At 41.3% G+C, this 57,671-nt stretch carries 46 protein-coding genes and 1 tRNA gene (1 of these 47 running past the window's edge); 29 read left to right on the plus strand and 18 right to left on the minus strand.

Annotation, left to right across the window (positions count from 1 at the left end; translation table 11 throughout):
- Positions 1–23: 23 nt before the first annotated feature.
- Positions 24–96, minus strand: a tRNA-Met gene (locus tag BGP15_RS06960).
- Between the two features lie 115 nt (positions 97–211).
- Between BGP15_RS06960 and era the strand changes: the two genes are divergently transcribed.
- Positions 212–1,090: a GTPase Era gene (gene era, locus BGP15_RS06965; RefSeq protein ID WP_070570335.1), complete on the plus strand. Its 879-nt coding sequence runs from the start codon at positions 212–214 to the stop codon at positions 1,088–1,090.
- 73 nt (positions 1,091–1,163) lie between these two features.
- On the opposite strand, the gene uvrC is transcribed toward era, so the two are convergent.
- From uvrC to BGP15_RS06985, 4 genes are all read right to left on the minus strand, one after another.
- Positions 1,164–2,963, minus strand: coding sequence for an excinuclease ABC subunit UvrC (uvrC, locus tag BGP15_RS06970; protein ID WP_115046553.1), 1,800 nt, complete (start codon positions 2,961–2,963; stop codon positions 1,164–1,166).
- Positions 2,964–3,056: 93 nt separating this feature from the next.
- Entirely contained in the window at positions 3,057–5,327 is a 2,271-nt protein-coding gene (locus BGP15_RS06975; protein ID WP_112374936.1) for a penicillin-binding protein 1A, read from the minus strand.
- A 240-nt stretch (positions 5,328–5,567) separates the two neighbouring features.
- Positions 5,568–6,047 carry a 2-C-methyl-D-erythritol 2,4-cyclodiphosphate synthase gene (gene ispF, locus BGP15_RS06980; protein WP_286769077.1) on the minus strand — a complete coding sequence of 160 codons (480 nt, stop codon included), beginning with the start codon at positions 6,045–6,047 and terminating at the stop codon, positions 5,568–5,570.
- Positions 6,048–6,415: 368 nt separating this feature from the next.
- The gene (locus BGP15_RS06985; protein WP_070570107.1) at positions 6,416–7,234 is read right to left on the minus strand and encodes a glycogen/starch synthase; all 819 of its coding nucleotides are present in this window, start codon (positions 7,232–7,234) and stop codon (positions 6,416–6,418) included.
- A gap of 114 nt (positions 7,235–7,348) precedes the next feature.
- On the opposite strand from BGP15_RS06985, the gene panC reads away from it, so the two are divergent.
- The 11 genes from panC (at position 7,349) to BGP15_RS07040 (ending at position 20,216) form a co-directional block, all read left to right on the plus strand.
- Positions 7,349–8,242, plus strand: coding sequence for a pantoate--beta-alanine ligase (panC, locus tag BGP15_RS06990; protein WP_312523616.1), 894 nt, complete (start codon positions 7,349–7,351; stop codon positions 8,240–8,242).
- 44 nt (positions 8,243–8,286) lie between these two features.
- Positions 8,287–8,637, plus strand: coding sequence for an aspartate 1-decarboxylase (gene panD, locus BGP15_RS06995; RefSeq protein WP_115046550.1), 351 nt, complete (start codon positions 8,287–8,289; stop codon positions 8,635–8,637).
- 120 nt (positions 8,638–8,757) lie between these two features.
- Positions 8,758–9,120 (plus strand): DUF8478 family putative metalloprotein, encoded by a 363-nt coding sequence (locus BGP15_RS07000; RefSeq protein WP_115046549.1) that lies wholly within the window; start codon positions 8,758–8,760, stop codon positions 9,118–9,120.
- A 371-nt stretch (positions 9,121–9,491) separates the two neighbouring features.
- Positions 9,492–11,828: a TonB-dependent receptor gene (locus BGP15_RS07005; protein ID WP_286769078.1), complete on the plus strand. Its 2,337-nt coding sequence runs from the start codon at positions 9,492–9,494 to the stop codon at positions 11,826–11,828.
- Between the two features lie 14 nt (positions 11,829–11,842).
- Positions 11,843–12,310 carry a thioredoxin family protein gene (locus BGP15_RS07010; RefSeq protein WP_286769079.1) on the plus strand — a complete coding sequence of 156 codons (468 nt, stop codon included), beginning with the start codon at positions 11,843–11,845 and terminating at the stop codon, positions 12,308–12,310.
- A gap of 75 nt (positions 12,311–12,385) precedes the next feature.
- Positions 12,386–13,057 carry an FKBP-type peptidyl-prolyl cis-trans isomerase gene (locus BGP15_RS07015; protein ID WP_088163058.1) on the plus strand — a complete coding sequence of 224 codons (672 nt, stop codon included), beginning with the start codon at positions 12,386–12,388 and terminating at the stop codon, positions 13,055–13,057.
- 202 nt (positions 13,058–13,259) lie between these two features.
- Complete coding sequence (locus BGP15_RS07020; RefSeq protein ID WP_286769080.1) at positions 13,260–13,853, plus strand: FKBP-type peptidyl-prolyl cis-trans isomerase; 594 nt, start codon at positions 13,260–13,262, stop codon at positions 13,851–13,853.
- A gap of 1,138 nt (positions 13,854–14,991) precedes the next feature.
- Complete coding sequence (locus tag BGP15_RS07025) at positions 14,992–16,635, plus strand: NAD+ synthase (protein ID WP_286769081.1); 1,644 nt, start codon at positions 14,992–14,994, stop codon at positions 16,633–16,635.
- A 284-nt stretch (positions 16,636–16,919) separates the two neighbouring features.
- Complete coding sequence (locus BGP15_RS07030; RefSeq protein WP_046672038.1) at positions 16,920–17,492, plus strand: DUF4136 domain-containing protein; 573 nt, start codon at positions 16,920–16,922, stop codon at positions 17,490–17,492.
- Between the two features lie 179 nt (positions 17,493–17,671).
- The gene (locus BGP15_RS07035) at positions 17,672–18,292 is read left to right on the plus strand and encodes a 3'-5' exonuclease (protein WP_172462409.1); all 621 of its coding nucleotides are present in this window, start codon (positions 17,672–17,674) and stop codon (positions 18,290–18,292) included.
- Between the two features lie 10 nt (positions 18,293–18,302).
- On the plus strand, positions 18,303–20,216 hold the full coding sequence (locus BGP15_RS07040) for a DUF294 nucleotidyltransferase-like domain-containing protein (protein WP_286769082.1): 1,914 nt from the start codon (positions 18,303–18,305) through the stop codon (positions 20,214–20,216).
- Positions 20,217–20,271: 55 nt separating this feature from the next.
- Here BGP15_RS07040 and BGP15_RS07045 read toward each other — a convergent pair whose 3' ends face one another.
- The 8 genes from BGP15_RS07045 to BGP15_RS07080 form a co-directional block, all read right to left on the minus strand.
- The gene (locus tag BGP15_RS07045) at positions 20,272–21,324 is read right to left on the minus strand and encodes a glycoside hydrolase family 43 protein (protein WP_286769083.1); all 1,053 of its coding nucleotides are present in this window, start codon (positions 21,322–21,324) and stop codon (positions 20,272–20,274) included.
- Position 21,325: 1 nt separating this feature from the next.
- Positions 21,326–23,287, minus strand: coding sequence for an alpha-L-arabinofuranosidase family protein (locus BGP15_RS07050; RefSeq protein WP_286769084.1), 1,962 nt, complete (start codon positions 23,285–23,287; stop codon positions 21,326–21,328).
- A gap of 105 nt (positions 23,288–23,392) precedes the next feature.
- On the minus strand, positions 23,393–24,937 hold the full coding sequence (locus BGP15_RS07055; RefSeq protein ID WP_286769085.1) for an alpha-N-arabinofuranosidase: 1,545 nt from the start codon (positions 24,935–24,937) through the stop codon (positions 23,393–23,395).
- A gap of 10 nt (positions 24,938–24,947) precedes the next feature.
- On the minus strand, positions 24,948–26,096 hold the full coding sequence (locus tag BGP15_RS07060; RefSeq protein WP_112374964.1) for an aldose epimerase family protein: 1,149 nt from the start codon (positions 26,094–26,096) through the stop codon (positions 24,948–24,950).
- 94 nt (positions 26,097–26,190) lie between these two features.
- Positions 26,191–27,891 carry a sodium:solute symporter family transporter gene (locus tag BGP15_RS07065; protein ID WP_112374965.1) on the minus strand — a complete coding sequence of 567 codons (1,701 nt, stop codon included), beginning with the start codon at positions 27,889–27,891 and terminating at the stop codon, positions 26,191–26,193.
- 69 nt (positions 27,892–27,960) lie between these two features.
- Positions 27,961–29,463, minus strand: a complete 1,503-nt coding sequence (gene araA, locus BGP15_RS07070) for an L-arabinose isomerase (protein WP_286769086.1) — start codon at positions 29,461–29,463, stop codon at positions 27,961–27,963.
- A gap of 39 nt (positions 29,464–29,502) precedes the next feature.
- Positions 29,503–30,195: an L-ribulose-5-phosphate 4-epimerase gene (locus BGP15_RS07075; protein WP_286769087.1), complete on the minus strand. Its 693-nt coding sequence runs from the start codon at positions 30,193–30,195 to the stop codon at positions 29,503–29,505.
- 17 nt (positions 30,196–30,212) lie between these two features.
- The gene (locus BGP15_RS07080) at positions 30,213–31,901 is read right to left on the minus strand and encodes a ribulokinase (protein ID WP_115049386.1); all 1,689 of its coding nucleotides are present in this window, start codon (positions 31,899–31,901) and stop codon (positions 30,213–30,215) included.
- 329 nt (positions 31,902–32,230) lie between these two features.
- Here BGP15_RS07080 and BGP15_RS07085 point away from each other — a divergent pair, with 329 nt between their 5' ends.
- The 17 genes from BGP15_RS07085 (at position 32,231) to BGP15_RS07165 (ending at position 51,599) form a co-directional block, all read left to right on the plus strand.
- A complete protein-coding gene (locus tag BGP15_RS07085) occupies positions 32,231–32,935 on the plus strand; it encodes an NUDIX hydrolase (protein ID WP_070570142.1) in 705 nt (234 codons plus the stop codon).
- 145 nt (positions 32,936–33,080) lie between these two features.
- A complete protein-coding gene (locus BGP15_RS07090; RefSeq protein ID WP_070570144.1) occupies positions 33,081–33,731 on the plus strand; it encodes a hypothetical protein in 651 nt (216 codons plus the stop codon).
- Between the two features lie 368 nt (positions 33,732–34,099).
- Positions 34,100–35,602: a F0F1 ATP synthase subunit beta gene (gene atpD / locus BGP15_RS07095; RefSeq protein WP_070570146.1), complete on the plus strand. Its 1,503-nt coding sequence runs from the start codon at positions 34,100–34,102 to the stop codon at positions 35,600–35,602.
- 21 nt (positions 35,603–35,623) lie between these two features.
- Complete coding sequence (atpC, locus tag BGP15_RS07100) at positions 35,624–35,872, plus strand: ATP synthase F1 subunit epsilon (protein WP_145327530.1); 249 nt, start codon at positions 35,624–35,626, stop codon at positions 35,870–35,872.
- Positions 35,873–36,270: 398 nt separating this feature from the next.
- On the plus strand, positions 36,271–37,161 hold the full coding sequence (locus BGP15_RS07105) for a branched-chain amino acid transaminase (protein ID WP_112374967.1): 891 nt from the start codon (positions 36,271–36,273) through the stop codon (positions 37,159–37,161).
- Positions 37,145–38,845 (plus strand): dihydroxy-acid dehydratase, encoded by a 1,701-nt coding sequence (gene ilvD / locus BGP15_RS07110; protein WP_070570151.1) that lies wholly within the window; start codon positions 37,145–37,147, stop codon positions 38,843–38,845. Before BGP15_RS07105 ends, ilvD begins: the two co-directional genes overlap by 17 nt.
- Positions 38,846–38,962: 117 nt before the next feature.
- Positions 38,963–40,705 (plus strand): biosynthetic-type acetolactate synthase large subunit, encoded by a 1,743-nt coding sequence (gene ilvB, locus BGP15_RS07115; protein WP_070570153.1) that lies wholly within the window; start codon positions 38,963–38,965, stop codon positions 40,703–40,705.
- Positions 40,706–40,713: 8 nt separating this feature from the next.
- Positions 40,714–41,304 carry an acetolactate synthase small subunit gene (ilvN, locus tag BGP15_RS07120; RefSeq protein WP_070570155.1) on the plus strand — a complete coding sequence of 197 codons (591 nt, stop codon included), beginning with the start codon at positions 40,714–40,716 and terminating at the stop codon, positions 41,302–41,304.
- 14 nt (positions 41,305–41,318) lie between these two features.
- The gene (locus BGP15_RS07125; protein ID WP_236560296.1) at positions 41,319–41,783 is read left to right on the plus strand and encodes a DinB family protein; all 465 of its coding nucleotides are present in this window, start codon (positions 41,319–41,321) and stop codon (positions 41,781–41,783) included.
- A 45-nt stretch (positions 41,784–41,828) separates the two neighbouring features.
- On the plus strand, positions 41,829–43,310 hold the full coding sequence (gene ilvC / locus BGP15_RS07130; RefSeq protein ID WP_075994367.1) for a ketol-acid reductoisomerase: 1,482 nt from the start codon (positions 41,829–41,831) through the stop codon (positions 43,308–43,310).
- Between the two features lie 134 nt (positions 43,311–43,444).
- On the plus strand, positions 43,445–44,842 hold the full coding sequence (gene leuC / locus BGP15_RS07135) for a 3-isopropylmalate dehydratase large subunit (protein WP_104383784.1): 1,398 nt from the start codon (positions 43,445–43,447) through the stop codon (positions 44,840–44,842).
- A 10-nt stretch (positions 44,843–44,852) separates the two neighbouring features.
- On the plus strand, positions 44,853–45,443 hold the full coding sequence (gene leuD, locus BGP15_RS07140; protein ID WP_286769088.1) for a 3-isopropylmalate dehydratase small subunit: 591 nt from the start codon (positions 44,853–44,855) through the stop codon (positions 45,441–45,443).
- Complete coding sequence (locus BGP15_RS07145; protein WP_286769089.1) at positions 45,437–46,915, plus strand: ATP-binding cassette domain-containing protein; 1,479 nt, start codon at positions 45,437–45,439, stop codon at positions 46,913–46,915. The genes leuD and BGP15_RS07145 overlap by 7 nt, the downstream gene beginning before the upstream one ends.
- 176 nt (positions 46,916–47,091) lie before the next feature.
- A complete protein-coding gene (gene leuB, locus BGP15_RS07150; RefSeq protein WP_286769090.1) occupies positions 47,092–48,165 on the plus strand; it encodes a 3-isopropylmalate dehydrogenase in 1,074 nt (357 codons plus the stop codon).
- Between the two features lie 41 nt (positions 48,166–48,206).
- Positions 48,207–49,370 (plus strand): 2-isopropylmalate synthase, encoded by a 1,164-nt coding sequence (locus tag BGP15_RS07155; RefSeq protein ID WP_083296124.1) that lies wholly within the window; start codon positions 48,207–48,209, stop codon positions 49,368–49,370.
- 213 nt (positions 49,371–49,583) lie between these two features.
- Positions 49,584–50,831, plus strand: coding sequence for a threonine ammonia-lyase IlvA (gene ilvA / locus BGP15_RS07160; protein WP_286769091.1), 1,248 nt, complete (start codon positions 49,584–49,586; stop codon positions 50,829–50,831).
- A 252-nt stretch (positions 50,832–51,083) separates the two neighbouring features.
- Positions 51,084–51,599, plus strand: coding sequence for a DUF2911 domain-containing protein (locus BGP15_RS07165; protein WP_286752672.1), 516 nt, complete (start codon positions 51,084–51,086; stop codon positions 51,597–51,599).
- Between the two features lie 118 nt (positions 51,600–51,717).
- Here BGP15_RS07165 and BGP15_RS07170 read toward each other — a convergent pair whose 3' ends face one another.
- The 5 genes from BGP15_RS07170 to BGP15_RS07190 all read right to left on the minus strand — a co-directional run.
- Complete coding sequence (locus BGP15_RS07170) at positions 51,718–52,194, minus strand: hypothetical protein (RefSeq protein WP_286769092.1); 477 nt, start codon at positions 52,192–52,194, stop codon at positions 51,718–51,720.
- A gap of 39 nt (positions 52,195–52,233) precedes the next feature.
- Positions 52,234–53,604: a sodium:solute symporter family transporter gene (locus BGP15_RS07175; protein ID WP_286769093.1), complete on the minus strand. Its 1,371-nt coding sequence runs from the start codon at positions 53,602–53,604 to the stop codon at positions 52,234–52,236.
- Positions 53,605–53,646: 42 nt separating this feature from the next.
- Positions 53,647–54,546, minus strand: coding sequence for an endonuclease/exonuclease/phosphatase family protein (locus BGP15_RS07180; protein WP_286769094.1), 900 nt, complete (start codon positions 54,544–54,546; stop codon positions 53,647–53,649).
- A 115-nt stretch (positions 54,547–54,661) separates the two neighbouring features.
- The gene (locus BGP15_RS07185) at positions 54,662–55,876 is read right to left on the minus strand and encodes a glycoside hydrolase family 130 protein (RefSeq protein ID WP_286769095.1); all 1,215 of its coding nucleotides are present in this window, start codon (positions 55,874–55,876) and stop codon (positions 54,662–54,664) included.
- 31 nt (positions 55,877–55,907) lie between these two features.
- A protein-coding gene (locus tag BGP15_RS07190; protein WP_286769096.1) for an aryl-sulfate sulfotransferase crosses the window boundary here: on the minus strand, positions 55,908–57,671 show its 3' portion. It continues 57 nt past the right edge of the window; 1,764 of the gene's 1,821 nt are visible here — the last part of the coding sequence; the start codon falls outside the window, past its right edge; the stop codon is at positions 55,908–55,910.

The following is a 57,671-nucleotide window of genomic DNA, read 5'->3' on the forward strand; positions in this document are numbered from 1 at the left end:
ATTGCAATCGGCTCTTTCTTTAGTAGCGGGGACCAGACTCGAACTAGTGACCTTCGGGTTATGAGCCCGACGAGCTACCAACTGCTCCACCCCGCAATATATTTTTGAACAAAATTGCTTTTTTCTTTTGAAAAAACAAGATTATGATCCTTCCGAATTGGAGTACAAAGATATATTTTGTTTCTTTGTAATCCTAATAAAATTTAGAAAAATGTCACACAAAGCAGGATTCGTAAGTATCATCGGAAAGCCAAATGCTGGTAAGTCCACCCTAATGAACGCTTTAGTGGGTGAAAAAATGTCTATCATTACACCCAAAGCGCAAACGACAAGACACCGCATTATCGGTATTGTAAACGATGAAGACCACCAAATTGTGTTTTCGGACACCCCTGGTGTTATCAAACCAAACTATTCTTTGCAAGAATCAATGATGAATTTTGTCCAAGGATCGTTGATCGATGCAGACATTATTTTATTTGTGACAGATATCCACGAAAAATACGATGAGAACGATGTCCTGGAGAAATTGCGTAAAACAAATTCCCCTGTTGCCGTGCTTATCAACAAAATTGATAAATCTTCGGAAGAAGAGGTCAAGGCTAAGATTGAATTTTGGCAGGAAAAATTAAATCCAGATACCGTTTTTGCGATTTCAGCAAAATTAAATCATAATGTCGCCGCCGTGATGCACTACATCAAGGACAAGTTACCGATTCACGAAGCCTATTATGAGAAAGATGAGCTAACGGATAAATCCATGCGTTTCTTCGTCTCTGAGATGATCCGTGAAAAAGTATTCAAACTATACGATAAGGAAATCCCCTACAGTACAGAGGTAATCGTCACATCATACAAAGAAGAAGCAAATATCACACGTATTGCTGCCGAAATTATTGTAGAGCGCGACTCTCAAAAAAATATTATCATCGGAAAAGCAGGTGCCATGATCAAAAAAGTCGGTACCTATGCCCGCCAGGATATTGAAGAGTTTATCGATGGAAAAGTATTCCTCGAACTTTTTGTTAAGGTGATTCCTGACTGGAGAAGTAAAAAGAACTACCTTAAACGTTTTGGTTACGATGATTAATTCGCTTTGAAAAGTTCGTACGGAGACCTTTTTTACAGACCTCTACTGCACGAACTATTCTTCTTTTAAATTTTTACGTTGCAAAATATTCACGAAGTGCTTTAATCTGTTTCAGATTAAGCACTTTTTTTAGCTCTTCATCGGAGGCTTCCTTCACTTTTTTTACCGATTTAAACTCAGTTAACACTTTCTCAACCGTTGTTTTTCCAATACCCGGAACATTTTCCAGCTCTGAAACGAAGGTTTTGCGGCTCCGTTGATTTCTGTGGAAGGTGATTCCGAAACGGTGTGCTTCATCCCGGAGATGTTGAATGACCTTGAGGGTTTCAGACTTCTTATCCAGATAAAGTGGATATTGATCACCCGGATAGAATAGCTCCTCCAGTCTTTTGGCAATGCCGATGACCGTGACTTTCCGTTCTATCCCCAACAAGCGCAGACTCTTTAAGGCTGCGCCCAGCTGCCCCTTTCCCCCATCGATAATGATCAATTGCGGCAAAGGCTGATCTTCATCCAATAATCGCCTATAGCGTCTAAAAACAGCCTCCTCCATCGTGGCAAAATCATTGGGACCCTCCACGGTTTTCACATTAAAGTGGCGGTAATCTTTCTTCGAAGGTTTTGCATCCTTAAAGACAACAATAGCCGATACGGGATAATTCCCCTGAATATTCGAGTTATCGAAACATTCAATATGTTGCGGGAGCACATTCATGCGCAGATCTTTTTGCATCTGCTTTAAGATGCGCTCCGTCCGAATATCCGGATTAAGCTTTTCATATTGCAACAGACGCTCTTTTCTAAAAAATGCCACGTTCTTTTGGGAAAGTTCCAGCAATTTTTTCTTTTCGCCCAACTTCGGAATCGTAAATCGAATCCGTTCGTTCTCTTCAATATCCAATTCAAAAGGTACGATAATTTCCCGCGAGAGGCTTTTGAAGCGCTCCCGAATCTCCGGTATCGCCAAGGCCAAAAGCTCCTGTTCACTCTCGTCCAAACGCCTTTTCATTTCGAGGGTCTGTGTCTGAATAATAACACCATTCATGACTTTCAGGTAATTGACAAAAGCGTAACCCTCGTCTGAAGCAATACTAAATACATCCACATTGGTAATGGATGAGTTGACCACCGTCGACTTGCTCTGGTAGTTGTCCAGCTTATCCAACTTGGCCTTCATTAACTGTGCCCTTTCAAAATCCAAAGCCGCTGCTGCTGTACCAATACTTTCCTTTAAACGATTGGTCACCACAGCAATCTTTCCGTTCAGAATATCCTTGATATCACTCAGGTTCTGATCGTAGTCGTCTTCGGACTGATACCCTTCGCAGGGCCCCTTACAATTTCCAATTTGATATTCAAGACAGATCTTAAACTTGCCTTTCCGTATGTTTTCCTGTGTGAGAGCCAAATTGCAGGTACGGAGGGGAAATAGTTCACGGATCAGATCCAATACAATATGCATCATCCCCACCGAAGGATAGGGGCCATAATAACGAGACCCATCCTTGATATATTGTCTGGTCCAAAAAACCCGCGGAAAAGGTTCGTTCTTGATGACAATCCATGGATAGGTTTTATCATCCTTCAACAGAACATTATACTTGGGCTTGTGTTTCTTGATTAATGAATTCTCAAGCAACCAAGCATCAATCTCTGTATCAACTATAGTAAAAGATATACGGTTGATCTTGCGAACCAAAACACGGGTTTTGCCATTCAGCTGATTTTCATTCACGAAATACGAACCGACCCGATTACGCAGATCCTTCGCTTTACCGATATAGATCAGCTCACTATTTTTATCAAAATACTGATAGACTCCCGGTCGATGTGGTATCTTTTTTAATTCTTCTCTATAATCAAATACGTCCATTACGTTCCAATATCAAACATGTTCAGCAAAAAGGCCAGACAACAAATCTCGAAAAAATTTATTATCTGGCCCAATGGTAATCGTTAAAATAACTTAGAAACCTAAGCGATCATCTTTTAGTTTAGTCGCATCTTTACCGCTTGAATCCGTAGATCCATCTTCGACATCTGAGCCACCACCGCCCCAATACTGATTACAGTCAATGACACGGGTAAGCCCACCCTGCGGTTGCTCAAAATCGCCCTTGGTATACTTCAGATTTGAATCTTTATATACTTTCTGCATATAGTACGCAAATACAGGCATCGCTGCTGCGGCCCCCTGTCCGTACTCCATCCTGTCGAAACTAATACCTCGATCTTCTGCACCGGTCCAAACCCCTGTAACCAGTTCCGGTGTGATACCAATAAACCAGGCATCTGAGTTATCGTTGGTTGTACCTGTTTTACCACCAATTGGATTGGTGAGCTTATACATCCATTGAATACGTCTCGCCGTACCTTGGGATACCACTTTTTTCAACATATCAACAATAATATAAGCAGATTCACTATTTAAGGCTTTTACGACCTTTGGTGCTTTATCGTAGATCGGTGTACCATTTTTATCTTCAATACGTAAGATCGCAGTTGGCTCAATCCAGGTTCCTTGATTCACAAATGCCGAATAAGCACCCACCATATCAAAGACCGACGCTTCATAAGCACCTAATGAGATCGAAGGATAATTAGGCACATCACTTGTTATACCCATCCGTTTAGTCAATGCGGCCACTTCTGCAGCACCAACTTCGTGTACCAAATAGGCCGTCGCATAGTTTTGCGAATAAGCCAATGCCTTCGCTAAAGTAATCGGGTTCCCACCTTGTGCATTTCCTCTTGGCGTCCACCCATTATAGGTTTGTTGGTAATTGGGAATACTGTAACATGGTGAATAACCGTTGTCAATCGCCACCGCGTACGTAAATGGTTTCGCCGTCGATCCGACCTGACGTGTACCCATTTTTACCTGATCATATTTGAAGTGGTCAAAATCAATACCCCCAACCCAAGCTTTAATATGTCCGGTCTTCGGCTCCATAGACATCATCGCATTGCGCAACATGAGTTTATTGTACTTAATAGAATCCATTGGCGTCATCATCGTATCAACACTTCCCTTCCACGTAAAAATATTCATCGGAACCTTTACATTGAAAGCCTTTTTGATTGCGTCTTCATTCAAGCCCTCTTCTTTCAAAATACGGTAACGGTCAGAGCGCTTCATTCCACTCATGAGCAGTTTGGCTTTGTCGCCTTTAAAAGGATCCCTATTTTTCCATTGTGCGGAAAATTTAGACTGCAATTGCTTCATCCATTCTTTTTGCGAATCCTCTGCATATTGCTGCATCGACATATTGATCGTCGTATAGATTTTCAATCCATCACGATCGAGGTCATACGGCGTACCATCTGGTTTGGTGATGGACAATTTTGCAAATTCTTTTTTGATTTCATCCTTTAATACCGCTCTAAAATAGGGTGCCAAACCTTCACCGTAATTTGCAATCTTCAGTTCTAAACCAAGTGGTTTCTCCTTCGCTTTGGTAGCCTCCTCTGCCGAAATAAAATTAGCGGCAACCATATTGTTCAATACTGTATTACGGCGCGTACGTGATTTTTCGGGGTACCGCACAGGAGAATATGCTCCCGGGCCTTTAAGCATTCCTACCAAAAGGGCTGCTTGTTCCGCCGTCAGTTTATCCGGAGTCGTATTGAAATAAGTCCGCGCGGCAGATTTGATTCCGTAGGTATTATAAGCACCAAAGTCTACCGTATTAAAATACATGGTAATAATCTCATCTTTGGTATAATTTCTTTCCAAACGAACAGCGGTAATCCATTCCTGAAATTTTTGGATGACACGCTTTAGAAAATTCTTTTGCCGTCCATCCGAAAATAGATTCAGAGCCAGCTGCTGTGTAATGGTACTTCCCCCCTGTTTGTTACCGGTCAAGGTGTGAAAGATAACTGTAAATGTCCGTGAGTAGTCTATCCCGGAGTGATCATAAAAGCGTTTATCCTCTGTAGAAACCAATGCTTTGACCAAATAAGGTGACAATTCACTATACTTTACATTGGAACGGTTTTGGACATAATACGTTCCCAATACCTTATGATCTTCCGTGATAACTTCAGACGCTAAATTACTTTTGGGGTTTTCCAAATCACTGAAGGAGGGTAATTTTCCAAATAGGCCAAGACGTATACTCAATATAAAGAGAAAACCTATCGCGACAATCCCGACGATAATTTTCCAAAAATTGAACGTATACCGCTTGACATCAGCCTCAGTAAGTTGATTTTTTTTTGATACTCGTTTCATCTATTTACTAAATTTCAAACGTAAATATTATTCATTGTAAAGACCGCAATGCAGAGACCATTTTTCCAACCGCAGTTGCATTTTGCAAACTTGGATAGGGCATCATTTTGATCTTTAAAGACTTCAATTAAGACATTAATGCACACTCTATCAGATAGTGTGCCAAGAATCCCTACTTTGGCAAAGGTATTACTAATTGGGCCAAAAGCAAGAATTTAAACGTGAAAATATTGTGGCGAACTACGCGCGTTCAATCAAGCAAACCGCATAGGCAACCACCCCTTCCTGACGACCGATAAATCCCATTGTTTCATTTGTTGTTGCTTTAATAGAGATGTCATCGATATCCAAACCCGTTGCTTCAGCCAGTTTAACCTTCATTTGTGGAATGTAGGGTTTTATCTTAGGAGCTTCCAGGCACAGCATCGCATCAATATTGCCAAGCGTATATCCCTTCGCAGCAATCAGCGCCATACATTCTTTTAATAACAATAAACTGCTAATGCCTTTCCAGCGCATATCTGTATTTGGGAAGTGGTAGCCAATATCTTCCAAATTGGCGGCGCCTAAAATGGCATCACATATCGCATGAACCAACACATCGGCATCAGAATGCCCGAAGGCTCCAGCATGATGCTCCAGTTGCACTCCACCAACAATAAACGGATGACCATCTTTCATCTGATGGACATCAAATCCAAATCCTACCTTAATTTTCATTACACGAATTATAGCTATGCTGTCTGTTCACATCCTTAAGATATGCCCAAACACGCGGTTTATATACACTAAATCGGCCAATGCATGCTATTTGACAAGCTAGCATAGGTATAGATCAAAACCGATTCATCTTCGCTGAGATTCCCTGGTATGAACATCTAAAATCATTGACAGATTACTGCGAAGATAGCAATTCGCAGCTATATTTATTGCGACAAAAGGTTTCTGGCAGGTAGCGCAACGAAAATCATTGAAATAACGGTTCGACCAGATGAAAAAGAGTCGCATAAAAAAAAGGCTATCCTTGAGAATAGCCTTTTTCTATATTATTGTCTGTTTGTTTTTCGAAACGCTTCCAAAGGTAAAGCTTAAGCTTCTACTTCTTCTGGCGCAAACTGATCATATACTTCTCCAAAAGCATCGTAGTCCTGATCGCCATTAGGCTCAAAAACCTGAATATCTTTTGATCGAGCAAAATCAACTATTTCCGTGTTGACATTTTCGTCAGCGACAACCACCATATCGGTAAAATGCAAAGCACCTTTGTAGATCGCCTCATAACTACCATCGCCGTACACCTGCGCATCCGCAGCCTTAAAGGAGCCCTCGGGCGCCATTTCAGCATACTTTGTACCTAATGTACCTTTAAATTCTTCATTGAACAAAGAGTACATCACTTTTGCATCCTTGAATGTAGGATCGTCTTTATACGTTGTCTTCACGTAAGCCGGTACCAAAGCAGAGAACCATCCATGACAGTGTACTACATCAGGGGACCAACCTAATTTCTTCACAGTTTCCAATGCTCCTTTACAGAAGAACACCGAACGCTCATTATTGTCTGCAAAGAATTCGCCATGCTCATCACTAAAAACTTTTTTACGCTGAAAGTAGTCTTCATTATCCAAGAAATATACCTGCATACGGGCCGCAGGTAATGAAGCAACTTTAATAATTAGCGGATTATCATTATTATCCACAACAATGTTCAAGCCTGAAAGACGAATAACCTCATGTAATCTATTTCGACGCTCATTGATATTCCCAAAACGCGGCATTAAGATCCGGATCTCAAAACCCTTTTCTTGCATCGCTTGCGGAAGTTGACGTGTAATTTCAGAAATTTTAGTTAATTCGAGGAAAGGCGACATCTCGTGAGTAATAAACAATATCTTCGTTTTTGCCATCTCCAGTTATTTTTATTTATTATTTTCGAACAGTAAAATCGGTCTACAAAGGTACGAAAAAAATACTTACTATGCAATTTACTATTAATCATCGTTTTATATTCCCAAAATATTATGCAACTTTGCCAACAAAAACTAAATAGCAAAGTGGAAATTTTCAAAACGAAAGCATCTCTCCAAGCATACCTGCAACAAGCCCGATCAACAGGTCAAAAAATCGCTCTAATTCCTACGATGGGCGCTTTACATGAAGGACATTTATCCCTATTAAATTATGCAAAACCAATCAGCGATATTCGTGTTTGCAGCATTTTTGTTAACCCCACACAATTTAACGATCCGAAAGATCTCGAAAAATATCCACGGCCCATTGAAAACGACATTAGATTACTGGAATCCGTCGATTGCGACATTCTCTTTTTACCAAGTGTCGATGAAATGTATCCCGATAAAAATGAAGCCTGGCATCTTGACCTTGGCGAACTGGATCAGATTTGGGAAGGTGAAAAACGCCCCGGGCATTTCCAAGGTGTCACCCAGGTGGTCTATAAATTATTTACCTTAGTACAACCGGATATTGCTTGTTTCGGGCAAAAAGATTTTCAACAGGTCATGGTCATCAAACGCATGATAGCCATGAAGGATCTCGCGATTCAATTGGCGATATGTCCTATCATTCGAGATCAAGACGGCCTAGCACTGAGCTCTAGAAACGCGCGCTTAAGCGACGCTGGAAAAAGAACAGCTTTGGCGCTCTCCCGCTCCCTGCAATATGTAAAAGATCATATACATGACGCTATCCCGCTAGCGGAAATAAAGGACAAAGCCTTGCAGATTTTAACAGACACCGAAGGACTAACCGTTGAATATTTTGCCCTATGTGAGAGTTCGACCTTAAAAGAAGTCAATCACATCGATTTCAGTAAGCAGCATGTCGCACTTGTCGCTGCCTGGGTTGAAGGTGTTCGTTTGATTGATAATATGATTCTGAATAATTTGTCAAATTAATTGACAAATCTTTCAAATTCAGTAGAAAGCCCTACCTTTGCGCCATGGTAATAGAAGTAATGAAATCCAAGATTCACCGCGTTAAAGTCACACAAGCGGAATTGAATTATGTGGGTAGTATCACGATAGATGAAGATTTGATGGATGCCGCAAATATCATCGCTAACGAGAAAGTTCAAATCGTAAACAACAATAATGGAGCCCGTCTTGAAACATACGTCATCCCAGGGCAACGTGGATCAGGCATTATCTGTTTGAATGGTGCTGCGGCTCGCCTGGTTCAGGTCGGCGACATCGTCATCATCATTTCCTACGCAAACATGGATTTTGAGGAAGCTAAGAAGTTTAAACCTTCCGTTGTATTTCCAGACGACAACAATCATCTGATTAAATAGTCAGGAAGCAAGTTAAGCTTAGCACATAGAAACTTTATAATTTTTTAATGAGTGGATCACGAATACTCACAAAATAAAATCGTATTTTTGAAGCGTTACCCTAAAAAGTAACGCTTTTTTATGTACCGAAAAACAACGAAATCCCCACGTCAGCTTATCGCATTTTGCCAATTGGTATTAATGTCGCTGATTATTATTTCGGGTGTTGTTTTTATGCACAAAGAGGTAAAATCAACCGGTGAGATTGTCATGCACACCCACCCTTATGATTTTACCAAGAAACAAAAGCCGCAAGAAACAGATGACCAAATCGAATACCTCAATGTCATCTATCACAATACCTACGTACAAACTGAATTTACCGTCCTTGAGCTTCCTATTCCGCGTGAAGTAAAAGAGGAACGCTATCATTTATTTTGTCCGGAAGCATTCACCACAACCGTCGATCATTACCACTTACGTGGTCCCCCCAGCTTAGCATAAATCAAAAATCAAAGATTTCGAAGGTCTGCAGTCCAGGGTGGCCAAACTCGTGTTGTGCAAAAAACAATATGTTAGCCATGCGCTCAATTGATTGGTCCAGTTGCTATGGAATGTAGTACCTATCGATAAGTATCTTTTGATACCATCTTTTCGTTGCCTCCTTTTCGAGCATTGTCTTTTCACAATGGCGAAAACGTTTGCTGAATAACCTTGGCGGGAGTTCAGTACGTTGCCTGGTATAAAGCACCTTACTAAAAAACGAGCCATTCGCCTGTTTTCGAGAAGTTTGCAATACCTCGAGCGCCATTTATGCAATAGGAATAGACCTCGCTATACGAGGCTTAAATGTTTTAAATTTTTATCAAATTACGATGCTAAAGCAATACACATTATTGGCCACATTACTGGCTGGTACATCCACTATATACGCCCAGTCAAAACTTGAAGGCTACTTGTTCAATAAAAATCATGAAGCGGTTCCTTCCGGTACCCTGACCTTAAAAAACAGCAAGCTCGCGACAACATCCGATGCCGATGGCTACTTTAAGCTGTCTGCAATATCAACGCAAAAAGTAACCTTGAATATATCTGCAGTGGGCTATCGTTCCTTCAGCAAAGTCATCTCTTTAGACACGTTGAAGGCACCATTGCAAATCCAACTGGAGGAAGACAACCTCAATTTGGATGAGGTTGTGGTTTCAGCTACACGCTATGGCGTAAAACGTAAGGACGCTCCTGTGGTGGTCAATGTCATTGGTCCCAAATTATTTAATGCGACACAATCTGTCGCTATGTCGGAAACATTGAATTATCAACCGGGGGTACGGGTCGAAAACAATTGCCAGAATTGCGGTTTTTCACAAGTCCGGCTTAATGGTCTCGAGGGCCCCTATTCACAAATATTGATCAATAGTAGGGCGGTATTTTCCGCACTAAATAGCGTATACGGTTTGGATCAGATTCCAACCAGTATGATCGACCGTATTGAGGTTGTGCGCAGCGGCGGTTCGGCTTTATTTGGTGCCAATGCCATTGCAGGGACCATCAATATTATTACAAAAGATCCGGTAGAGAACGACTGGCAGGTCAAATCCACCAACTCACTTATTGGTGGCAAAAGCTGGGATAATACCGTTGATTTTAATACCTCAACCGTTTCGGAAGACCTCAAAAGAGGAGCCACATTCTACGGCATGCACCGTAATCGGGAAGCTTACGATGCGAATGGTGATGGTTTTTCGGAAATAACCAAACTTCGTAACACCACTTTCGGCACAAAATTATTTTACAAGCCGAGTGACCTGGATAAGATAACGGTTGACTTTAGCACCGTGAACGAGTTCCGCCGCGGTGGTGATCAACTCGATAAAGTACCCCATCTGACGCAAATCACCGAGCAATTGGAAACCAGTTCGCTTGTTGGCGGAATCACCTACGATCATTATTCCACCGATTATAAGCAAAAAATGTCCCTGTATGGCTCTGTGCAGAAAACTGTTCGCGACAGCTACTATGGCGGTCTTGGAGGCGGAACAACACTTGCCGACAGCACATTAGCCGCAAATGCCTATGGAAAAACAAATGATATCGCGCTGGTTGCCGGGGGACAATATACCTACAACTTTGAAAGAGATGTATTTACTGCCGGAGTGGAGTTTTCATACAATGATACCCAGGATGAAATACCGGGGTATAAACGAACCATCGATCAGCAGAATAAAGGACTAGGCAGTTATGCCCAATACGAATGGAAACCTTTAAGTAATTTTAAAACGTTAATTGGAGCGCGATATGATTATACCTATGTAGACGGTAAATATAGTCTTGCAGGTATAAATAGGAACTCAGATCAGCGCTTCGGCACCTTTAGTCCACGGTTGACCATCTTATACGATATCACAAAAAACCTCCAATTTAGAGGGGGTTATGCACGTGGCTTCCGTGCGCCACAGGCATTTAATGAGGACATGCATGTCACTTCCATTGGCGGAAACCAAGTCTTTGTATTGATCGGTGAAAATCTGAAAACAGAATACTCCAATGCGTATACAGGTTCTTTTAGCTACAATAAAAATTTCGGAAATGTACAAACCAGTTTGCTCGTGGAGGGATTTTACACGGATCTAAATAATCAGTTTGTCAACGTCATGGCGTCTGAAAAAGACGGATTGATTATCCAGGAAATGCAAAATGGTGAAGGGGCCCGGGTGTATGGTTCTAATATTGAAATCAATATCGCGCCATCCTCCTGGTTTTCTATCCAAACCGGCGGGACGATCCAGCGCTCACGTTACAAGAAAGACCAAATCATCTATACAGGAAAAGAAGATGGGCAGGATATCCTCACCAAAAAATATGTCCGTACGCCCAACATTTATGGTTATTTGAATAGCAACCTGAAAGCAACCAAACAATTTGCGATCGATCTGACTGGAGTATATACGGGAAAAATGATTGTTCCACACATTCAAAATGATGTGATGACCCTCAAAAATGCCCGGGACTTTGTGGAATTAAATCTCCGTTTAGGCTACACCTTTCCAATACATAAGGATTTCAGCATCGAAATTTTTGGTGGAGTACAAAACATGTTCAATGCTTTTCAGAAGGACTTCGACAAGGGAGCGCTACGTGATTCAGACTATATCTATGGTCCAACACGCCCCCGTACTTACACGTTTGGACTTCGTGTTGGTCATTTTCATTAACATAAATTTGGGATATGAAGCATTTCCAAAAAATATATGTGCTCTTAATCCTATTCTTTTATCCGCTCTGCCACTATGGACAGGAGCGGATAAATTGGATTGATTTTGCGCAATTGGATTCACTCCTGGCCGTTTCACCACGCGAAACACTGCTCTTTATTCATACAGATTGGTGCAGCTACTGCCGAAAAATGGAACAGGAAATCTTTACAAAAAAAGAGATTGTCCAATTAATCAACAAGCGCTACTATGCGGTGAAGCTCGACGCAGAATCTATCGATGAGATTGCTTTTGATCGAAGCATATGGAAGCCCTTAAGCAAAAGAAAAAAAACAGGACAATTCCATCCTTTAGCTTTGCAATTGCTACAAGGGAGAAAAATGATTTTCCCAACTCTCCTACATTTTGACAGCGAATTTCGACTAAAAAGTATACAGCAAAAATACCTGAACTCAAAGGAGTTAGCCGTTTTTTTAGAATAATTTAACATTTACGTGTAGCGAACTCCATTATTCCTGCGTTTTGGATTTTATAATTAATACACACTTTAAGAAATTATGAAAAATATCACGAAATTATTAATGGCGTTTTTGTGTCTGGGGGTTCTTTTTACGGCTTGTAATAAAGATAATATCGATTATGATGCATTGAATAGACAACAAATAGAAGCTGCTAGAAAAGAAAAAGCACGCAGGGATTCCCTATTAAGAATACAAGCACCTCTTTTAGAGCAATACGCCAAAACCAAATGGAAAGAAAATGCACGGTTTTCCGACTCTACAGGAATCTGGTACAAAGTAGAGCTTGCAACAGATAACTCAACACCATATAGTTATACAGGAAGTATCGGCTATTATGGTCCACAAGCAAACGCGTGGTCTGCAACCTTAAACTTCAAAGGCGAACTGATGGATGGAACTGTGTTCGACAAAAATACAGATGGTGTTCCTAAAGTTTATGACGACATTCGCGTTGCCATAAAAACTTATGGCCAAGCATGGGTGCAAGCATTTATTCCTACCATTATTAATATCCAAGGTCAAGATGTAAGATTTGAAGGTTTATTACAAAAAGGATTGCAAAAAGGAGACAAAATAAGCTTTATTGCTCCTTCTTACTATTCTTTTGATCAAGTAGAATATACAACAGGAAGCGAAAAGGTAACTGTTCCTAAAAATACACCAGTAGTATACACCATCGACCTAAAAGCTGTTGGTGCTGTTAAATAAAAAATAAAAACAATGCATTCATCGAAGCCGTTCTCCTCGTGAGAATGGCTTTTTTGTAAGTACACGTTCAGAAGTGTAAATTAATGTATCAAAATGTTAATTGTTATAGCGAAAACCTTTAACGAAGAAAAAATAATATACATTTGCAAAGCTACTTTCATAAAGAAAATAGCTTTTCCTTGAAAAACCAATAAAAAATATAATGAAAAAACTGTTATCACCACTATTCATGGGAATTGCAGCAATCGCTTTCCTTATTATCAGCTGTAACAAAAGCGACGATGCGCCGGTTTATGATGCGAATGCACAATTTAAAACGGATTCTGTAACACTTAAAAATTACGTTAGCCAAAATTACCCCAATGCACAATACAACAGCGAAACGGGAATTTGGTATGAAATTCTTGCCGAAGGAACAGGGAACTATGAATATAAAGTGGTTGACACATTAAATGGCAAATACTTAAAATTTAAACCGACTGTAAAATACGTTGGAAAATTATTGAGTGGAAGTGTATTTGATCAAACTGATACTGCAAAAGAATTTGAAATCATCACAAACACGGGGTATCAATATCCATTTTACAGCACTATTATTCCTGCTTGGACCTTCGCATTTGCTCCGCAAAAAATCGGCGACATGAAATTAGGCGGCTTAACCGAAAAAGGTCTACAAAAAGGCAGTAAAATTCACATCATGGCACCTTCCCTTTATGGATACCAAAACCAGGCTGTCGGAACTATTCCGGCAAACTCACCATTGGATTTTGTCATTGAAGTTACAGATATCAAATAATTATCGCCCCTTCTGAAGTAATAAAGCATAAAAGCTCCTAAAATGATCTCATTTTAGGAGCTTTTTAGTTCAAAGAGGTTTTCAACATAAACCTTCACAGCATCATTGCCTCATATCGACCCCTCTCTACAGGGAAATATGCTCCCACAATCTCTTCAAACTAAGAAATAAGGATTGATCTGTTTATCGGACGATAGTTTTAGTGTTTCCAAAATTATCCAAAAACTCAAAAGTAAGATCGATATTAATACTGATATATCTTGATACCTACTTATACCTAATAATAATTTTTAATCAATTTTTAAACAGTGATCAGTCACTAGCAATTCAGTGCTCACTGAACAAGCACTGAACTATCACTGAACAAGCACTGTCTAAAGAGTTAATTTCGTCACTATCTAATTCTAATTTTTCTGTAGAAAAAATGAAAGAGAAAAAAGAAAGGCGCTATACTTAAGTAACAAAAGGATCGCTGCTGTGCGGTAATGGTATGATCCGAAAACAACACTTTAAATTAATTAAACCAAGGAGGAAATTGAAACACCACTCGAAACAGGATTTTAGAAAAAATAAAAGCTCGAAGTGGGGAACTCCGAGCTTTACCTAACCAATTATTAACCTAAATTATGAAAAGTTCTTTATATATTATTTTTAATATCTTTCGTTTCTTTTGATATATCAAAGGTACTACAGATCTGCTTTCATGTCAAGAAATTTAACAGCATTTAACGTTGTTAAAATTATGTTAAAACAATTTAGCACTCCTTGTGTCTTAAAAGGGAGTCTACTAACCTTTCGACTTTCAATAACAAAATCTTCAGCCAAAGAGCTATATAACCAATCGGTGCTCATTTGCAATTTCCCATACTGCTCCTTGTAAATAGCATATAAAAAAGTTATTCCTAACGTCGATTTGCTCCCAACTTGTAAAAAGCGTGCATCTACAATGACAGCAGTTTAAAAGGTGGACCCAACGTGGACTCACTGTGCACGCACTCCGCTTGCGAGCCGAAAGAGGCAATAAAATCTTAGCACTTTTATTCGCATAAGGGCGGGCAGAGTATCAAAAAAAAGAAATAAATTTGTGAGAAGATCCAACATCAATTGGTATCCTATTTAGTTAGACGATTAATAGCATATGAAAATAGCTTTAGCACAATTGAATTACCATATCGGTAATTTTGAAGCAAATACTAAAAAAATAATTAACGCGATCCAACAGGCCAAAGAAGCAACGGCCGATCTTATTATTTTTGCCGAACTCGCAATTGGTGGTTACCCTGCCAAGGATCTTTTGCGAAGTAAGGCCTTTAAACGTCAATGCGATGAAGCTATTCATCAAATCGCAGCCCATTGTCAGGATATCGCCTGTATCATTGGGGCACCAGTCAAAAACAGTGATCCTGAGGGCAAAGAGCTTTATAATACTGCTGTATTTATTGAGCATGGGGCAGTCCGAAACATTGTTAAAAAAGGCCTTTTGCCCGATTATGATGTATTTGATGAATATCGTTATTTTGAGCCCAGCAGACGTTTTGATTGTATCGAGTTGAACGGCGTAAAAATCGCCTTAACCATTTGCGAAGATTTGTGGGATGATGACGACGGGGGCAATTCTTACGTTGGTGATCCCATGGCGGAATTGAGAAATGAAAATCCAGACCTCCTCATCAACATTGCGGCCTCCCCTTTTTCCTATACCCATTTTGATGAACGGATCAAGGTCCTCAGCCAACAGGTAGCAAAGGCTGGTAGACCGCTCATTTATGTCAATCAAATTGGCGCTCACATGGATATTATCTTTGATGGACGCTCAATCGCCCTGAATAATGAAGGAACAAAAATTGCAGAACTAAAAAGCTTTGAAGAAGACCTTCAATTTGTCACCTACCATCAACAAAATATAACGTCCACCACGGCTTCTTCAAAGGAGTCTATAGCTGAGATGGCTCTTATACATGATGCACTGATCCTTGGCCTTCGTGATTATTTTCAAAAATCTGGTTTCAAAAAGGCGGTTTTAGGTCTGTCCGGGGGGCTCGATTCGGCCTTAGTCGCCGCCTTGGCCTGTGAGGCTTTGGGCGCCGATAATGTGTTAGCCATACTGATGCCATCGGTCTACTCTTCCGACCATTCGATAAAAGATGCGATGGATCTCGTCAACAATACCGGCTGTAAACATTATATCGTTCCGATAAAAGATATTGCCAATGCCTTCGAACATAGTTTAGCTCCTCTTTTTGAAGGGCTACAGCCAGATACGACTGAAGAGAATATTCAAGCACGTGCGCGTGCGGTAATTCTGATGGCCGCTTCCAATAAATTCGGCAATATTTTACTCAATACATCCAACAAAAGTGAGGCTGCTGTCGGATATGGCACACTCTATGGTGATATGGCAGGTTCCATCTCCGTGATCGGTGATGTTTACAAATCCAAAGCCTATGATTTAGCACGCTATATCAATCGAGAACGGGAGATCATTCCAGTCAATACCATTGAAAAGGCACCTTCTGCGGAACTTCGACCAGATCAAAAAGATTCGGACTCCTTACCGGAATACGACTTATTGGATCAAATCCTTTTTGAGCTTATCGAAAATGAGAAAGCAGGATCTGAAGTTGTAGCAATGGGCTTTGAAAAATCGTTAGTAGAAAGGGTATGTAAATTGGTTAATAATGCGGAATTCAAACGTTTTCAAGCTCCTCCTATACTGCGTGTTAGTCCAAAAGCTTTTGGTCCAGGAAGACAGATTCCGTTGGTGGCAAAATATCCTTATTAATTTTACAATTCGGATTAAACCATATTTATAGTTTTTTGTCTAAAGTAATAGATTGTAAAACCTAAAAGGATGGTAGCATCCCGGACGGTAAAAAAACAATTGCCATAAAGACCGTCAACTGTACTATTTTTACAATTGAAAGGTATGCGGATAAAGGATAAAAACAAATTAGTTAAATAAATATAAGTTCCATATAGGCCATGAACCATCATGAGTGTGGTTGTCCAATACGGCGACAAAATACTCATGGTAGATTCATCACAGTTGATAAATAAATTACTACGATGAAAAAGATTCTATTATTTTTGGTGCTTTGCGTTGCACTCGCATCATGTTCGTCTTATCAATACAATACCACTCGGGTAGAAAAGATGGATTTTACTCCTTTCAAGACCTATGCTTGGTTACCTCCGGTAGACTCGCTTTCGAAGTCTTATTTTGACAACGATATCGCCAAAGCCAATATCTTGGATGCCGCGAATACTGCGCTGGAGGCAAAGGGCCTGCAATATTCTAAAGATAATCCTGATCTACTATTTCGGTATATTACTATTGTCAACAATAAAAGCCGTTTAATTTATGGTGGCGGCGGTTATTACGGCTGGGGTGGTCCCTGGGGCTGGTACCGTCCATGGTTTTCACCTTACTACTATGGCGGCGGCTATTACCCCGTTGCAAAAGAACGCTATCGATATGGTCATTTGATTATTGAAGCCATCGATCGCAAAACAAACGCAGTAATCTGGCAGGCACGTGGTTCTGGCGATGTTGATAATCCTGAAAAGGCAATTAATAACATCAGCAAGGTTGCAAAAGGTGTTATTGACCTATTTCCTGTAAAAACTATAAAGAAATAAGAGATATTCTCATTTTAAAAAAGGCTGGTTTACAAAATAAATCAGCCTTTTTAGTGTAACTAAAATTATTAGATAGCATCAGTGCCCTCCCTGCGCTCCCACAGCAAAAATATAAGCTGATTTACCATCTTTCCTCGGCAAATTTTGACTATTTTTAATTATTAATTACCGACAATTCATTGAAAAAATATTTGCTATTCTTAGATACGGAAACATCTGGTTTACCGAAAAAATGGAACAAGAGTTATATGGACAGTGACAATTGGCCCCATATTTTACAATTGGCCTGGATCATCTATGACGAAGACCAACAGGAAGTTAAACGAACCAATAAATATATTTACGAGCCGTTAATACCAATTAGCCCTGCATCCGAACAGATTCATGGATTGACACCACCTTTTCTAATGAAATATGGTGAGAAGAAAAAAGACGTATTACGGAAATTCAGTCATGACATCAAAAAATATAAGCCGCAGTTAATCGGCCATTTTCTATCATTCGACCTGCAGGTATTAGCAGCCGAATTCTATCGATCCAACTTGGCTATTCCATTTCATAACTTAGCATATTTTTGCACCTTGTTGCATAGCAAAAAATACGTTCGGAATCCGAATATGGTACATCTTCCACTTTCATCGCTACATGAAACGCTATTTTCGAGTCCAGCGACCGAAATGCATAATGCAGAAAAAGATGCCGAGATTACCGCTAAATGTTATTTTGAAATGATTCGAAAAGATGAATTATCCGAGCAGGACATACAAAATCAGCAAGCTGAATTCGAAAACATCTGTTAATGTAACTTCCATGAAAAACCCCGACGCTATACCACGCCTACTGAAATCGACTCAGCCATTTCAAATTCTGCCCGAAACCCTACAATTGAGTATCGTCGACAGATTCAATGAACATCGTTTTTCCAAAGATACCTTAGTTTATCGGCAGAACATTACGGATATGGATGGTGTTGATTTAATCCTCGAAGGTGAATATGAAACGTTCTTTCTGGATGTTTCCGATAATAAACGATTGGTCGAAATACACCATAAGCCGTATTGTTTTGGTGGAATATCAGTCTTATTAAACCGAACAAAAGCACTCAAGTCTGTTATTGCGAAAAAAGGTACAATTATTTATCGTTTACCCCGAAAAGACTTTATTGAGTTGTGTAATGCGAATGAAGAGTTTTTCCATTTTTTCACCAATTCCTTTGGAAAAAGAATGTTAGATGAGGAGTTTTCTCATTTTGTGAAGTCGCCAGCTTCCTTTGAGGAAAGCTACTTTGCGGCAGACCAACTCTATTCGCGCAAAATTGAGCATATTACCTATAAAGATATCGTATCCTGTACACCCGATACCCCCATCTTTGAGGCTGCACAGACCATGGCGAAACACAAGGTAAGCTGCATATTTATTAAAAAGGAGGAGCAGATTCTCGGCTATGCAACCGATATTACCTTAAGAGACAATGTCGTGGCCCAGCAGATTCCGGCAACACAATTTATCGCTCAGGTTATGGATAACCCCATTGTCAGTATTTCCGATCAGGCCTATCTTTACGAGGCGGTACTGATGATGTTCCGCACGAAATCGAGGTATCTCCTTGTCGAGAAGGCGGGCAATTATATCGGTTTCCTTAGTCGAAATCGGCTATTGAGTGAACAGGGGCAGTCTCCGCTCGTATTCATTCAATCGGTTAAACTCGCCGAAACGCTGGATGAGTTGCGTGAAAAATGGAATAATGTTCCCGAGATTATCCACCAATTGCTCGGTAGGGGTGTAAATGCCGAGATTGCGAACCAAGTCATCACGACCGTTGCCGACAGTATTGCCCTTAAAGTAATTGAAAAAGTGATCGGGGAAATGGGCGAGCCACCCGCCAAATTTGTGTTTATGGTAACGGGCAGCGAAGGAAGGAAAGAACAAACGCTAATGACCGACCAAGATAACGCCATTATTTATGAAGATAAAGCAAACGAACAACGGGAGCTCGTACGCGCGTATTTCCTCAATTTTGCCAGTCGCGTGTCGGATCATCTCAATACCATCGGTTTTAGCTACTGTACCGGTGGATATATGGCCAGTAATCCCGAATGGACACATTCGCTGTCGCATTGGAAGAAAAATTACAAGAAATGGATTGAAGAGAGCATCCCCGAGAATGCGATTAAATTTTCGACCTTCTTCGACTGTAGGCGATTATATGGTGACCAGGGCATTATTGATCAACTCAAAGAATTTCTCAATATTGAGCTACAAAAACCCAACGAGCGTTTTTTTACGTTCATTGCAAAGAATGCGCTGCAATATGAACCGCCGCTCACATTTTTCAAGGCAATAAAAACGCAAACAATAGGTTCTTCTGAAGTCTTCAATATCAAGAAAGCGATGACACCCATTGTTGACTTAGTCCGGGTTTACGCACTGCAAAACAGAATTTATGAAGAAAATACCGGTGGTAGGTTAAAACAGCTCCTTGAATTGGGCATCTTCACACAAGAACAGTACGAGGAATTAAATCAATCCTATTATTACCTGATGTCGATCCGTTTAAAAAATCAGGCCAACCAGATCCGTATCGCTAAACTGGCGCCCAACAATTACGTACCTATCGATAGCTTAACCAATATCGAAAAGGCGACAATTAAAGAGATCTTCAAAACAATCCATAATTTTCAACTCGGTATTAAGCTGAAATTCACTAGCAATTTATTTGGTTAAGTACCTTATTGCCATACAAAGGCAATAAGGTACGAAGATCAGCGCTAACGCGCTTCTATTTTTTTGGCAAAGACAAATCAAACTGCCAATGCTTTGCTAATCGCTGCAACTCTTGCTTTGTTATTGGGATGACAGCACCATGTTTGGGCGAAGTGAAATTAGTAGATTTCATTTTACCTGCATTAAAGTGCCCCAGATCAACAAAATTTTTAAAATCTGTGGTTTCACTGAAGCCAAAATTATGTGGTGATATCCCATAGATATCATACATTAACACCCATTTTTCTTCCCCTATCCTTTTCCACACATTCGGAGCTTCACAGGCTTCTGGCTCAGGGTCATAGAAACGATCATCATACTGATAGGGTCCATTCGGGTGGTCCGAAACAGCTTGCTTAATGCCTGGAACACCATCATGGGCAACATAAAAAAGATGGTATTTATTACCTACTTTCGTCATGTCGCCATCGATGTAATTTTTATTTGATTTGGGGTATTGAAACAAGAGCTGTGGTTCTGATTCAAATGCTGTGAACTCCTTATTTAAGTAGGCATAGTAGAGCTGATTCAGTCCATTGCCAAACCGCATCGTAAAATAGATCATCATCTTACCAGTACGATCATCATAGATGAGTTCGGGAGCCCAAAAGGCGCCAACATTTTCCCAGCCTTTAAAGGCTTTCTCCAAGTAGAGCTCCGTATGGGTCCACTGAATTAAATCAGCCGATTTCATTAAGACAATACCGCGGTTGTTACCCCATCCAAATGCGACTCCGTCGCGCTCCCATTCCGTATTTCTATACCCTTGCTTTTGTCCGTAGATATGTAGATCCGTCATGACCATATAAAAATACCCATCTTTTCCACGCATGATATAGGGATCGCGAATACCTTTCTGCTGTGCAATGCTATCGCCAGCAATGATCGGTTTTCCTTGATTGATATCGGTGAAAGAATAGCCATCCTGACTGACAGCAACATACAGACCATGGCTTTCATCCTTAAAATAAACCATGAGGTAAGCAGCCAGATCCGATTCCTTCACCTGTGCAAACAAGTTATGCACAAATAGCATCAGGGTTGTAAAAATGAGTATGCGGATATTCATCTTATTTTACAGTCAATTTTATCAAGGTCAAGGAGTAAGGTTCAAATGTTTCAACAATTGTCTTCCCCTTATAAGTTATTGTATTTTGCTTTGGACGGATATTCAATGGTTCCTCGATACTGTTACTCTGGTTTAAGTTGGCGTTGGCCAAGGTGATTTTCTCTGCTGTCGCAGCAGGCTTTTTCTTCGAATTTATGGCAAGGTTCACTTTCATCGGCTTACTATTGTAATTGACGACTTTCACGATAAGCTGTTGCGCAACGGCATCAAATACTGCCGAAGCATATAGGCTATCTTTGCCCGCTACGAATTCACCGTCCCGTTTGATCGGAACAATGCTTGTCCCTTTATTGGTCGCATATAATTTTTGCACTTGGTAGCTCGGTGTTCCATATACCTGCAAGTTATCCACCCAAATTAAATCAGGTGACCACTGCCAGCCATCGACATGACCGAATAATGGCGCGTAAGATGCCATTTCCACTACGTCGCCATTTCGTTCCAGGCCCGTCATGAAAGCGGCTTCCGAGAGGGCCGCCTCCCAGGTACTTTTGCCAGGACCGTTTGGTCGTGTGGTATGCGAAGCGTATTCCCCTGCGAAGATTTTCACCCCATTTCTAGGGTAATTATCATAACGATTGGCGCTCGACAGAAACCAGGATGGTGGGCGGTAATAATGTTCATCAATGATATCGATATTCATCGCCCGCAGTTTATCATCTAAGAAGTCAAAACGATCTCCTTCGGGATCGGTACCCGAACTGGCGATAATTTTGATCTCCGGATGTTTCTCGTTTAACGCTTTCTTGAAGACGGTTAACCGCTCGATATATTGCGGGCCCCAATTTTCATTTCCAACGCCCAACATGCTGAGGTGGAAAGGCTCAGGATGCCCCATATCCGCTCGTAATTTTCCCCATTTTGTAGCTGTTGTGCCGTTAGCAAATTCAATCAGATCCAAAGCGTCTTGAACATATGTATCTAACTCATCTAAGGGTACCACTTCACCGGTATTAAATTGGCAGGCCATACCGCAATTGAGAATTGGCACCGGAGATGCGCCAATATCTTCCGCCAGCAAAAAGTATTCATAAAATCCTAAACCGAAGGTCTGAAAATAATCAGGTGTCAGACGATGGCTAAACTCGGTATTCCAGCGGTTGATAATCAATTCCCTTTCCGTTATTGGTCCAACCGTTTTTTTCCATTGAAACCGATTGGCCAAATCTCTCCCTTCAACAATACAGCCGCCAGGAAAACGGATAAAGCCAGGTTTCATATCGGCAAGCATCTGAACCATATCTTTACGTAAACCCTTCGGTCTACCTTTCCAGGTGTCTACTGGAAATAACGAAAGCATATCGACGTCTAACGTACCTGTCCCTGTAAACCACACATTTAATTTGGCTTTATCTGTCGTTTGGTTGGCAGGAAATTTGACCGCAGCTTCAGACCATGATCCGACGGATTCAAGCGGAAGTTCAGCTGCGCCAATAACCTTATTCTGTTGATCGAGCAGCTCAACATGGATTTTCATTCCTTTAGCTGCACTTTGGTATTGTACTGAGAACTCATATGCTGCACCCGCTTTCACTCCCATTCCTCTAAAGCCTTCATTTTGTAGACCTAATTTCAGGTTAGCTGCATTATGTATCCTTAAATAACGTTTGTTCCCTTTACGTTTGCCATCGTTTAGTAGCAGGTAGCTTCCCTCAGGACCATTTTCGAGCTTTTTCCAGCCCATCCAAGGCTGATCAAACTCAAATGATCTATTCTTTACCAATTCTGCATAGATCCCCCCATCGGCACCAAGATTGATATCTTCAAAAAAGACGCCCCACATATGCGGCGATATGTTGCCTGTAGGTTTATCCAACGCAACATTTAATGTTATCGGTGACTGCGCCAATGCTGAAGAGCCCAAGCTCGCTAACAGTAACAGTGTTGACAGTACTCTTTTCATCCCTATATTTATTTTTTCAACAATAATTTATTATTTCAGGTTTTACACCAGCTTTAACAGCACAAATAGGGTAACACGACATGACAACCCTATCAAAATTAGCTGTTATATTAATTCCAATACAATAACTGAAAATGCAGGAATGTCCACTTCAATGGTACCATTTACAGCCTTTGCCTTATTGTACACAACAGGTGCAATTGTTGCGGGTTTCTTAAAGGAATTATAATCGCGTAGGTTGTCCGCCGTAAGAATTCGACCTGTTACTTTTCCAGCTTTCACCGAACCCAAATCTACCTTTACCTTATTATTCTTTTTCGGATCAATATTTACTAAGGAGATATGTGTACGACCTTGCTGATCTTGAGAGGCTGAAACCGACACGGCCGGAATTTTTTCTTGGTTAAATTCAAAATCCGTTGATTGAAGGGAAATAGGAATTAACTTGGCATCCTGATGTACCTTATACATTTCCATCACATGATAAGTCGGCGTCAAAATCATATTCTTTCCTTCTGTCAGGATAACAGCTTGCAATACATTCACGGCTTGGGCAAGATTGGCCATCTTCACCCGGCGAGCATGATTGTTAAAGATATTGAGTGTCATTCCTGCAATCATGGCATCACGCATGGTATTTTGTTGGTAGAGAAAGCCCGGATTCGTACCAGGTTCTACCGCATACCAGCCGCCCCATTCGTCTACGATCAGATCCACCAGTCCTTTCGGATCATATTTGTCCATGATGGCGATATTCTTTTCCACGAGCTCATTCATAAGCCAAGCTGATTTCATGGTTTTAAAATACTCCTCCTCCGAATATTGCGTTGCAGAGCCTTTGTCGTCCCAGTTGATCACGGCATAGTGATGAAGTCCCATGCCTTTCATCAAACCACTTGGAATTTTCTTCATCAAAGTCTCCGTCCAATTATAATCGGCACTATTGGCTCCCGAGGCGATTCGATACAAACCGCTTCCATTGGTCCAGTCCGACATAAACGTGGCGTATTTGCGGTAGATGTCTGTATAGTAATCGGCAGTCATATTTCCGCCACAGCCCCAGGCTTCATTTCCTACGCCCCAGAATTTCACCTTCCAAGGCTCTTGCCGACCATTTTTTCGTCGCCAATCCGACATGGGGCTCTCGCCTTTAAAATTCACATATTGAACCCAGTCGGCAAGTTCCTGCACCTCACCGCTCCCCACATTTCCCGCCAGATAAGGCTCTGCACCCAACAATTCACACATATTGAGAAAATCGTGTGTACCAAAAGAGTTATCCTCTGTCACGCCGCCCCACCAATTGTTTACGATAGCAGGACGCTGGGCTTTGGGACCAACGCCATCCTTCCAATGATACGTATCGGCAAAACATCCTCCTGGCCAACGCAAATTGGGAATATTCAACTTCTTAAGAGCTTCGATGATATCTTTCCGGACGCCGTCAGCATGGGGAATCGAATCATTTTTCTCACCGACATAAAATCCATCATAAATACAGCGTCCCAAATGTTCGGCAAAATGTCCATAGATATGTCGACTTATAATCTGCTCCTGCTGTGGTGTTTCCAATCTTACACTACTCTGTCCATACAGTAATCCAGTGGCCAGCGTAAAAACAACGCCTAATTTTAATCTTAGCTTCATCATATCGATTTTATTATTTCACACTAAATTGATAGGTTGTCTTTGAACTATATTTTTCGCCAGGTTTTAACACCGTTGACGCAAAACTGGGGTGATTTGGTGCATCTGGAAAATGTTGTGTCTCCAAGCAGAAGGCAGAACGGAATGGATACACTTTTCCCTCTTTCCCTTTAGGATCCGAATCCTTCATAAAATTACCGCTGTAAAACTGCAAGCCTGGTTCGGTTGTGTAGATGTCCATTTCAATACCTGTCTTGGTAGCATACACCTGTGCGACCTTCTGGAAACCATCCTTCTTGTTGAGTTCAAAATTATGGTCATAGCCCTTTCCAATCTTCAGTTGAGCATTTTGATCTTCAATACGAGCGCCAATGCGTGTCGGTTTGGTAAAATCGAATGCGGTGCCCGCGACAGGCAAGCTCTTTCCTGTTGGGATCAAGGTATTATCAACTTCGGTAATTGCCTTTGCATCAATCTGAAGTTCATGATCCAAAATAGAAGAATCTCCGGCTCCATTGAGGTTAAAATACGCATGGTTGGTCAGATTTAAGACCGTCTCTTTATCTGTTGTCGCCTGATAGGCTATGGCCAAAGCACCATTGTCCTCCAGGGTGTAGGTAACCTCCATCTTGACCGTTCCTGGATACCCCGCTTCTTTATCAGGTGAGGTATAGGCTAATGTGATTGATGTATTAGTGCTACTAACGACATCCCACACCTTATTGTAAACGCCATTGGTACCGCCATGAAGTGAGTTCTCGCCATCATTCTTTTCCAACGTATACACCTCACCATTCAGTTTAAATGATGCTTTCCCGATCCGGTTACCATAACGCCCTACAATGGCGCCGTAAAAATTATTATAGTTATCCTTGTATTCTTTGGCCGAATCATAGCCCAAAATCACATCAGTCGCTTTACCGTTCTTATCCGGGACTTTTAAACTCACCAGACGTGCACCATAATTTGTCAACGTAATGGCGAGTTTGTCGTTCTTGAGCTGGAACAGTTTAACTTCTTTACCATCAATCTGACTGTCGAAAGCAGGGCTGGAAGTAGAATCAGCCATCGTTGCTGCTTGCTTATTTTGAGTTGATGAAGATTGGCAGCCATAGGCCAATGAAGCACAAGTCAACAAACCAATAATAATTTTCTTATTCATCTGTAATTAAGTTTTACCCCATCGGTCTGATGGAGGCTTCCTAATTTTCATTAGGAATGGTTCATAATTTTTTAATTATTCAAATGGCAACATTCTACCAAAAACGCACGTAGATAGCGGTCACCAACAATAAAGTCACAACAATTAATGCCAATACGGATGGTTCTACTTTAAACATCGACCGATCCAATACAAAAGCTTTTGGATTAACCTTTGGTCCAAATAAGCTCACAGCAATCATAGCAATCATTGTAAATACAAATGCGAGTCCCATACATATCTGGAATGGTATTTCATAAACGCCCGCTTTGTTGAGATATGCCGTATAGATCCATGTCTCTGGTCCGAAAACCTTTGTTGCAAACTCATTGAAAAATATAGACAACGCAAATCCCGTAACAAGGCCTGTAATGGCGGCTGCACCTGTCGTCCTTTTCCAAAACATCCCTAGCAAAAACATCGCAAAAACACCGGGGCTGATGAAGCCTGTATATTTTTGGATAAAAGTAAATCCGCCGGCACCACCGATGCCCAGCGCATCATTCCAGGTAAACAAAACAGAAAGTAGAATAGAGATCACGATGGTTATCTTTCCAACCCACACCATTTTTGCTTCGCTCGCATCTTTATTGATGTATTTTTTAAAGATATCCAATGTAAAAATCGTTGCGATACTATTGGCCTTTCCGGCCAATCCGGCCACAATAGCCGCTGTAAGCGCCGCCAGCGCAAGCCCTTTCATTCCATTGGGCAGATAGCCCAATATCGCTGAATATGCATTATCGGCATGAAACACTCCTCCAGGAGCCATTTCGTGTTGTAACGCACCATTTTTGTATAGCACATAAGCGGCTATCCCTGGAAGCATAACGATAATTGGCATAAACAATTTTAGAAATCCCGCAAAAAGAATCCCTGTGCGTGCAGTCTTTAGATCGGCTCCCAAAGCGCGTTGTGTGATGTATTGATTACAACCCCAGTAATTTAGGTTGACAATCCAGATTCCGGCAAGGTACATTCCTATTCCAGGCAGCATCAGATACTTATTGATATCTTCCTGACTAGCTCCTGGCCCTGGTTTATCGACAAATAGGTTAAAATGCTCCGGCGAATCTTCCATCAATTTATTGAATCCAGCCAAGGCGTCTTGTCCCAAACCAAAATGTTCACTGACCAAGGTCAATGCCACATACGTCGTCGCTATACCGCCAATAATTAATACAACAACCTGAATAACATCTGTAAAACCAATAACACGCATTCCCCCCAGCGTAATGATGACGGCAAATACGGCTAAAGCAACTGTAATGGTGTGGAAGCTGTCGCCACCTCCGGCCATACTCGAAATGGCAATTGCCCCGAGATACAGGATAGATGTCAGATTGACAAAAACATACAAAAACAACCAGAAGATTGCCATGATGAGACTCGTCGTTTCATTGTATCGGTTGTTCAAAAACTGAGGCATCGTGAAAATCTTGTTTTTCAGATAGACCGGAATAAACCAAACCGCAACAATAATTAACGCTACCGCAGCAATGAGCTCGTAAGCAGCTACAGCAATACCAACCTCAAATCCATTGCCGCTCATGCCAATAAACTGTTCAGCAGAAATATTCGATGCGATCAATGAAGAGCCTATGGCCCACCAGGTCAGTGATCCTTCCGCCAGAAAGTAGTCCTTGCTGCTGCTTAAACTATTCGTCTTTTTACGATAAATCCAATAGCCATAGCCGGCTACAATAAAGAAGTAAATTACGAAGATGATGTAATCTACCGTTGCAAATTTTTCCATATTTCCCAAATTGGTTATTATCAATAAGCCATTTATACCGCGAAGAACAGGTATAAATGGCTTAGGTTATTATTTACCCAGTAAATAATAGAGTTCATTCCATTTCAATTGGTCTTCGAGTCTTGCTACCGTAGTGTCCTCGTCGATCAATACATATTCTAAACCCGCCATACGTGCAAAATCTTCCAGGTATTCGGGTGTTAAGCTCAAACTGTAGGCAGTATGGTGCGCACCCCCAGCCACAATCCAGGCACTGCAACCTGTTTTCATATCGGGCAGCGGTTTCCATAACACCCGTGCGACAGGAAGCTTAGGGAGTTCTTCTTCTACAGCAACACCTTGTACTTTGTTCACGATCAAACGGAAACGCGTTCCCATATCGACCAAAGAAGCATTCAATGCATCACCACTTTGGCCATTGAAAACCAAGCGAGCAGGATCTGCCTTGCCGCCAATGCCTAGTGGATGCACTTCTATTCGTGGTTTTCCAATTGCCAATGCGGGGTCCACTTCCAACATGTGTGAGCCAAGTACCATGGGATTCTGCGGATCAAAATGATAGGTGTAGTCTTCCATAAATGCCGTCGTACCCGGTAATCCTGCTCCCATTACTTTGCAAGCACGCACCAAAGCCGGCGTCTTCCAATCCCCTTCACCGGCAAAACCATAACCCTCAGCCATTAAACGCTGTACCGCCAGGCCCGGAAGTTGTACCATGCCATGCAGATCCTCAAAAGTATCCGTAAAACCTTTAAAGTCTCCTTGTTCCAAAAACTTCCGTAGGCCAATTTCTATCTTAGCAGCTTCGATGAGGTTAGCACGATATTCACCGCCAGCTTTCACATTTTCGGCTAGCTCATAAGTTGCTTCGTACTCTACTAATAATGCCGCGATTTCCGCTTCAGTACTCGCATTAATCACCTCCACTAGATCACCAATGGCATAGGTGTTTACAGCGAAACCAAATTGCGACTCTGCCTCTACTTTATCGCCATCTGTAACAGCCACATAACGCATATTGTCACCAAAGCGTGCAAATTTGGCTCCTTGCCAGTCATGCCAGCCTGCGGCTGCACGCGCCCAAACATTAATCCGTTCCAATACTTCCGCATCTTGCCAATGGCCAGTGACGACTTTACGCGCTATTTTTAAGCGGCTAACGATATGTCCAAATTCACGATCCCCATGTGCACTTTGGTTAAGGTTCATAAAATCCATATCGATACTATGCCACGGGATATCCTGGTTGTACTGCGTATGCAGATGCAACAATGGCTTTTGCAACGCTTTTAATCCTCGGATCCACATCTTTGCCGGTGAAAAGGTATGCATCCAGGTAATGACCCCAATACAATTTTTTTCACTGTTGGCGGCTGCCAATGTTGCATAAATCTCGTCTGTATTTTTTACGATCGGTTTATATTTTACCGTTACCGGAATCACAGGCTGTACATTTAAATAGGCTGCAATTTCTTCCGCATGTACGGCTACTTGTTTTAAGGTTTCTTCTCCATATAGATCTTGGCTTCCAACGATAAACCAGACCTCAAGTTCTTTTAAATTGATATTCATGTTAATTGTAGTTTTTGCTCTATTTTTTATTATTCAGCATTATTGACCATAATAGGCATTGTTTCCATGCTTCCGTTCGTAATGCTTTTTGATCAATGCAGGCTTTAATCGAGGTGCATTCGGGTTGATCTGTTCTGTCAACCAAGCCATTTTCGCCACCTGTTCCAACACCGCACTGTTATAGACAGACTTTATTCCGGTTTTACCCCAAGCAAACGGCGCGTGGTTGCCAACCAGAATCATTTCCACTTCTTTATAGTCCAGCTTATTTTCGACAAAGTGATTGATAATTTGAAACCCCGTTTCATGTTCGTAGTTTCCGGCGATCATCTCATCGTGCATTGGTGGGGCACAAGGAATATCGACGGTCAAATGATCGGCATGTGTTGTTCCAAAAATGGGAATATCCCGCTGTGCCTGTGCCCATGCTGTCGCATAGGTGGAGTGTGTATGTGTTATACCGCCAATCTCTTTCCACTGTTTATACAATAGGGCATGGGTTTTCGTATCTGATGATGGCCGAAGATTACCCTCAACCACATGACCATCAAAATCTACAATCACCATATGTTCCGGTGTAAGCTCCTCATAAGGGACCCCACTGGGTTTAATGGCAAAAACTTCATGGTGACGGTCAACAACACTCACATTTCCAAATGTAAAAAGCACCAATCCAAGCTGGGGCAATTGCATATTGCAATGGTAGGCTTCTTCTTTAATTGAATTATACATGATTAAAATTTGAATGGTTAAACAGTAATGGCGAGCGATTCCTTTCCTTCGACAAAAGCTCCCAGCGCTTTGTAATGTTCATAACGCTCGGCATAAATGGACACCCATTTTTCCTCAGGGATATAAGTTCGTTCAAAACCTTGCCCCATTGCCTTCATGGCATCCTCGACCCGGTTATATAAACCAGCTGCTGTTGCGGCAAACATGGCTGCGCCAATGGCACAAGTCTGTTCACTTTTATGAATACGAATAGGCATATTCATCACATTGGCCATCATTTGCATAATAAAAGGTGATTTTTTTGCAACTCCGCCTAAACCGATCAAGCCTTTTACAGGAATACCCTGCTCCACGAAACGGTCAACAATAGCCTTTGCACCGAAACAGGTCGCTTCGACAATCGCTCTGAAGATCCGCGGCGCATCTGTTCCGAGATGTAAGCCTGTGATCGCCCCTTTCAAGGATTGATCCGCATCCGGAGTTCGGCGGCCATTGAGCCAATCTAAAGCTAATTCAGATGTTTCTGTTACGGGAAGTAACGCAGCCTGCTCACTTAGACTGACCAATAGTTTCTCTTCCAACGCAGCGATCAATTGTTCGCGCGTTCGTTCATCGATCTCTTCAACATCTTGTATCAAGTTTTTCGTTGGCCATAGCAACACCTGTTTCAGCCAGGCGTAAGCATCTCCAAATGCCGACTGACCAGCTTCCATACCTATCATTCCCGGTATAATGGAACCGTCTACCTGACCACAGATTCCCCTGACCAACGTATGCTGTACCTCTTCTTTTGGAGCAACTAACATATCACAGGTTGATGTCCCCATCACCTTACTCAGATAGTAGGGCTCAATTTGTCCTCCAACTGCACCCATGTGGCAGTCAAATGCACCTACACCAACAACAACTGATGTTGTAAGACCTAATCGTTGCGCCCATTCTTCCGAAAGCTGACCTGCAGATTGATCAGCAGTGTATGTTTCTGAAAACAGGCGATCAACCAAACCATCCAACAATGGGTCAAGTGTCGAAAAGAAAGAATTTGGAGGTAGGCCGTCAAATTCTTCAGCCCAAAGTGATTTATGACCCGCTGAACAAACCCCACGCTTCATAGCAGATACCTGTGTTCCTCCAGTCAATAGAAAAGGAATATAATCACAATGCTCCACCCAGCTATAGGTGGCGGCACGGACCTTTTCATCAGCCCGAAATACATGGAGTAATTTGGCCCAGAACCATTCCGAAGAGTATACACCGCCTACATACTTCAGATAATCCACCGAACTATTTTGATTGTGCAGGTTAATTTCTTTGGCCTCTCTAACGGCTGTATGATCTTTCCATAAGACAAACATGGCATTGGGGTTGTCTTTAAACTCGTCCAACAGCGCCAATGGAACGCCGGCTGCGTTGACAGCAACTGGAGTAGATCCTGTTGTATCCACGGAAATTGCTTTTACAGCTTTGCCAATATTGTCGACTCCCGATTTGAGCAAGCAATCTTTAATTGTCGCTTCCAAGCCTTCGATATAATCCAACGGGTGCTGCCTAAACTGACTTAAAGCAGCATCACAATACGCCCCTCTTTTCCATCGCGGGTAGTAAAATACAGAAGAAGCTATCTCCTCGCCATTGTTAGCATCAACCAATACTGAACGGACCGAATCACTTCCATAGTCCACCCCAATGACATACGATTTATTCATTTTTGCTGAATTTGGTTTATAACTTATAATTGTCTCTAATGCCTTACTTTCCACTATCCCCCTTTCGAAGTTAGCCATGGAAAATAATTAGTGTCAAATAAACATTTATTTTTTTAAATATGAAAGAAAATTTTCATATTTAAAAAATAGAGCTAACTTCATAGCAGCAAATTATGGTTAACCCGAATTCCTGATATAGGGGTATAAATGCCTTTTAAAGGGATGTATCAGACAATTATTATACTTATTTTTAGCTATTTACTTTTTTACATAGTTTTGCTCGTGGAATAAATGGGGTGGTGTCAGATAAAAAGATAAAACGATAGACGATGGAATATTATAAAAAAGATTCAGGGATCCTTTTGGCAGTAGACTGCATCATATTTGGATTTAACGGCGAATCCCTTGAAGTACTTTTAATTAAACGTGATTTCGAACCAGAAAGAAATAAATGGAGTCTGATGGGTGGTTTCGTTCAATCCGACGAAAGTCCGGAAGAGGCCGCGAGCCGAGTACTCAAACAGCTAACAGGACTTGAAAATGTATACATGGAGCAATGTAGTGTATTCGGCGAACCTAATCGGGAACCTAGCGACCGGGTTGTCAGTATCTGTTATTTTGCATTGATTGACACACAGCAATATAAACATATCCTAAGCGACGATTACGAAGCCCAATGGTTTCCATTGCGGGAGCACCCAACACTGATCTTCGATCATGATCAAATGATCGCTTCGGCACAACACCGTCTACGCATGAAAGCGGCTTTGTATCCGATATTATTTGAACTGCTGCCCGAGAAATTCACGATTCCCCAAATTGCAGCACTTTATGAGGGTGTTTACAATATTGAGTTGGACAAGCGGAATTTCAGCCGAAAACTGCTTTCCTCAGACCTCATCATCAAACTGGAGGAAAAGGATAAGGAAAATTCAAAAAAAGGAGCCTACTATTTCAAACTAAACACGGCGATCTATAAGGAAAAGATCATGTCCTTTTTACGGTATTTGCCAAGTTGGTCGATCGAATCATAATAAAGTGACGGAAAATCAGGTATGTATTGGAATATATTTCACTTAACATTTTCGTTTTTTCAATAATTCCTTATATTTATCACAGGTATATCCTGGTTTTGCAATTTGGATAGGCTGGATTAACGCATTTTATAAAATAAACAACATGAGCAAATTGAGATTAGCATTTATATTCTTTACAATTTTATTTATTTCATCACATACATTACTGGAGGCACAAACTCCTACTGCGGCTCCCGCCACTACAGCAGCACAACAGGATAATGCTTTCAAGTACAGTCCGGATGGATTAAAAAAAGGAAGTTTGGCAAATCAATTTGACCACCTGAATTATATTTCGAAAAACAACTATGATTTCAAGATGGTGCGAAAAACCAATCTGGATATTGTGAAACGAAATGTCATAGATACCGTAGCAAAACTCCACAAGGAAATCAGCTCTTTAAAATCATCTTCAAGCAACTATACATCCAATACCAAAACTTTGCAAGATTCTATTCAGGTTTTAAAAGATCAGCTGGCGCAGGAGAAGGAAAAAACAGAAAGTTTTTCTTTCTTGGGCATCAATACCTCTAAAACTTTTTACAATACAGTTGTTTGGACGATCATTGCGGTATTGGCCGTAGCAGCATTTATCTTTTTATTTTCTTATCGGAAAGCGAAAGTAGACACGGTGGAATTCCAAAAGACAGCGGAGCAATCGCAAGAAGAATTCGCTACGTTCCGTAAAAAATCCATGGAAAAGGAACAGCTGCTCAAGCGCCAGTTGCAGGACGAACTAAATAAAAAAATATAGTCCTGCTTCTCATAAAATAGCATATTTATTTTGATCGACCTGTAACGACTCCTTGAGGTACTCCGTTACAGGTCGATTTTATTTCATCAGGTACCATTCCTCAAAACAAACAAAAGATTCAACGAAGTAATGCAGTAAACTTCAAAAATACCTAGCCGAATAAAATAGAAAAACTATATTTGCGGGTATAGAAATCGAAACATACAGAATTACAATAGATAACATTTTGACCTACATTAATAAAATTGTAATTTAATTGCAAATTCTATTTGTTTTTAAAAACGAATAACCTTATTTTTGCTGACCAAAAAAGAGGCCTTTTATGTCTCTTATATAAAATTGATTAATAAATATTTAGTCCCTATAATATGCCCAAGATTGGTAAAATAGCGCAGATTATCGGCCCAGTTGTTGACGTCAACTTCGCCGACAGTGAAAATCTACCTAAAATTTACGATGCATTGTACATTCAAAAAGAAAATGGACAACGTGTTGTATTAGAAGTTCAACAACACTTAGGTCAGGATCGTGTACGTACAATTGCCATGGACGCAACTGAAGGTTTAGTTCGCGGAATGGAAGTTGTCGATACTGGTGCTCCTATCAAAATGCCTGTTGGTGAAGAAATCAAAGGTCGTGTATTCAATGTAGTTGGTGATGCCATAGACGGGATCCAAAATTTGAATAAAGAGAATGGTCGTCCTATCCACAACGTACCTCCTAAATTCGAAGATTTGTCAACTGAATCCGAAGTACTTTTTACTGGTATCAAAGTTATTGACCTTTTAGAGCCATATGCTAAAGGTGGTAAAATTGGTTTATTCGGTGGTGCCGGTGTAGGTAAAACTGTATTAATCCAAGAATTAATCAACAATATCGCAAAAGGTCACGGTGGTCTTTCTGTATTCGCCGGTGTAGGTGAACGTACACGTGAGGGTAATGACTTATTGCGCGAGATGTTGGAGTCTGGTATCATCAAATATGGTGAGCACTTTATGGAAGGCATGGAAAAAGGCGAATGGCCTTTGGAAACTGTTGACCACGAACTGATGAAAGATTCAAAATGTACTTTCGTATTCGGTCAAATGAACGAGCCTCCTGGGGCACGTGCACGTGTTGCTTTATCAGGTTTGACAGTAGCGGAATACTTCCGTGACGGAGATGGCGAAGGTCAAGGCCGTGACGTATTATTCTTCATTGATAACATCTTCCGTTTTACACAAGCAGGTTCTGAAGTATCTGCCCTATTGGGTCGTATGCCTTCAGCCGTAGGTTACCAACCAACATTGGCAACTGAGATGGGTTTAATGCAAGAGCGCATCACTTCAACTAAAAACGGTTCAATCACTTCGGTTCAAGCCGTATATGTACCTGCCGATGACTTAACTGACCCTGCTCCAGCGACAACTTTCGCTCACTTGGATGCAACGACAGTATTGTCTCGTAAAATTGCTGAGTTAGGTATCTACCCTGCTGTGGATCCTTTGGATTCTACATCACGTATCCTTTCTCCTGCCGTTTTAGGTAACGAACACTATAATACTGCACAACGTGTAAAAGAAATTCTTCAACGTTATAAAGAATTACAAGATATCATCGCCATTTTAGGTATGGACGAATTATCGGAAGAAGATAAATTAACAGTACACCGCGCACGTCGTGTACAACGTTTCTTATCTCAACCTTTCCACGTTGCAGAACAATTTACAGGTTTAAAAGGTGTATTGGTAGACATCAAAGATACCATCAAAGGTTTCAATATGATCATTGACGGTGAAGTAGATGAGTACCCTGAAGCTGCCTTCAACTTAGTCGGTAACATTGATGATGCTATCGAAAAAGGTAAAAAATTATTAGCAGAAGCAGTTTAATCTAGATTATATCTAAGAATAATGAAGTTAACAATTATCACTCCAGACAAATTAGCATTCGAAGGCGAAGTAACTTCAGTTACTGTACCGGGCTCTGCGGGTTCTTTTCAAATTTTAAAAGATCACGCTGCCATTGTTTCTACTTTGGAAGATGGAAAAGTAATTATTCAACAAGGTAAAGGTGAACAGGAAGTGTTCATTAAAGGTGGTGTTGTGGAAGCAAAAAACAATGTCATTACCGTGCTTGCTGAAGGAATTATCGGAGATTAAATCAAATCGATTTTATAAAATCTAAAAAGCTTCCGATAGAAATATCGGAAGCTTTTTTTTTAAAGTTTTTTTGACATTTTCTTCATTTTAGGAAGAAAATCAACCATTGTAACAAAAAATAATTTTTCAACAGTGTAGACCAATTTTAAATATGGTATGCGACTAACAAAATATAAAACCGAATAAAAGGCATTATTAAAAAATAAAATTTCATAAAAACACACTTAATGAAATTTTATTCTAAATACAAAATTAGCACTTTACCTATTGCCAATTATTGTAATTCCTGCTACCTTGAGGAAATGAAAATCGAAAGTTTTTATAGAAGCTCGAGATAGCATGATTTACCACCATTATTACAACAAAGGGAACTACTATCATCAGGTAAATTTTGGGTTATGAAATATTACGATAAAAACACATTGATCTATTTAGATGGAGCTTTTGTAAAAGCTTCCGAGGCTGCATTGGATCCCTTTGCACAGTCATTGCATTATGGGTATGCGGTGTTCGATGGTTTACGTGCGTATAACACCCACAATGGACCACGTATCTTTAAAGCTGACAAGCATTTCGATCGCTTAAAGAGATCATGTGAAGCCGTTAATATCCCCTATCGCTGGAGCAACCGAGAGCTGATCGACATCTGTTATGAGCTCTTGGCCAACAACAACCTAAGAGAAGCTTATATACGTCCTTTGGTATTGACTGGTTCAAATATGCATCTCACCTCATCAACCGAAGCAACCCTCATGATGGCAGCATGGGAATGGGGTCCATATCTTGGTCAAAACCTATTAAAGGTATGTATCTCTGATATCAAAAGACCCAATCCAAAATCCTTTAAAATTGACTCGAAGATCTCTGGGCAGTATGTTAACTCCATCCTTGCGACAACAGAAGCCATCAGGAAAGGCTACGACGAAGCTTTGATGCTCGACCACGAAGGCTACGTTGCCCAAGCATCCAGTGAAAATATTTTCATCGAAAAGGATTTCAAAATCTATACGCCGCCAGCGAAGAATATCTTCCCGGGCATTACGCGCCAGACGGTAAAAAACATTTGTAAAAAATTAAACTTCGAAGTCATTGAAAAGCAATTGACGGTAGAGGATATTTACACTGCTGACAGCGCTTTCTTATGTGGAACTGCGGCAGAAATTATCGGAATCAAACAAGTCGATGATGTCATCTACAAAGAAGCCTGGGAACACAGCATAGGTGCATCAATCCAAAGAAGATATAAAAATTTAGTATTAGAGAACGAAAATTATGAAGTCATCATCTAACGGCGAAAACACAATGAACAAATACAGCCGTACATTTACACAAGACGAAACGCAACCTGCTGCAAAAGCAATGCTTTATGGTATCGGTCTTACAGATGCCGACATGGACAAAGCACAGGTCGGTATTGCCAGCATGGGATATGATGGTAATACGTGTAATATGCACTTAAATGATTTGGCACAAATCGTCAAGAAGGGCGTTTGGAACAATGAGTTAGTGGGTTTGACCTTTGGAACTATTGGCGTCAGTGACGGTATGAGCAATGGTACCGATGGAATGCGTTATTCGTTGGTAAGCCGTGATGTGATCGCTGATAGTATCGAAACGATCTGTGGCGGACAATATTATGATGGCTTGATCTCTATTCCTGGCTGTGACAAAAACATGCCTGGTGCTATTATGGCCATGGCCCGTTTGGACCGTCCTTCTCTAATGGTATATGGCGGTACCATCGCTCCAGGACACTATAAAGGTGAAGAATTAAACATTGTGTCTGCATTTGAAGCATTGGGACAACGCATCTGCGGAAATCTTTCCGATGAAGACTATGAAGGCATTATCAAACATACCTGCCCTGGTGCTGGTGCTTGTGGCGGAATGTATACCGCAAATACCATGGCTTCGGCAATTGAAGCCTTGGGAATGAGTTTACCCTACTCATCTTCCAATCCGGCGATCTCGGAAGAAAAGAAAAATGAATGTTTAGAAGCAGGTCGACATATCCGCACGCTACTTGAGAAAGATATCAAACCCTCTGATATCATGACACGTAAAGCATTTGAGAACGCGCTACGTACCATCGTTATCTTGGGTGGTAGTACCAATGCTGTACTTCACTTTATTGCAATAGGCAAAGCCGTAGGCGTAGACATCACGCAAGACGACTTCCAACGCATGAGTGATGAAACCCCGGTATTAGCTGACTTTAAACCGTCTGGTAAATACTTGATGCAAGATCTTCAGCAATTTGGAGGAACACCTGCTGTCATGAAATATCTTTTAAATGAAGGTTTATTGCATGGTGACTGTATCACGGTAACAGGAAAAACGGTCGCTGAGAACTTGGCGGATGTTAAATCAATCATGGAATATGATCAACCGATTATCAAACCCTTGAGCGATCCAATCAAAGCTACAGGACACTTACAAATTCTTTACGGGAACTTAGCAGAGAAAGGTTCTGTTGCTAAGATCTCCGGCAAAGAAGGTGAAAAATTCACTGGTCCTGCACGCGTATTCGATGGAGAGCATGATTTAGTAGCGGGCATCGCATCTGGTAGAATCAAACCAGGAGATGTAGTGGTGATCAAAAATGAAGGTCCTGTTGGAGCGCCAGGCATGCCTGAAATGCTTAAACCAACCTCCTTGATCATTGGTGCTGGCCTTGGTAAATCTGTTGCTTTAATCACCGATGGCCGTTTCTCGGGTGGTACACATGGTTTTGTCGTCGGACATATCACACCAGAATCTTACAAAGGCGGATTGATCGGTCTTGTAAATGATGATGACATTATCGAGATCGATGCGGTAAATAACAGCATCAATGTGCTGCTTTCCGATGAAGAGATTGCGCAACGCCGTGCCGCTTGGGTACAACCAGCGTTAAAAGTTAGCAAAGGAGTTTTATACAAATACGCTAAAACTGTTGCCGATGCATCAGAAGGCTGTGTAACGGATCAGTAGAAAATAAAAAACAGAGACATTAAGCAAATACAGACCTAAACAATCGACGCTTAATGTCTCAGATCTAATATCTAAATACTAAAAGACTGAATAATCAACAATAAAAAAATCAACGTAATGAGTACACTGGAAATAACAGAAAATAAGGCCGCTACAGCGCAGCAAACTCCGACACAAATTTCGGGATCGAAAGCTGTATTGGAGGCCTTATTGAGCGAAGGAGTTGATACCGTATTTGGTTATCCTGGAGGCGCAATTATGCCGATCTATGATGCCCTTTATGATTATACGGATCGTCTGAAGCATATTTTAGTGCGCCATGAACAAGGTGGAATCCACGCGGCGCAAGGTTATGCAAGAACTTCAGGTCGTACAGGCGTCGTCTTTGCGACAAGTGGCCCTGGAGCAACAAACCTAGTTACTGGACTGGCTGATGCCATGATCGATAGTAACCCTATCGTCTGTGTCACAGGCCAGGTCTTTGCTTCACTTTTGGGAACGGATGCTTTTCAGGAAACAGATGTCATCAATATCACGGCACCTGTCACCAAATGGAACTACCAAGTCACCGACGCAACTGAAATTCCAGCCGCACTCGCAAAAGCATTTTATATTGCAAGTACAGGTCGTCCAGGACCGGTATTGATCGATATTACCAAAAATGCACAGCTACAATTGTTCGATTACTTCGGTTACGAAAAATGCAGCCACGTACGCAGTTACAGACCTGCACCGCAAGTTCGTAAAGAATATGTTGAACAAGCTGCAGCGTTAATCAACGATGCAAAAAAACCATTTGTTCTTTTTGGACAAGGCATCATTCTTGGAAAAGCAGAGGAAGAATTTAAAGCTTTTATCGAGAAAACTGGCATTCCTTCGGCATCGACTGTCATGGGGTTAAGTGCACTTCCAACGGATCATAAACTTCACGTCGGGATGCTGGGTATGCATGGCAACTATGCGCCAAATGTCATGACCAATGAATGTGATGTTTTAATAGCCATCGGCATGCGTTTCGATGACCGTGTGACAGGTCGTTTGGACAAATATGCCAAACAGGCAAAAGTAATCCATTTGGATATAGATCCCGCAGAGATTGACAAAAACGTACAAACAACCGTACCTGTATGGGGCGATTGTAAGGAATCACTTCCCATGCTGACGGAATTGGTAAATGCTGCAGATCACTCCGCTTGGTTGGAACAATTCCGTGAACTTGAAAAAGAAGAAATCAAGGAAGTCATCCAAAACGAACTTCACCCACAAACCGATATTATGACCATGGGTGAGGTCATCCATGTGTTGAATGAATTGACAGGCGGTGATGCGATCATTACAACGGACGTCGGTCAACATCAAATGGTCACTTGTCGCTATGCTAAATTCAACAACAGCAAATCGAATGTAACCTCCGGGGGTTTAGGAACGATGGGCTTTGGTCTTCCGGCAGCAATCGGTGCCTGGTATGGCGCGCCAGAGAAAACTGTCGTAGCAATCATCGGTGATGGTGGTATACAAATGACGATCCAGGAGCTGGGAACAATTATGCAATTTGGTGCAAAAGTCAAAATCATGATCCTCAACAATGAGTTCTTGGGCATGGTACGCCAATGGCAGCAATTGTTTCATGACAAACGTTATTCGTTCGTGAATATCACGAGTCCTGACTTTGTTGCTGTTGCGAAAGGCTATTACATCGACGGTCAGAAGATTTCGGAACGTAAAGACTTACGTAATGCACTGAAAACCATGATTGATCACGACGGAGCATATCTATTGGAAGTGATGGTAGGTAAGGAAAACAATGTATTTCCAATGGTTGCACAAGGAACATCGGTATCTGAGATACGTTTAAAGTAGAATTTGACATGGAAAAACAAGAATATACCATCACCCTATATACAGAGAATTCAATCGGTCTTATCGGTCGAATCTCAACCATTTTTTCAAGAAGAAAAATCAATATTGAAAGCTTGAATACTTCCCCTTCTGAAGTAGAAGGGATACATCGTTTTACCATCGTCATCACGGAGGCTGAAGATGTTCTGCGTAAGCTTTGTCGTCAACTGGAAAAACAGATTGATATCCTCAAGGCCTATTACAATACCAATGATGAAGTGATCTGGCAAGAACAGGCGCTCTATAAAGTGCCTGCGGATGTTGTGAATGAAAAGGTATACGTAGAACGTTTATTGCGTCAATATGGTGCCAATGTTGTTGTGATCCGCAACGACTATATCGTCTTTGAAACTGCAGGTCACCGTGAGGAGATCGATAAGTTGACAGAGGAATTGACCAAATATGGTTTGATCGAATTTGTCCGTGGCGCACGTATCGCCATCATTAAAGATAGCGCAGGTTTCCACTCCAAATTGGTTCAGTTTGAAGCCAAGGAACCATCGATAGAAATTGTAGAGAACGAGTATCTCGACAAAAGAGATGATGTATTTACAATGTAAGCTTTAAAAGTATTATGCAAGAGACATTTAAATTTATCTTAAAGTCACGTCAAAAATTCATTGAATTACTTGACGGTCTTTCCATTGAACAGCTTAACAAAATTCCCACGGGATTTAACAATAATATCATCTGGAATTTTGCCCACATTGTCGTCAGTACACAGACCTTAGTCTATGTCCGTACAGGTATTAAAGCCGACACGACCTGGGTAAAATATAATGAAGATTATAAAAAAGACACCAAGCCAACCCGCTTTGTTGAACAAGCAGAGGTTGATGAATTGAAAGAAATCGCAATCCGCAGTATTGAGCAAATTGCTGCTGACTATGAACACGGTGTTTTCGGAGAAATCACCTCCTTTTCAACAGCAACCTATGGCTATCCAATGGATACCATCGAAGAAGTTATTGCCCTGACATCAGGTCACGATAACGTTCATTTCGGTTACGCCATGGCGCAACGCAGATTAGTACAATAATTAAAATAAATAATCAACAACCCATAACAGAAAGAAAGTAAAACAATGGCAAATTATTTCAACACCTTACCGCTTAGAGAGCAGTTAGAACAATTAAGTCACGCTGAATTCATGGACAACACTGAATTCACAGATGGTGTAAATGCTTTAAAAGGTAAAAAAATCGTAATCGTAGGATGTGGTGCGCAAGGCTTGAACCAAGGTTTAAACCTAAGAGATAGCGGACTGGACGTTTCTTATGCTTTGCGTAAAGAAGCTATTGAACAAAAAAGAGATTCTTGGAAAAACGCTACGGACAATAACTTTAACGTAGGCACTTACGAAGAATTGATCCCATCTGCGGATTTAGTTATCAACTTGACTCCAGATAAACAACATACGTCAGTAATCAACGCTGTCATGCCGTTGATGAAAGAAGGCGCTACATTATCGTATTCACACGGTTTCAACATCGTTGAAGAAGGTATGCAAATCCGTAAAGATATTACTGTCATCATGGTTGCTCCAAAATGTCCAGGTTCTGAGGTTCGTGCAGAATATCTTCGTGGTTTTGGTGTACCTACCTTAATCGCTGTTCACCCAGAGAATGATCCGCAAGGAAAAGGCTGGGCTGAAGCAAAAGCATACTGCGTAGGAACAGGTGGACATAAAGCCGGTGTATTGAAATCTTCATTTGTAGCCGAGGTAAAATCAGATTTAATGGGTGAGCAAACGATTCTTTGTGGATTGTTGCAAACAGGTTCGATCTTATCTTTCGACAAAATGATCGAGAAAGGTATCGAAGCTGGTTACGCATCAAAATTGGTACAGTACGGTGTAGAAGTAATCACGGAAGCCTTGAAACATGGTGGTGTGAGCGGAATGATGGACCGTTTGAGCAATCCAGCAAAAGTAAAAGCCTTTGAGATCTCTGAAGAATTGAAGGATATTATGCGTCCTTTATTCCAAAAACACCAAGATGATATCATGTCAGGTCACTTTAGCAAGACCATGATGGAAGACTGGGCAAATGGTGATGCGAATTTATTGAAATGGAGAGCTGAAACAGGTGAAACTGCGTTCGAAAAAACACCTGCTGGTGATGTTAAAATCAACGAACAAGAATACTTCGACAACTATACACTGATGGTTGCTTTCATCCGTGCAGGTGTTGAATTGGCATTCGAAACAATGGTTGAAGCAGGTATCAAACCAGAATCAGCCTATTACGAATCATTGCACGAAACACCATTGATCGCTAACACAATCGCTCGCAAGAAATTGTTCGAAATGAACCGTGTTATCTCTGATACAGCAGAATACGGTTGTTACCTATTCGACCAAGCTTGTAAACCTTTGTTGGCCGACTTCATGAAAACTGTTGATACTGATCTCGTAGGTAAAAACTTCAATGAAGGTAGAGATGCTGCAGTTGATAACGCACAATTAGTTGTCATCAATGAAATTCTACGCGATCACCCTGTAGAAATCGTCGGTCGCAAATTGCGCAAAGCGATGACTGCAATGAAAGCAATCAAAACTGTTTAAAAGTCCATACGAAATTATACATGCTCCAAAAATCATGAATATTTCGTAATTTAGTATATCGAAATCAAGGTGATATTGAGACATTTGCAATATCACCTTGGTTCATATAAAAATAACATAAGAGAGATTAAAAAATGTCAAAAACATTAGTAGAAAAGATTTGGGATGCGCACGTCGTCAAGCGTGAAGAAGGGTTTCCGGATATTATATATATCGACACCCACTTGATTCATGAAGTTACTTCACCTCAAGCTTTCGATGGCTTGCGTAAAAGAGGAATCCCAGTTTTTCGTCCAAAGCAAACGGTAGCTACTGCCGACCACAACGTACCGACACTCAATCAACATTTACCGATCAAAGAAGAGCTATCCCGTTATCAAGTTGATATGCTCACCAAAAATTGTGCTGAATTTGGTATTGAATTATATGGTTTAGGACATCCATACCAAGGGATTGTACACGTTATTGGTCCGGAGCTGGGTATCACCCTACCAGGTAAAACGATGGTCTGTGGCGATAGCCATACCTCAACACATGGTGCTTTTGGAGCTATTGCTTTTGGTATTGGAACCTCTCAGGTTGAACAGGTCTTCGCAACGCAATGTTTGTTGCAGTCGAAGCCAAAAACAATGAAAATTGAAGTCAACGGTACCCTTCAAAAAGGTGTTGGAGCAAAAGATATCATCCTATATATCATCTCTAAAATCTCTGCTGCGGGCGGTACAGGTTACTTTATTGAATATGCTGGTTCAGCAATCCGTTCTTTAAGCATGGAAGCACGTATGACCATTTGTAATATGAGTATAGAAATGGGTGCACGTGGAGGCTTAATTGCTCCGGATCAGATCACTTTCGACTACGTAGAAGGCCGTGAATTCGCACCGAAAGGTGAGGAATGGGATCAAGCCCTAGCATACTGGAAAACATTATATTCTGACGAAGATGCCATCTTTGATAAAGTGTTGACTTTTGATGCTGCAGATATTGCACCAATGATTACTTATGGCACCAACCCAGGCATGGGTATGGGTATCGCGGAACATATTCCAGCAACTAACGCACAACCGGAATCAGAAAGACCATCATACCAAAAAGCATTGGATTACATGGGCTTTAAAGATGATTCAACAGTCTTAGGCAACCGTGTTGATTATGTATTCATCGGAAGTTGTACCAATTCCCGTATTGAAGATTTACGTGAAGTAGCTTCATTCGTTAAAGGCAAGCAAAAAGCACAAGACGTTGAAGTATGGATTGTACCGGGCTCAAAACAGGTAGAAAAACAAGCGAAAGAAGAAGGCTTGGATAAAATATTTGAAGCGGCAGGATTCCAGCTACGTGAACCAGGATGTTCGGCATGTTTAGGGATGAACGAAGATAAAATCCCTGCTGGTAAATATTGTGTTTCGACTTCAAATAGAAACTTCGAAGGCCGTCAAGGACCGAATGCCCGCACCATGCTGGTATCTCCTTTGACAGCAGCAGCTGCGGCAGTAACAGGTAAAGTAACAGATGTAAGAGAGTTGATCTAAGTAGAAAAAAATGAAAAAATTTGAAACTTTAACGTCCCAGGTAGTCCCGCTACCGATCGAAAATATTGATACAGATCAAATTATTCCCGCACGCTTTCTAAAAGCAACCACGCGTGAAGGTTTTGGTGATAATTTATTCCGCGACTGGCGTTTTGACACAAACAATCAGCCGAAAACTGATTTTGTGTTGAACAACCCGACCTATACGGGAAAAATATTGGTTGCCGGTAAAAACTTTGGTTGTGGTTCAAGCCGCGAGCATGCCGCTTGGGCTATTCAAGACTATGGTTTTGATGTGGTCATCAGCTCATTCTTTGCCGATATATTCAAAGGAAATGCCCTTAACAACGGTGTATTACCGATTCAGGTACCCGAAGAGTTTTTGGCGAAAATTTTCGAATTGGTGCACCAAAATCCGGCAACGGCGATTATCGTTGATCTTGAAAAACAAACAGTCATGTTGACAGAGACGGGTGATCAATTTGAGTTTGAAATCAATCCATACAAAAAATCATGTTTGATCAATGGCTATGATGACATTGATTTTATCCTTAACCAGAAAGATTCAATCGAAGCATTTGAAGCAAACAGACAATGGTAGATCCTGTCGTCCATATTGCCAATTTAACCATTCAGTACGGTAAAGATACCGTACTGCAAGACTTAAATTGGCAAATTTTTCCTGGCGAGCAATGGATCTTAGGCGGTCCGAGCGGTACAGGAAAAACCACGCTGGCAAAAGCGATTGCCGGGCAATTGAAGTATGAAGGCCAGATTACATTCCATCTTGACCCAGCGAGCCTATTGCCGGCAAAAATTCATTACGTTTCCAATTGGTTTCAGTTTACCAATCTTGAAGGCGATCGCAATTTCTATTACCAACAGCGCTACAACAAATTTGCAAAAAACGATACATTAACGGTTTTTGCCGAGTTGAAACATTTTGCAAAAGAAGAACAGCTTTCTTTTGAAAACGTACGTTCTTACCTGAACATTTTTGGATTCGAGAATTTCAAAGATCAGCAGTTGATTGAACTTTCGAGTGGCGAACACAAAAGACTGCAATTGATCAAGGCCTTGTGGCTTCAACCTCAGGTGCTCATTATCGACCAGCCTTATACAGGACTGGATGCACAGTCCAGAAAAGATCTCAATCAGATTTTCGATCAGCTTGCGGATAAAGGGGTCACCTTGTTGTTGATCAGTAATGATGACGAACAACCGGATTGTATCAATCGTTTTGCGGAAATTCAGGAAGGTAAAATCAGGATTCGCCAACGGAGTGAAGAGCTATCCAAAGGCTTGCCCCGAACAAGAAAGGCGCTGCCTTATTTTCTACAACAGGCACCTCAGGTATCTGCCCAGGTCATGGTAAAAATGAACAAAATCAGTATTTCATACGGCGAAAAACAAGTCTTAAAGAATATTGACTGGGAAGTAAAAGCCGGTGAAAAATGGTTGCTACAAGGGCATAATGGTTCAGGAAAATCAACTTTGCTTAGTCTCATCAACGGCGATCATCCACAGGCTTACGCCAATGACATCCATCTTTTTGGCAAAAAAAGAGGATCTGGAGAAAGTATTTGGGATATCAAAGAACATTTGGGTATTATATCTCCAGAATTACATTGGTACTATGATATGAATGCCAACGTTGGGCAGACGATTGCTTCTGGATTTTTTGACTCCATGAGCCTATACCAACGCTTAGGATTTGAACAACAGCAAAAGCTCGAGCAAATTCTCCATTTTTTTGACCTCAAAGAGGTTAAACACAAAACATTGGGATCATTGCCTTTAGGTCAACAACGTTTGGTCCTATTGGCCCGCACGATCGTGAAACATCCAGAATTGCTGATTTTGGACGAACCTTGTCAGGGTTTAGACCAAGAGCAGACCCAGTATTTCAACGACGTCATCGATGACCTCAGTAAAAGTGGCCAGACGCTCATTTATGTAGGTCACTTCCAAACCCAGCTACCAACGTGCATTGACAATAAAATCGTGTTGGAAAAGGGAGAAGTAAAGGCTATATCCGAAGTTATCCACAAAAAAGAAACTTTATCAACATAAAAATTGTGGAAAACTTCAATTAATTCGAAAATAAGAACAAAAAAATAAAAAGAGAATCAAGATATCGGAAAACACTGGAAATCAAAAGTCAAAAATAAAGATAACTCAATAGGTTTTAAGCCTATTTTCCAAAGTTTCATTAGACCTATCTCTGATAGCTCAATATTAAAAATACAATGAAGAAAAATATTTTAATCATACCTGGAGATGGCATCGGCCAAGAAGTAACAACTTGGGGTAAAAAAGTTTTAGAAAAAATAGGTGAAAATTATGGTCATGAGTTCAGCTTTGATGAAGCTATCATGGGCCATACTGCAATTGAAGCGACAGGCAACCCGCTTCCTGATGAGACATTAGCTAAAGCAAAAGCTTCTGATGCGATCCTTTTCGGCGCCATTGGCCATATTAAGTATGATAATGATCCTTCTGCTAAGGTAAGACCTGAACAAGGCTTGTTGAAAATCCGTAAAGAACTAGGTCTTTACGCAAATCTTCGTCCAATCCTTTTATTCGATGAGTTATTGGATGCTTCGAGTTTAAAGCCCGAAATTCTTCAAGGTACAGATATTCTTTTCTTCCGTGAACTGACAGGTGATGTCTATTTTGGTGAGAAAAATCGCAATGAGGATAATACCTTTGCTTCAGACTTGATGAATTATCACCGTTACGAGGTTGAGCGTATCGCACGTAAAGCTTATGATGCAGCACGCACGCGTAACAAAAGACTATGCTCTGTTGATAAAGCCAATGTATTGGAAACATCCCGCCTGTGGAGAGAAGTTGTCCAGGAAATCGCAAAAGAATATCCGGATGTTGAAACCGAGCACATGTTTATCGATAATGCGGCCATGCAATTGGTGAAAAATCCAAAGAAATTCGATGTGGTATTGACAGCCAATCTTTTTGGTGATATCCTGACAGACGAAGCGTCACAGATCGCAGGCTCGATGGGTATGTTGGCTTCTGCTTCCGTAGGTGATGGCACAGGCTTCTTCGAACCTATCCACGGCTCTGCACACGATATCGCTGGTCAAAATAAAGCAAATCCATTGGCTTCAATTTTATCTGCTGCCTTGATGCTTGATATTAGCTTTGGTCTACAGGAGGAAGCTAAAGCGGTTAACAATGCTGTTGCAGAAACATTAAAAGCTGGTTGGAGAACCGGTGATATTGCCAACAGCAGCACAGAAGCTTCAAAAATCTTAGGTACTCAGGAAATGGGTGAAAAAGTATTGGAGTTTATTAAATAGTATACCCTTTTTAATTTGTAAATCTTTTGAATTAAGAAATTATGTTACACGATCCTAATCATCTTTACATTTTCGACACCACTTTACGTGATGGCGAACAGGTACCAGGCTGCCAATTAACTACTCCAGAGAAAATTGAGATTGCTAAAGACCTGGAAAAACTAGGGGTGGATATTATCGAAGCCGGTTTCCCAGTGTCTAGCCCTGGTGATTTTCAATCGGTCGTCGAATTATCTAAAGCGGTAAACGATGTCATTATATGTGCATTGACCCGTGCCAATCAAAACGATATTGACGTAGCTGCCGAGGCATTAAAATATGCCAAACGCCCACGTATCCATACGGGTATTGGTTCTTCGGACATGCATATCAAATATAAATTCAACAGCACAAGAGAAGAAATTTTAGAACGTGCCGTTGCGGCTGTAAAACATGCCAAATCCTATGTGGAAGATGTCGAGTTTTATGCAGAAGATGCGGGTCGCGCAGACTTGGCATTTCTAGCTAAAATGGTTGAATCGGTGATTGCTGCCGGTGCTACGGTAGTCAATATCCCCGATACAAACGGTTATTGTCTGCCAGACCAATATGGCTCAAAAATCAATTACCTCAAGGAGAATGTACGCAATATCGATCAGGCCATTATTTCGGCACATTGTCACAATGACTTGGGACTTGCAACAGCAAATTCTATCGCTGCGATTCAAAATGGAGCCCGTCAGGTGGAATGTACCATCAACGGTATCGGTGAGCGTGCCGGAAACACGTCACTTGAAGAAGTAGCCATGATCCTTAAAGTGCACAACCAGTCGTTTGGAAGCTTGACATCAAACATCGATAGCCGCATGTTTACGTACTTATCGCGCAAGGTAAGCGAAATGATGAACATGCCTGTACAACCGAATAAAGCGATCGTTGGTCGCAACGCCTTCGCACACAGCTCGGGGATTCACCAAGATGGTTTCCTAAAACACCGTGAGAACTATGAGATCATCAGACCAGAAGATGTTGGTTTGGTTGAAGCTGATATTATCTTAACTGCACGTTCAGGAAGACATGCCCTTAAGCACCATTTGGAGCGTTTAGGCTTCCATCTTGAAAAAGATGATTTAGCTGATTGCTATCAACGTTTCTTGGTTTTGGCCGACGAAAAGAAAAATATTTGTGATGATGACCTAAAAAGCCTCATCCAAGAAAAAATATAAAAAAAGGAAGGCTGCAGATGCAGCCTTTTTTTATCATAAATACATTTTTTTAAAAGGATCCAAATGATACGTTGCTAATTATTATTTTATCATACGTACAAACGATCTTCCATTTAAAATCAACTAAATTTAAATACTGTATAGGTAGAATCTCTCATATAACAGCGAATATCTGCGTTTTATTTGCTACCTTAACTAGGCAATCATCTAACAATGAATCTATCAACCTTAAACATCAATTCAGAAGCTACGCTTGACCGCATCAAGTCTGTGGTCAACAGAACACCGCTTCAATATAATCGGCATCTATCCGAAAAATATGGCGCTGAAGTCTATCTCAAACGGGAAGATTTACAAGTCGTACGTTCCTATAAATTACGCGGTGCCTACAATAAAATTATTTCCTTAACAGCGGAAGAGCTACAACGTGGCGTTGTATGTGCCAGCGCAGGCAACCACGCTCAGGGCGTTGCTTTCTCCTGCAATAAACTCGACATCAAAGGCGTGATATTTATGCCGGGTCCGACACCACGCCAAAAGATTTCACAAACGGAAATGTGGGGTAACGGCAATGTAGAAATTATCTTGACCGGAGACACTTTTGATGACTGCCAAAAAGCAGCACTGGCTTATACAGCAGAGCATGGCATGACTTTCATTCCGCCATTTGATGATCTCAAAGTTGTGGAAGGACAGGGTACTGTAGCCGTTGAAGCTTTACAAGATCTTCCCGATATGGACGCCATATTTATCCCAATTGGTGGCGGTGGACTTGCCGCGGGAGCGAGCTATTACCTAAAAAGTAAAAACAACGCAATCAAATGCTATGGTGTTGAACCCGAAGGAGCCCCCTCCATGCAAGCGGCCTTGACTCACGGCGCACCGATCGAGCTCGAGCATATCAACAAATTTGTTGATGGGGCAGCTGTTAAAAAAATCGGTGCAACGACATTTGAAATTGCCAAACAATTGTTGGATGATACACGCTCTATTCCCGAAGGAAAGATCTGTACCTGTATCCTAGAGCTGTACAATAAGGATGCAATTGTCGTTGAGCCTGCAGGCGCTCTATCCGTGGCCGCTCTTGAATTTCACAAAGATGAAATTAAAGGTAAGAAAGTCGTCTGCATCATATCCGGTGGAAACAACGATATCGACCGCATGAGTGAAATCAAAGAATTGTCTCTACTTTACGAAGGGTACAAGCATTATTTTATCGTTCGTTTCCCACAACGTCCAGGCGCCTTAAAACTCTTCGTTTCCGAAGTATTGGGGCCTAAGGATGATATTACCCGTTTTGAGTTTATCAAAAAAACAGAACGCGAAAGAGGTCCAGCGCTAGTCGGCATTGAGCTCAACAAGCCTGAGGATTACGAAACACTGATTGAACGCATGAAAGAATATAAGTTTGATGTCATTGAAATCAATAAAGACCAGACACTATTTGAATATCTTGTATAAATAATAGGTATAAAACGAGAAAAGCCAGGATATGAATCACTGGCTTTTCTCGTTTATATAACCAAAATATCCCACTCAAAGCCTTCAAAAAAACGAACAATTCCATAACCTAAAAAATCGTATATTTCCGTTATTAAAAGATATTCAATAGCTTAGGAGAGAGCGATAAATTATTTTTATTTGACCAAAGGCATATTGCATATAAAAAGTAATTTATCTAAGTTTAATTGTTTAATCAATACTATACGAAAAATGAGAGTACTAATTTTAACGATTCTGACCTTAATAGGTCAACTTACTTTTGCTCAGACCGACAAAAGTAAACGCCCAAGTCCTCCAGACAACACTAAGGTAACCACCACCGATGGTGTCACGATTGACATTAATTATAGCCGTCCTTCATTGAAAGGTCGTCAGCTTGGTGTTGATATCGCCCCTATCGGTATTGTATGGCGTACTGGAGCAAATGAAGCGACCACCATCGAATTTAATAAAGATGTATTGGTTGAAGGCAAGAAATTAGCTGCTGGTAAATATGGCCTTTACAGCATCCCTGGAGAACACGAAACAACAATTATGTTCAATAAAGTGTGGAATCAGTGGGGAACAAAATATGATGCCAACGAAGATGCTTTACGTGTTTCAGTCAACAATGCCACAGCAAGCAATTCGCAGGAACAGTTTAAGATCAATGCAACGCCGCAAGGAACCGTTTCATTGGAGTGGGGACAGTATGTCGTTCCTTTTACGGTAAAAGCGAGCAACTAAACGCAAAACACATTATCACGGTAATCGGTACGGTACGATCGGTTTTTTAATCAAACAACAGGCCGTTCGATTACCTGATTCTTCTCTTCTCTCAGCCCCATTTTAAAAACTTATTTGTTTATCGATCCGCTTTATTCATTCTATATTTTGTCATAAAAGCGTCGTATTCAGCCTCATCGCGACACATCTTGTCGTACCAGTTCTTTTTAAGAATCAGTGTTGTAATCCCTAAGATCAATATACTAGTCAGTAAGCCCTGTCCCTGTTGAATAACGATATACATCGGGATCAATGTCAAACAACATTGCCATATAATTCCCACGCCAACATTAAATAAATCGCGCTTAAAGTGATTGTTTCTTTTAAGATCAGGGTATTTCTGCAACGCTTTCTGGTGAATTGGTCCCCAAAAGCCCCATGGACGAACACGGACATAAAAATCGACAAGCACATCCTCTTCAGTAGGTTTGGACAGCCAGGTCCCCATCAGACAGCCTAGCAGCGATAGGACAAACAAAAATGGGAAATAATATAGCGGCAAAGTATGCGGGAAAAACTGGGGCAGAATAATCGCCCCGAATATACCGGTCAACATCCCCCAGAAAAATCCAGCCCCGTTAAATCGCCACCAATGTCATTTGAGCACATTCGCGGCAATATACCCGCCATAGAGTGCTGAAACGATCCACTGCAGCACCGAATTGATGTTTTGAACATACAATCCGATGATCGTGCTGCAGACAACCACAGAAACAGAAACAATATAGCTCAACCGAATCTGTTTTTTTGGCGAAGCCGAACGATAAAAATATTTCAGCAAGACATCATTGACCAAGTATGCTTGCGCCGCATTTATCGTTGAAGCAAAAGAAGACATAAAAGCAGCCAGAAGTCCCGCCAACAATAAACCTGTCAATCCAACCTTCCCAAACCGACTAATTGCCTTGGGCAAGATGATCTCAAAATCCATATGGCTTCCCATTGCTGTAAACTCGTCCCGAAAGAATACAAGAGCCAATACCGTAAAGCCCATGATCATCAGATAACGTGGGATAAGCAAGATAACAGATACCGATCCGCTCATTAATGCGGCCTCTTTTGGAGATCTACAAGCCAGAATCTTTTGCATGTCATAGTTGGCCGCGGGCCCAGCCATGCTCATGAAAATACCTTTGAAAAGCATCATCATCACAAATACGGTAAACAGGTTGTATTGATCATCGGCTATTCGGTCCATAATAGAAGGGAGTAAATTGCTCCAATCCATATCCAGGTGCCAGCCAAAGAAGGGAGAGTCCCAACCCTCAGGTGTATTGGCGGCCAACAATTCGGGACTTACCTGCTGCATGGCAATCACGGCAATTGCAATACCAGATACAATCATGATTCCGAACTTCACCATATCGGCCCACACAATACTATGCATGCCGCCAAGCATCACATAAAAAGTCGTGATTGCCGTGAAAAATATGCCATAGAGCTGGGGAACATGCATCGGGTCAATGGTCAATGGAATAAAGCGCGACAGCTGTTCCCAGGGGAAGAATACCTCCATAAATTTACCGATTCCGATAAATCCATAACATAGAAAACCCAATACCGCTACAATGGCGTATAAAATGACGATGGTGTAAGCTCCATCTGCACCCTTACCATGTCCAAAACGGGTTCGGATCCATTCAGCTCCCGTCAAGACATTTGAACGCCGCAGCCATACCGAAAGGTAAACCATCAAAAAAATCTGATTGAAGACAGGCCATAACCAAGGAATCCACATGCTCTTGAGGCCATAAACAAAGGCAAGATAAACCATCCACATCGTGCCCGAAATATCGAACATCCCCGAAGCATCAGAAATACCAAGCATATAGTAAGGAAGTGACTTCCCTCCCAAGAAATAAGAGTCGAGATCCTTAGAAGCTCGCTTTTTAAGAATCAGGCCAATGACAATCATCGTCAGCAAATAACAGACAATGATAACTATATCTATTACGGAAAGTTCCATGAATATTCTTCTCGTGGTCAACCGCAATCTACAATTATATTTCTACTTCTCCAATTGGCCAATCACGACCGAAACTGGATAATGATCTGATATTCCTTCGAGATCAGGACCATTGTGCACTTCGACCTGCTGAACCAAAGGCGACAATCGCTCCGACAATAAGATATAATCAAGTCTCTCCGACACTTCAGCTAATCGGCTGTCGACCCAATTCCAGCCATAAAGCGTGGCTGTTGGAAAACTGACTCGCTTATTTTCCGGAAATACGGTACGTCCGATACAATCATCAAAACCTGCAGCAATAAAAGTCGACAGCACACTATAGTCAAAATGCTGGCCACGCATATTGCCATACTCGGGATGCGCTTGATCCCAATTCGATAAATTCTTTCTCAATGGTGCTTTGTGTTCCAGCCAAATTGCATCCAATGGAGAATACGCATTGAGATCTCCCATGATCATACAGTTATTCAAGGAATTACTTTTGATATAATCCACAATCTGTTGCGCTTCTTTTAATCGATACTTCCAGGAAAAAGGGCTGAGATGTGTGACTATAATATCAATATCTTTAATTTTAACATGCAGCATGCCATGCCAGAACTCATCCACCTGGGCTTTGATTAGCGTAATCGGATAGCGAGACGTGATTCCTACCGGATAGCCCTTCTCTTTGAGTAAAATGCTATAATGATGTCCATAGGATTTGGCAAGCTGTTGAAGATCGGCCTGTTTAAAATCGACCAGTTCTTCTAAAGCAACAATATCCGGTTGTTGTCGTTCCATCCAATGGACAAATTTATCCGATCTTGCTTTCGTACGCTCAAACCCATTCCAGATATTATAAGATATTATCTTTAGCGGTTGATCGGCCTGAGATTTCACTGTCAAACACAGAGAAAGTAAAGCGATCACCCCATAAAACTTGATCAGATTTTTCATTTGTATACTCCTAAATATCGATTTTAAAACGAACAGTAAGCCTTATATAACGAACAACAAGCCGGGCTATGCGATTTAAAATAGGAGACCGGCTTTCAATTTTCACCTCCTACTGTCAGGCTCTTTTCACATCATTAGGTAAACAAATTCCAGATTCCGTGGCATATAGCGCATTGCGGATAATAAGCTGGAGGATATTGTCTACCGAGGTTGACGAGCGAAGGCCGTCGGGTGCTGTATTTAGACAGTAATCCAAAAGTCGGTCGACTGGAGATACAGCAACATGCATTCGTGTGTCACTCGATGCGTAATAGATATAAACCATACCGTTGGCATTCATGATCCAACCGTTGGAAAACAACACATTGGAAACATCACCGATCCGTTCTTCTCCCTCTGGCGCCATCAGATAACCTGCCGGCTCGGCGATCAATTGACTTGGATCATCCAGACTGGTCAGATAAATATAGAGCACATAACGTAAGCCAGCAGCAGTGCCACGCACGCCATGAGCGAGGTGTAGCCAACCTTTCGCTGTTTTTAAGGGCGCAGGTCCCTCACCATTTTTCAGTTCTTTAATGGTATGATAAAAACGTTTGTTGATAATTTGTTCTTCAACAACAACAGCATTTTTAATATCATCAATCAATGACCATCCAATTCCGCCACCACGTTTTGCCAGGATAAAATCATCCTGTGGCCGTGTATACAAAGCATATTTCCCCTGAACGAATTCGGGGTGCAATACGACATTCCGCTGTTGACTACTCGCTTTCAAATTGGGTAATCGCTCCCAGTGCTTCAAATCTTTTGATCGAATGATGCCTGCTGCGGCAACGGCACTGGAGAGATCTTCAGGAGCAGCAGCTGCATCGCGTTTTTCACTGCAAAAAATACCATATACCCAACCGTCTTCATGCGCAGTTAGACGGATATCATATACATTTGTTTCCTCCTCATCTAATTCCGGGAGAGCCAATGGCTGATCCCAAAAGCGGAAATTATCCACCCCATTTTCACTTTCCGCTATCGCAAAAAAAGATTTCCGGTCAGCCCCTTCAACACGAACGAACAACAGATACTTTCCTTGCCAGTAGAGTGCCCCTGCATTCATTGTTGAATTGAAGGTGATTCGCTCTAGAAAAAGAGGGTTTGTTAATGGATTAAAATCATAACGCCAAGTCAAGGGGATATGTTCTTTGGTAACAACAGGATATAAATAACGCTTAACAATTTTTCCTGGATTAGACAGTTCAACATTGGCTCTTTCCAATAATAAGCGTTGTGATTCGATAATATAAGCTTGCTGACATTCAAATGATTCGGCCATAAATTTAGTTCAGTTCAAAAAAATAGTTACTTTACATGTTTTCCGGATAAAGCGGCATACGCGTCACACGATGGAATGCAGTGCCGCTACCCGTAGCGACCTCAAGGTCGAATATCACTTCCTTTGTTTTGGGATCAATCTCCACAACACGTCCGCCCGAACCAATAGAGGTTGCTACACCCATCCCTGGACAAAATAAGACATGTCCCGTTTGCCCCAAGTATTGCACGCCCGATATGGCTTGTGAAAAGCCTTGCGTTCCGCGATCTTTTCCATAAGACCAAACTTGCTGCACCGTTCTATTGGCCATGTCAATTTTATATTCCACTACCCTGCTATAGCTGTTCACCCCGGGAGCAAAATTTGATTTCCATTGCCGATTATACCCATTGTCAAAAACCAAAATCCGATCCTTGCTCAAGGCGACAGGTGTATGTGGACCCCAGGGCCAATCAAAGCCTGCCAGCGCAGCATCTCCATTGATCACTGCTGGGTCCGTAATTGCTGTACCATCTTCGGCAATTGGCTTTAACAACAAGGGCTGATATTTGGCTCCCCAATTTTTATGGGGCGATATAATCCATTGTGTTATTCCCGAATGGTTGAAGCTAAAAATCCCCTGATAACGTGCTGTAGCCAATAAATCTTCGCCAATTTCTGTAATGGAATTGTTGTGAGCCCAGTTATTTGGGCTTTGCGAAAAGGCGGGCGGTGTTACGCCATCAGGCTTGATATAACGCGTTGTATCGAGTTGCTTGGCAAGATCCCACTCATTAGCCAAAACGCCCGTCTGCGGATTCAATTCGATGATAAAGTCGTTAATACGCGGTTGGCCATTGTTTAAACGGGCCGCAGCTTTGGTTACATTGATCAAGAAATTACCATTGGCAGCCTCGGTAATTTCATGATGAAATCCGTACCCCAGTTTGGCGAGATCCCATTGATTGATCAGATTCCCAAATAGATCAATTTCAACGACACGTTGCTGCGATTGATCACCAGAAATAAAAGTTCCTTTTTTTGTTCGTTTAAGACCTATAGATCCGGAAAACCTCTGTAAATCAGGCGATTTCTTCAATAGCAACAACCAACGCAATTCACCCTCGTTATCAATCATATAAGGTAGAGAAGTATCTATCTCACTCTGACCGGGATAACTCACCAAATTAACTCCAGGTTCCATTTTGTCGGTTTGTCCTTTGACGATCTTCCATTGGGGAAAGTCTTGCACTGTTAGAGCTTGTGTGATAATATGTATCGTTGTGCTACCGCGCTCGTTGCCTTCCCGGTCAGTAAAAGCAAGATCGACCATATTATCATAATCGGCATATAAGCCTAATATCGATACGTTTTGACGCGGTGTATCATCGTTACATAAATGCGTAATAGTACCCAGTTTGCCATGCTTTCCGCGTACGGTCACCCGCACACGACCGTATGTCGGTAATCTTACATTTACCATGGCCGACAGCGGATTATAACCCGAAGGATCCAGTTTAATATTTTCAACAATAAAATCGAGCGAAGTACCTTTGGTAGGTACCTCCACCTCCGACCCGTCGCTAAGGGAGAGTTTTGTACGCCAATGTGCCAGATCAGAAGTTATCTTGAGAATATCTTTTACAGGGACGTTTACGGCTCCCTTCTCAAAGTTGAAAACATACTCTAGTGTATGCTGATTGATATCAAGCAACAATTCTCCAGCATCGATTTTGGATGTCAATGCCAGCTTGGAAGACAACTCATTCGTTGTTTCCCGATCTTTCTTGCAGGAAAATAACAACAGAATAAAGCA

Origin of the sequence: Sphingobacterium sp. 40-24 (assembly GCF_001899705.1) — a bacterium.
GTDB classification, from domain to species: Bacteria; Bacteroidota; Bacteroidia; order Sphingobacteriales; family Sphingobacteriaceae; genus Sphingobacterium; species Sphingobacterium multivorum.

Bases quoted from the DNA above. Each gene is read 5' to 3' on its own strand.
- atpD (WP_070570146.1), top strand. From the start codon at position 34,100: ATGCCCAAGATTGGTAAAATAGCGCAGATTATCGGCCCAGTTGTTGAC.
- era (WP_070570335.1), top strand. From the start codon at position 212: ATGTCACACAAAGCAGGATTCGTAAGTATCATCGGAAAGCCAAATGCT.
- BGP15_RS07175 (WP_286769093.1), bottom strand. From the start codon at position 53,604: ATGGAACTTTCCGTAATAGATATAGTTATCATTGTCTGTTATTTGCTG.
- BGP15_RS07020 (WP_286769080.1), top strand. From the start codon at position 13,260: ATGAAAAAACTGTTATCACCACTATTCATGGGAATTGCAGCAATCGCT.
- BGP15_RS07085 (WP_070570142.1), top strand. From the start codon at position 32,231: ATGGAATATTATAAAAAAGATTCAGGGATCCTTTTGGCAGTAGACTGC.
- BGP15_RS07180 (WP_286769094.1), bottom strand. From the start codon at position 54,546: ATGAAAAATCTGATCAAGTTTTATGGGGTGATCGCTTTACTTTCTCTG.
- BGP15_RS07025 (WP_286769081.1), top strand. From the start codon at position 14,992: ATGAAAATAGCTTTAGCACAATTGAATTACCATATCGGTAATTTTGAA.
- BGP15_RS07125 (WP_236560296.1), top strand. From the start codon at position 41,319: ATGCAAGAGACATTTAAATTTATCTTAAAGTCACGTCAAAAATTCATT.
- araA (WP_286769086.1), bottom strand. From the start codon at position 29,463: ATGAATATCAATTTAAAAGAACTTGAGGTCTGGTTTATCGTTGGAAGC.
- BGP15_RS07075 (WP_286769087.1), bottom strand. From the start codon at position 30,195: ATGTATAATTCAATTAAAGAAGAAGCCTACCATTGCAATATGCAATTG.
- BGP15_RS07155 (WP_083296124.1), top strand. From the start codon at position 48,207: ATGTTACACGATCCTAATCATCTTTACATTTTCGACACCACTTTACGT.
- BGP15_RS06985 (WP_070570107.1), bottom strand. From the start codon at position 7,234: ATGGCAAAAACGAAGATATTGTTTATTACTCACGAGATGTCGCCTTTC.
- BGP15_RS07015 (WP_088163058.1), top strand. From the start codon at position 12,386: ATGAAAAATATCACGAAATTATTAATGGCGTTTTTGTGTCTGGGGGTT.
- ilvN (WP_070570155.1), top strand. From the start codon at position 40,714: ATGGAAAAACAAGAATATACCATCACCCTATATACAGAGAATTCAATC.
- ilvA (WP_286769091.1), top strand. From the start codon at position 49,584: ATGAATCTATCAACCTTAAACATCAATTCAGAAGCTACGCTTGACCGC.
- BGP15_RS07185 (WP_286769095.1), bottom strand. From the start codon at position 55,876: ATGGCCGAATCATTTGAATGTCAGCAAGCTTATATTATCGAATCACAA.
- atpC (WP_145327530.1), top strand. From the start codon at position 35,624: ATGAAGTTAACAATTATCACTCCAGACAAATTAGCATTCGAAGGCGAA.
- leuB (WP_286769090.1), top strand. From the start codon at position 47,092: ATGAAGAAAAATATTTTAATCATACCTGGAGATGGCATCGGCCAAGAA.
- ispF (WP_286769077.1), bottom strand. From the start codon at position 6,047: ATGAAAATTAAGGTAGGATTTGGATTTGATGTCCATCAGATGAAAGAT.
- uvrC (WP_115046553.1), bottom strand. From the start codon at position 2,963: ATGGACGTATTTGATTATAGAGAAGAATTAAAAAAGATACCACATCGA.
- BGP15_RS07000 (WP_115046549.1), top strand. From the start codon at position 8,758: ATGTACCGAAAAACAACGAAATCCCCACGTCAGCTTATCGCATTTTGC.
- panC (WP_312523616.1), top strand. From the start codon at position 7,349: ATGCAACTTTGCCAACAAAAACTAAATAGCAAAGTGGAAATTTTCAAA.
- BGP15_RS07005 (WP_286769078.1), top strand. From the start codon at position 9,492: ATGCTAAAGCAATACACATTATTGGCCACATTACTGGCTGGTACATCC.
- ilvD (WP_070570151.1), top strand. From the start codon at position 37,145: ATGAAGTCATCATCTAACGGCGAAAACACAATGAACAAATACAGCCGT.
- BGP15_RS07040 (WP_286769082.1), top strand. From the start codon at position 18,303: ATGAAAAACCCCGACGCTATACCACGCCTACTGAAATCGACTCAGCCA.
- BGP15_RS07065 (WP_112374965.1), bottom strand. From the start codon at position 27,891: ATGGAAAAATTTGCAACGGTAGATTACATCATCTTCGTAATTTACTTC.
- BGP15_RS07010 (WP_286769079.1), top strand. From the start codon at position 11,843: ATGAAGCATTTCCAAAAAATATATGTGCTCTTAATCCTATTCTTTTAT.
- BGP15_RS07055 (WP_286769085.1), bottom strand. From the start codon at position 24,937: ATGATGAAGCTAAGATTAAAATTAGGCGTTGTTTTTACGCTGGCCACT.
- BGP15_RS07050 (WP_286769084.1), bottom strand. From the start codon at position 23,287: ATGAAAAGAGTACTGTCAACACTGTTACTGTTAGCGAGCTTGGGCTCT.
- panD (WP_115046550.1), top strand. From the start codon at position 8,287: ATGGTAATAGAAGTAATGAAATCCAAGATTCACCGCGTTAAAGTCACA.
- BGP15_RS07045 (WP_286769083.1), bottom strand. From the start codon at position 21,324: ATGAATATCCGCATACTCATTTTTACAACCCTGATGCTATTTGTGCAT.
- BGP15_RS07060 (WP_112374964.1), bottom strand. From the start codon at position 26,096: ATGAATAAGAAAATTATTATTGGTTTGTTGACTTGTGCTTCATTGGCC.
- BGP15_RS07105 (WP_112374967.1), top strand. From the start codon at position 36,271: ATGAAATATTACGATAAAAACACATTGATCTATTTAGATGGAGCTTTT.
- ilvC (WP_075994367.1), top strand. From the start codon at position 41,829: ATGGCAAATTATTTCAACACCTTACCGCTTAGAGAGCAGTTAGAACAA.
- BGP15_RS07145 (WP_286769089.1), top strand. From the start codon at position 45,437: ATGGTAGATCCTGTCGTCCATATTGCCAATTTAACCATTCAGTACGGT.
- BGP15_RS07170 (WP_286769092.1), bottom strand. From the start codon at position 52,194: ATGTTGACCGGTATATTCGGGGCGATTATTCTGCCCCAGTTTTTCCCG.
- BGP15_RS07080 (WP_115049386.1), bottom strand. From the start codon at position 31,901: ATGAATAAATCGTATGTCATTGGGGTGGACTATGGAAGTGATTCGGTC.
- BGP15_RS07165 (WP_286752672.1), top strand. From the start codon at position 51,084: ATGAGAGTACTAATTTTAACGATTCTGACCTTAATAGGTCAACTTACT.
- leuC (WP_104383784.1), top strand. From the start codon at position 43,445: ATGTCAAAAACATTAGTAGAAAAGATTTGGGATGCGCACGTCGTCAAG.
- leuD (WP_286769088.1), top strand. From the start codon at position 44,853: ATGAAAAAATTTGAAACTTTAACGTCCCAGGTAGTCCCGCTACCGATC.
- BGP15_RS07030 (WP_046672038.1), top strand. From the start codon at position 16,920: ATGAAAAAGATTCTATTATTTTTGGTGCTTTGCGTTGCACTCGCATCA.
- BGP15_RS06975 (WP_112374936.1), bottom strand. From the start codon at position 5,327: ATGAAACGAGTATCAAAAAAAAATCAACTTACTGAGGCTGATGTCAAG.
- BGP15_RS07090 (WP_070570144.1), top strand. From the start codon at position 33,081: ATGAGCAAATTGAGATTAGCATTTATATTCTTTACAATTTTATTTATT.
- ilvB (WP_070570153.1), top strand. From the start codon at position 38,963: ATGAGTACACTGGAAATAACAGAAAATAAGGCCGCTACAGCGCAGCAA.